This window comes from Arcicella sp. LKC2W (genome assembly GCF_034931005.1).
Taxonomy (GTDB): domain Bacteria; phylum Bacteroidota; class Bacteroidia; order Cytophagales; family Spirosomataceae; genus Arcicella.
In genome coordinates this window covers 57672-104523 of the sequence record NZ_JAYGIN010000025.1, presented here as the reverse complement: position 1 = coordinate 104523, position 46852 = coordinate 57672, and the positions used below count along the sequence as shown (strand labels likewise).

34 protein-coding genes and 1 rRNA gene (1 of these 35 running past the window's edge) are annotated in these 46852 nt (G+C 35.4%); 17 read left to right on the top strand and 18 right to left on the bottom strand.

What is annotated here, in order from left to right; genetic code table 11:
- Nucleotides 1-112, top strand: a 5S ribosomal RNA gene (gene rrf, locus VB796_RS19290).
- Nucleotides 113-211: 99 nt separating this feature from the next.
- The gene (locus VB796_RS19285) at nucleotides 212-1000 is read left to right on the top strand and encodes a hypothetical protein (RefSeq protein WP_323348220.1); all 789 of its coding nucleotides are present in this window, start codon (nucleotides 212-214) and stop codon (nucleotides 998-1000) included.
- Nucleotides 1001-1050: 50 nt separating this feature from the next.
- On the opposite strand, the gene VB796_RS19280 is transcribed toward VB796_RS19285, so the two are convergent.
- Nucleotides 1051-1470 carry a hypothetical protein gene (locus VB796_RS19280; protein WP_109741408.1) on the bottom strand — a complete coding sequence of 140 codons (420 nt, stop codon included), beginning with the start codon at nucleotides 1468-1470 and terminating at the stop codon, nucleotides 1051-1053.
- A gap of 385 nt (nucleotides 1471-1855) precedes the next feature.
- Between VB796_RS19280 and VB796_RS19275 the strand changes: the two genes are divergently transcribed.
- The gene (locus VB796_RS19275) at nucleotides 1856-3958 is read left to right on the top strand and encodes a nitrite reductase (protein ID WP_323348219.1); all 2103 of its coding nucleotides are present in this window, start codon (nucleotides 1856-1858) and stop codon (nucleotides 3956-3958) included.
- A 75-nt stretch (nucleotides 3959-4033) separates the two neighbouring features.
- Nucleotides 4034-4819, top strand: a complete 786-nt coding sequence (gene cobA / locus VB796_RS19270; RefSeq protein ID WP_323348218.1) for a uroporphyrinogen-III C-methyltransferase — start codon at nucleotides 4034-4036, stop codon at nucleotides 4817-4819.
- A 19-nt stretch (nucleotides 4820-4838) separates the two neighbouring features.
- Here cobA and VB796_RS19265 read toward each other — a convergent pair whose 3' ends face one another.
- Complete coding sequence (locus tag VB796_RS19265) at nucleotides 4839-5570, bottom strand: hypothetical protein (RefSeq protein ID WP_323348217.1); 732 nt, start codon at nucleotides 5568-5570, stop codon at nucleotides 4839-4841.
- A 276-nt stretch (nucleotides 5571-5846) separates the two neighbouring features.
- Here VB796_RS19265 and VB796_RS19260 point away from each other — a divergent pair, with 276 nt between their 5' ends.
- Nucleotides 5847-6158: a hypothetical protein gene (locus VB796_RS19260; RefSeq protein WP_323348216.1), complete on the top strand. Its 312-nt coding sequence runs from the start codon at nucleotides 5847-5849 to the stop codon at nucleotides 6156-6158.
- 146 nt (nucleotides 6159-6304) lie between these two features.
- Here VB796_RS19260 and VB796_RS19255 read toward each other — a convergent pair whose 3' ends face one another.
- The 5 genes from VB796_RS19255 to VB796_RS19235 form a co-directional block, all read right to left on the bottom strand.
- Entirely contained in the window at nucleotides 6305-7345 is a 1041-nt protein-coding gene (locus VB796_RS19255) for a hypothetical protein (protein WP_323348215.1), read from the bottom strand.
- 376 nt (nucleotides 7346-7721) lie between these two features.
- The gene (locus VB796_RS19250; protein WP_323348214.1) at nucleotides 7722-8174 is read right to left on the bottom strand and encodes a hypothetical protein; all 453 of its coding nucleotides are present in this window, start codon (nucleotides 8172-8174) and stop codon (nucleotides 7722-7724) included.
- Nucleotides 8175-8295: 121 nt separating this feature from the next.
- Complete coding sequence (locus VB796_RS19245; protein WP_323348213.1) at nucleotides 8296-15891, bottom strand: LamG domain-containing protein; 7596 nt, start codon at nucleotides 15889-15891, stop codon at nucleotides 8296-8298.
- Between the two features lie 31 nt (nucleotides 15892-15922).
- Nucleotides 15923-16894: a hypothetical protein gene (locus VB796_RS19240; protein WP_323348212.1), complete on the bottom strand. Its 972-nt coding sequence runs from the start codon at nucleotides 16892-16894 to the stop codon at nucleotides 15923-15925.
- Between the two features lie 613 nt (nucleotides 16895-17507).
- Nucleotides 17508-17849 carry a LytTR family DNA-binding domain-containing protein gene (locus tag VB796_RS19235; protein WP_323348211.1) on the bottom strand — a complete coding sequence of 114 codons (342 nt, stop codon included), beginning with the start codon at nucleotides 17847-17849 and terminating at the stop codon, nucleotides 17508-17510.
- A 344-nt stretch (nucleotides 17850-18193) separates the two neighbouring features.
- Between VB796_RS19235 and VB796_RS19230 the strand changes: the two genes are divergently transcribed.
- The 3 genes from VB796_RS19230 to VB796_RS19220 all read left to right on the top strand — a co-directional run bounded on the left by VB796_RS19230 (nucleotide 18194) and on the right by VB796_RS19220 (nucleotide 21365).
- Nucleotides 18194-20038, top strand: coding sequence for a 7TM-DISM domain-containing protein (locus VB796_RS19230; RefSeq protein WP_323348210.1), 1845 nt, complete (start codon nucleotides 18194-18196; stop codon nucleotides 20036-20038).
- Nucleotides 20031-20639 (top strand): response regulator transcription factor, encoded by a 609-nt coding sequence (locus VB796_RS19225; protein WP_323348209.1) that lies wholly within the window; start codon nucleotides 20031-20033, stop codon nucleotides 20637-20639. Before VB796_RS19230 ends, VB796_RS19225 begins: the two co-directional genes overlap by 8 nt.
- Nucleotides 20640-20744: 105 nt before the next feature.
- Nucleotides 20745-21365, top strand: a complete 621-nt coding sequence (locus tag VB796_RS19220; RefSeq protein ID WP_323348208.1) for a response regulator transcription factor — start codon at nucleotides 20745-20747, stop codon at nucleotides 21363-21365.
- 118 nt (nucleotides 21366-21483) lie between these two features.
- On the opposite strand, the gene VB796_RS19215 is transcribed toward VB796_RS19220, so the two are convergent.
- From VB796_RS19215 to VB796_RS19200, 4 genes are all read right to left on the bottom strand, one after another.
- Entirely contained in the window at nucleotides 21484-21816 is a 333-nt protein-coding gene (locus VB796_RS19215; protein ID WP_323348207.1) for a LytTR family DNA-binding domain-containing protein, read from the bottom strand.
- 75 nt (nucleotides 21817-21891) lie between these two features.
- Nucleotides 21892-31581, bottom strand: coding sequence for a Calx-beta domain-containing protein (locus VB796_RS19210; RefSeq protein ID WP_323348206.1), 9690 nt, complete (start codon nucleotides 31579-31581; stop codon nucleotides 21892-21894).
- 228 nt (nucleotides 31582-31809) lie between these two features.
- Entirely contained in the window at nucleotides 31810-32343 is a 534-nt protein-coding gene (locus tag VB796_RS19205) for a phage tail protein (RefSeq protein WP_323348205.1), read from the bottom strand.
- 55 nt (nucleotides 32344-32398) lie between these two features.
- On the bottom strand, nucleotides 32399-32929 hold the full coding sequence (locus VB796_RS19200; RefSeq protein ID WP_323348204.1) for a phage tail protein: 531 nt from the start codon (nucleotides 32927-32929) through the stop codon (nucleotides 32399-32401).
- Nucleotides 32930-33202: 273 nt separating this feature from the next.
- On the opposite strand from VB796_RS19200, the gene VB796_RS19195 reads away from it, so the two are divergent.
- A complete protein-coding gene (locus VB796_RS19195) occupies nucleotides 33203-33715 on the top strand; it encodes a hypothetical protein (protein ID WP_323348203.1) in 513 nt (170 codons plus the stop codon).
- Here VB796_RS19195 and VB796_RS19190 read toward each other — a convergent pair.
- Together VB796_RS19190 and VB796_RS19185 are read right to left on the bottom strand one after the other, a co-directional pair.
- A complete protein-coding gene (locus tag VB796_RS19190; protein WP_323348202.1) occupies nucleotides 33690-34244 on the bottom strand; it encodes a hypothetical protein in 555 nt (184 codons plus the stop codon). The genes VB796_RS19195 and VB796_RS19190 overlap by 26 nt on opposite strands.
- A 430-nt stretch (nucleotides 34245-34674) precedes the next feature.
- A complete protein-coding gene (locus tag VB796_RS19185; RefSeq protein ID WP_323348201.1) occupies nucleotides 34675-35160 on the bottom strand; it encodes a hypothetical protein in 486 nt (161 codons plus the stop codon).
- 222 nt (nucleotides 35161-35382) lie between these two features.
- Here VB796_RS19185 and VB796_RS19180 point away from each other — a divergent pair, with 222 nt between their 5' ends.
- The 3 genes from VB796_RS19180 to VB796_RS19170 are packed head-to-tail and all read left to right on the top strand — an operon-like array spanning nucleotide 35383 to nucleotide 37985.
- Nucleotides 35383-36066, top strand: a complete 684-nt coding sequence (locus tag VB796_RS19180) for an aspartyl/asparaginyl beta-hydroxylase domain-containing protein (RefSeq protein WP_323348200.1) — start codon at nucleotides 35383-35385, stop codon at nucleotides 36064-36066.
- Nucleotides 36067-36120: 54 nt separating this feature from the next.
- Nucleotides 36121-37074 (top strand): sulfotransferase, encoded by a 954-nt coding sequence (locus tag VB796_RS19175; protein WP_323348199.1) that lies wholly within the window; start codon nucleotides 36121-36123, stop codon nucleotides 37072-37074.
- Complete coding sequence (locus VB796_RS19170) at nucleotides 37071-37985, top strand: phytanoyl-CoA dioxygenase family protein (RefSeq protein ID WP_323348198.1); 915 nt, start codon at nucleotides 37071-37073, stop codon at nucleotides 37983-37985. Before VB796_RS19175 ends, VB796_RS19170 begins: the two co-directional genes overlap by 4 nt.
- Before the next feature lie 9 nt (nucleotides 37986-37994).
- Here the strand turns inward: VB796_RS19170 and cysC are convergent, their stop codons facing one another.
- The gene (gene cysC / locus VB796_RS19165) at nucleotides 37995-38513 is read right to left on the bottom strand and encodes an adenylyl-sulfate kinase (RefSeq protein WP_323348197.1); all 519 of its coding nucleotides are present in this window, start codon (nucleotides 38511-38513) and stop codon (nucleotides 37995-37997) included.
- 85 nt (nucleotides 38514-38598) lie between these two features.
- Nucleotides 38599-41088 carry an OmpA family protein gene (locus tag VB796_RS19160; RefSeq protein WP_323348196.1) on the bottom strand — a complete coding sequence of 830 codons (2490 nt, stop codon included), beginning with the start codon at nucleotides 41086-41088 and terminating at the stop codon, nucleotides 38599-38601.
- A 291-nt stretch (nucleotides 41089-41379) separates the two neighbouring features.
- Between VB796_RS19160 and VB796_RS19155 the strand changes: the two genes are divergently transcribed.
- The 5 genes from VB796_RS19155 to VB796_RS19135 all read left to right on the top strand — a co-directional run bounded on the left by VB796_RS19155 (nucleotide 41380) and on the right by VB796_RS19135 (nucleotide 45610).
- Nucleotides 41380-41958 (top strand): ribonuclease HII, encoded by a 579-nt coding sequence (locus VB796_RS19155; protein WP_323348195.1) that lies wholly within the window; start codon nucleotides 41380-41382, stop codon nucleotides 41956-41958.
- A 137-nt stretch (nucleotides 41959-42095) separates the two neighbouring features.
- Nucleotides 42096-42422 (top strand): HigA family addiction module antitoxin, encoded by a 327-nt coding sequence (locus VB796_RS19150; protein ID WP_323348194.1) that lies wholly within the window; start codon nucleotides 42096-42098, stop codon nucleotides 42420-42422.
- A 55-nt stretch (nucleotides 42423-42477) separates the two neighbouring features.
- A complete protein-coding gene (locus VB796_RS19145; RefSeq protein WP_323348193.1) occupies nucleotides 42478-43962 on the top strand; it encodes a GH3 auxin-responsive promoter family protein in 1485 nt (494 codons plus the stop codon).
- 64 nt (nucleotides 43963-44026) lie between these two features.
- The gene (locus tag VB796_RS19140; RefSeq protein ID WP_323348192.1) at nucleotides 44027-44905 is read left to right on the top strand and encodes a hypothetical protein; all 879 of its coding nucleotides are present in this window, start codon (nucleotides 44027-44029) and stop codon (nucleotides 44903-44905) included.
- 87 nt (nucleotides 44906-44992) lie between these two features.
- Nucleotides 44993-45610: a 2OG-Fe(II) oxygenase gene (locus tag VB796_RS19135; protein ID WP_323348222.1), complete on the top strand. Its 618-nt coding sequence runs from the start codon at nucleotides 44993-44995 to the stop codon at nucleotides 45608-45610.
- 5 nt (nucleotides 45611-45615) lie between these two features.
- Here the strand turns inward: VB796_RS19135 and VB796_RS19130 are convergent, their stop codons facing one another.
- The 3 genes from VB796_RS19130 to VB796_RS19120 all read right to left on the bottom strand — a co-directional run.
- Nucleotides 45616-46071: a hypothetical protein gene (locus VB796_RS19130; RefSeq protein ID WP_323348191.1), complete on the bottom strand. Its 456-nt coding sequence runs from the start codon at nucleotides 46069-46071 to the stop codon at nucleotides 45616-45618.
- Nucleotides 46072-46216: 145 nt separating this feature from the next.
- A complete protein-coding gene (locus VB796_RS19125; RefSeq protein ID WP_323348190.1) occupies nucleotides 46217-46684 on the bottom strand; it encodes a hypothetical protein in 468 nt (155 codons plus the stop codon).
- Between the two features lie 5 nt (nucleotides 46685-46689).
- Nucleotides 46690-46852, bottom strand: the final stretch of a protein-coding gene (locus tag VB796_RS19120; RefSeq protein ID WP_323348189.1) for a hypothetical protein. It continues 350 nt past the right edge of the window; 163 of the gene's 513 nt are visible here — the last part of the coding sequence; its start codon lies off the right edge, out of view — the gene reads right to left on this strand; it ends in the stop codon at nucleotides 46690-46692.

Genomic DNA, 46852 nt, shown 5'->3' with positions numbered 1-46852 from the left:
TATGGGGTTGATAGGAGTAGTGTTCACCTCTTCCCATCTCGAACAGAGAAGTTAAGCCTACTGCCGTTGATGATACTGCAATCACATGCGGGAAAGTAAATAAACCCCAAATACTATTAACATATCCCTTCTAATCAACATTAGAAGGGATTTTTGCGTTGAAAAAATCGTATGATTGCAAACGTTATTCTACTTTAACTTTAATGTATATATGAAACTACATTTTTTATTAATTATTTTTCTTGTGTCTAATGCTCATTTTTTATTCTCCCAGCGAAAATTTAAAAGATTTAATTATGTTGATGGATTATCTATAACTCCTAATGTTGGAATTGGGAGTGTGGCTGGAGAGTTAGGAGATATTTTCCATTTTAATCCAGTTTATGGAATTACTTTTGAAAAAGGTTTTTCTGAAAAAGTAAACTTGAGTATTGAAGTTTTAGGAGGCGTTATGAAGGGCGTTGATAACGAAATATATAATGCCAAGTTTCAAAGTGATTATTTTCAGGTACAATTATATCCTTCTCTAAATCTATCAAGGCTATATTATGAAAAAATGAAAAGGCTTGAAATCAAAACTTATCTTGGTGTTGGTTTAATATGGTTTCATACAAATGTGCATGATTCGAAAAATGATATATTTCTAAGAACAACTTCTGATGGAACGACTAAACATACTACTCTTTTTCAGCAGTCAGGAATCGGAATTGGTGATAAAGGGATTTATTATACGAGAGAATTACTGATTCCGATAGGTTGTAGTATAAATTATGAAGTTACAGATAAATTATCTTTCGTTTCTAATTTAGGATATAACTATATTTACAACGATAAGTTTGATGCAACGACTCCCTATAACTTAACGAATCCTAATATTATTGGCGGAGAGCATTCATATAGTAATACCGCTAATGATGGTTGGTTAAGGGTTTCAATAGGTATAAAGTATATAATTTCTTCTTTTATTTCCGAAAATCAGAGAGGATTAGCTTATAAATAAAAAATCCCTTGAAGTTTATCTTCAAGGGGTTTTTTATTTATGAAGAGATTTTAATCTCTACGAGCATATCTTTTACTCTTCAATGAACGAATTTGTCTCATTCTTTCTTCAAGTTCAGCAATTACACGTGTTGAGTTTTCTTTACTTGCTTCATAAGTTTCATTTAATGATTTATAGGAAGCTTGTAATTTATTATAGTCATCTAATAGACGATTGTATTTAATACTTAATGATTCAAAAGTCTCTTTGCTATCTTCTTGACATTTAACGTAATCTTCACTCTTTTTCTTGAATTGGCTTTCTAAACTGAAACGAAAGCTACTTAGTTCTGCATTTTCTTGACGCTCTTTTAATACTTGACTTTCAAGACGACGAACTTGGTCTTGTAGTTCAGTAATTTTTTTGGTGTCAGTGCAACCCGACAAGGTTATTGATACAACCGATGTGATGATTAATAAACTCTTTTTCATGGGATTTTGTGGGTTGATAGATAACTAATTGATTATCAAAGATTATATCAATAGCTAAACTGTCATGGAATGTCTAATTACACAGTGGAAAAAAACTTAACCACATAAATATAATAAGGATTAATTTATTAACAAATTTACTTCTATTTTTCTTTTTGTAAAATGAATGCTAAACTTTTTTATATAAATCCTTGATTGAAACGATTTCTTACTTAATTTTGTATTAAATCTATATATTTAATAGAGTATATAGTTTGTGTTTTAAAATCTCTTTTATAATATTTTATGATAAGTTCAAAAACTGAACATTATCGTAAAGAATTACCGAAAAATAATATCAAAATTGCTTATAGTTATCTGCTAAAGGCTAAATTTTAGAATCGTTATGCAAAGTTTCAGAACTGAACTTGAAAATCCACTTGTGGAAAAAGATATTATTGATTTAGCTCGTAAAATTGAGCTGTTTCGTGAAGGAAAAATTCATGAGGAAAAGTTTCGTAGCTTGAGACTTGCTCGTGGTGTTTATGGACAACGTCAGCAAGGAGTGCAGATGGTTCGTATAAAATTGCCTTATGGGAAAATGACTTTTAAGCAATGGAAAAGAATTGCTGATATTTCAAATGAATATTCTACGGGGAATTTACATTTAACGACTCGTCAAGATGTTCAGATTCACTTTGTTTCTTTAGATAGAACTCCTGAGTTATGGTCTAAATTGGAGCAAGATGATATTACTCTTCGTGAAGCTTGTGGAAATACGGTACGTAATGTAACTGCTTCGCCATCGGCGGGAATTGACCCTAATGAGCCTTTTGATATTGCTCCTTATGCGGATGCTACTTTCCGTTATTTCTTGCGTAATCCAATTTGCCAAGAAATGGGGCGTAAGTTTAAAATTGCATTTTCAAATACAGATGAAGATACGGCTTTGACTTATATGCACGATATGGGTTTTATTCCTAAAATTCAAGATGGGAAACGTGGTTTTAAAGTGGTACTTGGTGGTGGTTTAGGAGCTCAACCTATGATGGCTAAGATTGCCCACGAGTTTTTAGCAGAAAATGAAATAATTCCTTATTTAGAAGCTACATTAAGAGTTTTTGACCGTCATGGAGAACGTAATTCTCGTCATAAAGCAAGAATTAAATTCTTAATCCAAAAAATTGGTTTTGAAGCACTTGTTCAATTAATCAATGATGAACAAAAAGCATTGAAAAGTAAATCTGTTGTAATTGATACAGAAACTGGAAAATGGGCTGTTACGCCAGAAGAAATGCCTTCAAAAACTGCTGATGTGAGTGTTGAACATACACCAGCTTACGAACTTTGGAAAGCAACAAATACATTTGAACAAAAGCAACAAGGTTTTTACGGAGTTTATGTTAGAATCTTAAACGGAAATATTCATTCAACAACTTCTCGTTCTTTGATTGAACAATTGGATGGGTATATTGCTGACGATGTTCGTGTAACGATTAATCAAGGTTTGATGTTGAAATTCGTTCCAGAAGCAAACTTACCTTATGTATATTCTGTATTAGAAGCTCATGGATTAGCGGCTGCGGGTGCAAACTCAATGGCAAATATTACTGCTTGTCCTGGAACTGATACTTGTAACTTGGCTATTTCTGATAGTACCAATATTACTTCTAAATTAGAATCGGTAATTACAGAAGATTTCCCTGAGTTAATTCATAATAATGAAATCAAAATTAAGATTTCGGGTTGTATGAATTCTTGTGGACAGCACGGTATGGCAAATATTGGTTTTCATGGTTCATCTTTGAAAGCCGCTGATAAACGTGTTTTACCTGCATTACAAGTGCTTTTAGGTGGTGGGACAGTTGGTGATGGAATCGGTCGTGTGGCTGATAAAGTGATTAAAGTTCCTTCAAAAAGAGGTCCAGAAGTTTTAAGAGTGGTTTTAAATAATTATGAAGAAAACGCTAACGAAGGTGAATATTTCAATGATTATTACGACCGTCAAGGTGAGAAATATTTCTATACTTTGTTGAAACCTGTGGCAGACCTAACAACCTTGAAAGATGATGACTTTATTGATTGGGGTGCATCGGAACAATTCCAAACAGAAATTGGTGTGGGTGAATGTGCGAGTGTAATTATTGACTTGGTTGCTACTTTGTTGTTAGAATCAGAAGAAAAATTTGATTGGACAAAAGCGGCATACGAAGAAAATCGTTTTGCAGATGCTATTTATCACGCATATAGTGTGTTTGTAAGTGCTGCCAAAGCGTTATTGTTAGATAAGTCAGTGAGTGCTTCTACGCAAAGTGGCGTAATTGATAAATTCCAAGAGAATTTTGTTATAACAGGAGAAATTTCATTAAGTGGTAAAACATTCCAAGAATTAGTTTTACAAATTAATAAAAACGAGCCTTCTGAAGAATTTGCAAAATCATATATTGAAGAAGCCCAAGCATTTTTAGGTTTAGCAAGAGCATATCGTGAAGAGTTAGTAAATGCTTAATTAAAGATAGTAATGAAGCGTTGAATCTTATTTTCGGTAAGGTTCAACGCTTTATTTTTATAATTGAATACCAAAATGAACCAGTTAGAGCAATTTTTTACATTAGACCCAAAACCTAAACTTACTGTTGTAGGTGCAGGCCCAGGTGACCCCGATTTAATTACTGTTAAGGCAATTAAAGCTTTAAAGACTGCTGATGTAGTATTATATGATGCTTTGATTTCGGAAGAATTATTGGATTATTGTAAAGTTGATGCTGAAAAAATTTATGTTGGAAAACGCCCTGGAGAAAGTCATTCTCAAGATGCAATCAATTTTATGATTGTTGAGAAAGCCTATATGTATGGACACGTGGTACGTTTGAAAGGGGGGGACCCATTTATTTTTGGTCGTGGAATGGAAGAAATAGAATATGCGAAAGGTTTTGGTTTGGAGACGGCTTATATTCCTGGTATTTCATCTTCTGTGGCTGCGGCAGGTTATGCAGGTATTCCTTTGACTACGAGGGGAGTGAGTGAAAGTTTTTGGGTAATTACAGGTACAAAAACAGATGGAACATTATCAAAGGATTTAGAGATAGCTTTGCAGACAACAGCAACAATCGTTGTGTTGATGGGAATGAATAAGCTAAGTCAAATTTCTGAGATTTGTAAAGAAATCGGGAAGGAAAATTTACCAGTAGCGATTGTTCAGCACGGAACAACTGAAAAGCAAAAGGTTGGAGTTGGAATAGCTAAAAATTTAAAATCAATTGCTGAAGTAAATAATTTATCTAATCCTGCTGTGATAATTTTGGGTGAAGTTGTAAAATTTGCCTCTACTGATATTTTATCAGGAATTAGCAAAAATTATAATCATTAGGAATATTTAAGGTAAAAAATTATTTAAACAGTCCTAATGGGTCTTCTTTTTTAGCAATAAGTTCTTGTAAATACGTTGTATCAATGAAAGATACGTCTATCTGTCTGCATTTATGAAGATAATCCCATGCTCTGTCATAATGTTCTAATTGAAATTCTGCAATAGAGAATTTGAGCCAACCATTGGCATTTGAAGGGTCTATTTGTAGAGATTTTTCTAAAAGTCTTAAGGCATCATCAATGTCATCACAATTTCTTTTTTCTTTATAACAAGCTAATTGTACTGTGGCAACATCAACCATGAGGGTTGTGTTTTCGGGAGATAGTATTAAGCCTTGTCGGAGTAGTTTTGTTGATTCTTCATAATTTCCTTTTTGGTAGCTAATTGAGCCTAAACCCCAAAAGGCTTCAACATTTTCTTGATTTAAAAGATAACAAAGATTGAATCTATAAGTTGCCGTATCCAAAAGTCCATCATTTAGATATTCCCATCCTCTATCCGCAAAGAAATTACTTGCATCACTTCTATCTTTAAAGCTTTTGTCACATTGAGTTAAAAACTCTGTGGCGTTAAGAAGTTGCTCTTCTACCATCTTTTTGCTCCCAAACAAAGGTACATATCTTACATCTTGACTGTCGGGAGTTGATACCTTTTTTGATACCTCACGACTGCTCGCAAAAGGAAGTAGTGAAGTTTGAGCCATCAGAGGTAAACTTGATGACAGAATGAAAATATATAATAAAGCTTTCATATAATTAGTTACGCTCAATAATAACGCCAAATGGGAGTTTCTTATTGTCTAAACCTGCTTAATACAGTAAAAAATGAGTTCTAAAGCAGGAATAATAAAAATAGTAATTTTTTGTCATGAAATACAAATTTTGTCTATTTTGTTAGATTGTTTTTTGGCATTGAGTTTGATGAAAGAATAGAAAACTTATTATAAGGTATTGAATTTTAGTCGATTATGCCTTATGTTTGTTTTTACAAAGAACTTTCATCACTGTCGCATAAATTATATGAAATCATGAATACCCTTCGTACTTCTGAAAAAAATATTCTAAATACGTTTAAGGCGATTTTTGTTCGCTCATTGTTTTATACAACACCATTTGGGATGTTTTTGACAGCCTCCAATTTTATGTTTGAGTATGTGAAAAAATATTATTTTGATTGGCTGATTATGATAATTCCAACACTGATAGTGTTGATAGGTGGAAATGTGTATGAAATGTTACTGTTTTACAGAAAAGAACAGAGAGTAGTAAGAATAAGAAAAGTGTATGTTGCCAAACACTCTCGATATGGCATATCAAAACAAGAATTAGTAACAGGGTAATTGAAATTAGGGTTGTTGAGATGTGGTTTAATCAGAAAATTGTCATATAATATTTAAGTTCGAACTATTTTTAACGAATTCAAATCATAAAAAAAACCGTATTGTAGATTCAATACGGTTTTTTTTATGATTTGAAAATTCACTGATTATGGTAAATCTAATAAGAATCCTATCGTGAAATTAGCATCCCAATCGAAAACAAATTGTTTACAACCTGTGGCATCGGCAATGGATTTATAGATATTTAAACCTGCTTTTGATTTCGCATTATCTAATTGATATGCCGACGGAGCATCAAGAACGGTATAGCGTTCTTTGTCTTTACGAACTTTTTTCGCTAATTCAAATGGAACGCCACCGATGATGAAACAAGTTTTACGTTTATCAGATGGAATTTGTTTTGCTTTTGCTTGGACTTCTTTCGTGACAACATCATCAGTCGTGTTATTTTGAAAATATTTTGCTCCGTAAGTTTCTACCGAACTCAATTTATTACCTTCTTTCCATGATATTTTGGTATTTCCTGAACCAATATCTGTTACAAATGAATTATCTGCATATTTAGCAGGTTGAACAGATTTTAAACCTAATTTTCCTTCTTGTTCAGGTGTTACAGTATTTACAAAATATTTTAATGATTTTAAAACGCCAATAATTTTTTGAGTTCCTTCGGCTTTTACTGCTCCTGAACTTACTACAAAGTGAATATCTCTACCGCTTACTCCATAATCTAACATTCCTGCGATATACTTTTTCAATCCAGCTCTGATGTCATCGTCGGAAGCCATGTTTTCGAGAACTAAACTATTGCCAAATTCTGCTTTTTCGAGTTTCCAGTTTTTATCAGCATCAATTCTGATAATAAATGAATTAAAGCCACTTGCTCCTAATTCAACAACACCTTTTAGTTTTCCTGCAATTGGTCCTGGAGGAGTATAATCAAAACGAGGTTTTTCGCCTCCATCAGTAGCTGATGATGATTGAGAGTCTGAAGCAGAACTACTCGATTCAGAAGAGTTTGAAGCTGTTTCTGAACCACTTGAATTATTAGTAGTGACTTCTGTTTGAGTTTCGGGAGCTAATTTTTTTAAAGCCTCTTGACCACCAAACATACGGAAGCCAAAATATATTGCTCCTAATACAAGGGCGGTGATTAGTAATCTTCCCGCAACGGTTAATCTTTGCATTGTTGATATAGTTTTAGTTTAAATCGAAATAATAAGTTAAAAGTAAACAATGTCTTTATTCCTTGCAATTTAGATTAGGCTATTTGGTAAATCTGTCTTGATAATTTGTAAAAAATGATGATGGACTTGAGAATTGGGTGGTTTTAAACTCAAACAAAAATGTCAGACGAAATTATTCGTCTGACATTGTGAACCCCTTTGATATTATTTATTAGACTTCTTGCGAAAGTCCTTTAAGGTGAAAGTCAGCACCTTTTTGGCTACAAATTAGGTAAGTTTTTCAACCGTAGCTCTGCTATGCTTTCAAAATTTACCTAATTTTCGCTCAAAAAATCACTATTTTTCAATCATAAACGACTTTCGCAAGAAGTCTATTCTACTTTTTTGACAATTGACGAACCTTTTTATTGAGTCGTTCAATTTTCTTGTTTTGTTCAATTACATAGAGCGTCAATTCCTCGATTTTTTGTAATAAAATGGCTTGTGTATTTGCCAAGTCAATCCCTTGTTGTGTTACTTCTGCGGTAGAAGGTACATCTGGTAAATGCTTGTTTAATTTGATGTATTTGGCAACTTCATTGAGTGAACGTAATTTGTAAGATTTGTCGAAAACAAAATCTGCCCAAAAGGTTGTTCCATTCGTTGCAACTCTTACTTTTTCAGTGATGATACCGCCAGCAACTGCCATTTTGTAGCTACTTCCCGCTGGAATAGTTACCGTAGGAGTTCCAACGGTAATACCATCTGGAAAACCTACTGGATTTTGTGCATTAGATTTTTGAATGAAGAAAAATCCTAAAATAAGAGAGAGTGAAATAATTTTTTTCATGACCGTTTATTTTTTAATATGATTATCAATGTGAATAAACAATTTAAAGTAAAGATTAAATTGTGGATATTATCACCTTACTAAATGTACTCAGACTTTTAGTAAGGTGAAGGACTTTTAATTACCTATTTGCATTATTACAACCTCCGATTTGTGCATTGAATCGAGTATTCAAATCGTTGTTGGTATTAGTTGAAAATCCAGGTTTTAATTCAATTACATTCCCTGCCTTATATTCAACTTGTACGTTTTCATTAATGAAAGATTGAGACGTAATTGATAATGCCTGAACGACATTATTTACATTTTCAACAGCACTTCTGGTAGAAACATCAACACAGTCTCCTGATTTTAAACGTTGGAAACAGAAATTAGCTTGTCCGTCATTATATCCATTACAATTCAACGCCGCTACATTTACGCAATATTTACCCGTCCATGAAGTATCACGTAAAACTGCTGTAACTATTCCATTAGTAACGCTAACGTTTAACGGTGAAAAGTCCAGTTGGTGTGGTGCTACTGCATTACCAAGTCGAGTATTATATTGGTATGTTATTCCTGATTTTATGGTGAAAGATTTCTTCATTGTATTTGAATAATATTTCACGTCAACAGGAACAGTCGTTGAGCCTGTCAAGCCAGAGATTGTGGCATAAAATAGTTTATTGGTACTATTAAATGTTGCACAACCAATCACGGCATTTGTGGCTGAATTTACGAAAGTCAATACATCGTTTTCAGAAACAAAACTTGTACGTTCATTGAATTTAACTTTCAATACAGCAGACATATTTCCTTCCTGCGGATTTGTTGAACACGTCGGTTTCGTCTCTGCTTCTAAAGGTAAAATTGTACTTACAGAGTAATTTGTACATGAAACATTATTTTGTGTAATACTTGCAGGAATTGACACGGTAGGGAAAATAGTAGTTGGTTGTTTAATAACATTATCCTCTACTACAATTGTTAATTCTGCCAGTGATGTTGTTGCTAAATTGAAAACGATTGGGTCTTCAACCATTCCAGCAACTGTTTCTGCTTTAAATAATAATTTCTTGTCTAAATCATACTCTTTATTTCTATCAGCTTTGAATAGTTTGAACTGGACATTTTGTTGGTCTTGATAATAAATTGTTTGGAAGAAAAGAGTTTCGCCTTTATTAACAATTGCTTTGTTCATACCGACTAATTTACCATCAATATAGGCTCTTAATTCATCATCGGTATCAACTTCAATTCCTTTAATTTTAGCAATGAGGTTCATACTAAGTTCATATTGAGTAAAATCAAAATTCATAATAGGCTCTAAAGCACTTTGTTGCTGTAAAGATGCTGCTAAGTCTTTTGCTTGAACTCCTTCTTCGTTAGATGTCAATGATAAATTGCTTGGGTACGTTAGTCTTCCTGCATTACTGATTTTCAACAAATAACCTTTTAATGGTTCAAGGAAACTTAAATTACCAATCCAACCTACACCTGCCACATACTGAGCGAATAATGTTTGACTTTTAATGAGGTCACCATTGAGAGGCCTAAGTCCTCTTAAGGCTTGGGTCACTGTCATACCTGTTGAAGGGACATAGCCAATCCAGTTCCAGACTAATGTTGTATCTTTTCTTCCCGTAGCATCTGTATTGATTTTTACATATTCTGTCAGATCGATAGGGTGCTGATTTGCCAAATATGGTGACCCTTTAATACAAACAGTATCTTTAGCCGCCACATAAACCATGTATCGCTTCGTGGGATTAATGATACTATCCGAAGCATCCCATCCATATCCTGGTAAATATTCTGCAAAGCCATTATCTGTTTTGATGTATGCTCCTGTTTTATTTCTCAGAGAGCTTAATACATTGCTAACTGTATTTCTACCTGTGCCTAAATCAAGGTTAAACGATACCCAGTTATACCCTCTATTTAATGGAATACACTTTTTCACTAAATTCAAGACACTCACACTTGCTGGTACCAGTGGACTTCCTTCTAAATTACCATCACGATAGGTATAACTTTCAAGAATTTCTACGTATTCATTACATTTGTCACCATCCCAAATGGTAAACTCTATTGGTTTTCTTTCATCATCTGGATTGCCGTAAATAGTTAGGAATGTAAGCCAACGTTGTTTGTCAGCAGGAAGGTTGCGATAATAAGCAACTTTACCTACACCTCTAATTTGTCCGTCAATTTTAGCAACAATTACATCAGAAGGGTCTGTTGAGTGAATACCAAAAATACTTAAATCAATAACCATATTCATTGTTCCTTCGTACTCAGAAGCATTTGAAACTTCATACTTTGGTTGAGGACAACGTACACGGTAGTCAATCAATAATGGTTCATCACCTTTAGAACCGTGCATTTGAAGTGTATCCAAATAGTCTCCAATCAATAAATCCTGTTGGAAAGTAAGTGTTATGTCAGCCACCTGTCCTGGATTTAATGTACCCGTAGAAGGAGAAACTGTTAACCATGAAGGAATACTTTCCATTCTGAAACTGGTAATGCTACCTCCTCTATTACGAATTTGACGTTTTATCGTGAATGGTTTTAATACCTCATTTGTTTCAATCACGTCTGTACCTACCCATTCAAGGTTATTTTGATTAACAGCAAATTCCCATTTGATAGTTTTTGGAATCATATTGCCTGCTTTATCTCTAATAGCAGCAGACTGATGATTTGGGTTTTCAGCTGTCATTGCATCGTCATAATCTTTACCACTTACTTGAACTCTAAATGTGCGATTTTCAAAGAATACAGGGTTGATATTTGGTACAATAACTATTTTGTTTCCTACACAAGTAATAGTTGCATCAACAAGAGCATTGGTTGTAGCATCGTACAAACCGATAGTATTATTTGCCAAAATATCAGCTTGTATTACTCTATCACAATCAATGGTTTCATTGAAAGTAATTGAGATTTCATCGCCTGGGTCCCAAGTTCCATCGCCTGGCTCGGGTACTCCCACTATTTCGGGAGGATTTCGAGCTACTTCTCCTTTGATAACGGTTGAAATACCAGGTTGTAAAGTTGGATTAAAGCACTCTGCTACCGCCCTGATTTCGTAAGGCCCATCTTTCAATAATTCAGTATTCCATTGTTTAATGGTAAATACATCTCCCAAATCAGCTTTTTGCGTTTCGTTGATATTTATCCACGAACCATCACCCCCGATTGAACGATACTGTATCCGAATGAGTTTGAGGTCGGCATCGTCGTTATTGTACTCATTGAGGGTAACATTCAGGATGTTCTGAGCTGCTGGTGTTACGACAAAGTTTTGTAAGGGAAATCCGATATCAACATTAGAACAAGGCTCAATAAATGAAGCAGCCAAATTGATCGTTTTTACAAAATATTTATCTACCAAAGTATCTCCTCCTCGTGCATCGGCGAGTTCAGTTTCACAGGCAGATTCCAATTGAATTGTAATATCACTATAATCGTATTTGAGAGGACCTTTATCAAGTGTCAATGTTACGGTCTGGCTTTGCCCAGGGTCTATTCTAAATGTGATTGGTTGAGTAAGTGGTTGTCCGTTTACCTTCACAATAGCACCGTCTGGATTGGTGGCAGGGTCTAAGGAAAGGTCATAATTCATGGCTTCGTCGGTTGGGCTGGCATTTCCTAATTGTAACTGATAAACTGCCGAAGTATTAGCTGGTACATTTACCTTAGAATTTCCGTCGAGGCTTACAAGCGAAGGAGCAGACCTTTGTCTCGTGCCTTTTTCCCAAGGGCATGAGCTTTCACCAGCTACTAATTCAAAGCCGTAGCTGTCCCAAATTTTACCCTTATACACTTTCACCAAGAAATTATCACCTACATCATCATCCTCAAAATGATAGGCTATTCCATACACATCTGTTTTTTGGTCATCGTGAGTATTCGACTTTGTATGCTCGTGTGTAACAGCCAGATTACCTTCAATACCTCCCAATGCTTTGAGGACAAATTCCGCATTTCCGCCGTACCATCCTTTTACATCAAATGTTTCTGTCCATCCGTTAGTATCTTCTGTAGTTGTGCTTTCCTCATATACAGCTCCAGCATCAAAACTAATCGTTTTTTCATATTTATCTCTTCTATCAGTTTTATTCATCAAAACATATTTTTCCCATTCTTTAAAGGCTAAAGAATCTCTGTGTCTCTTAGGATTGATAGCTATTGGCTGAGATGCAAGTAACTTTAACGCTGGAATTACATCATTGATGATGTGTCTTTCAGAATAAACAAAATCTCCACCCAATGTAGTACTATTTATTTCGAGCTTCTTTTTTGTGTAAAATTTACAACTATCAGGCTTATAGTTTACTTCGATTGCTCCGCCATAAGTGACGTTTTCGGCATACCCGAAATAAACATCGCCGCCGTCTTCGCTTCCCACTACACCATCAGAGGCAGAAGTAGAAATAACTTTATTTGTTGTAATACATGAACTTTCATTTGTTGAATAATTCCACGTCTGATTAGACCCTCCTGAAACTGTAATTTTCAATTCATTTTTCACTACAATTTCAGCCCCTGGTAATCCGACATTTGTTTCTCCACCAATTGAATGACCTATACTAAATTCTTCTCCTAAATCATTGATTACACTTCTTGTATCATTGGTACAATGTGTAAAACCTTTTTCCAGAGTCGCATAACTTCCATCACCTGGAGGGTCACGCAATACAAACTTGGGTTGTTGAGGCGAAGAAGATGTAAATGTACCAATGGTGCTTTGCTTTCCGAGAACCACAAATGAAGTTGTGTCAGTAGTAGAGGCACTACCTACGGTTGCTTTTACGGTTACGAGCGTTTGAAAAGGGGGAATAATATTGACATTTTTTGGCTTGAATTTATACTCAAACGCTTGTACATCCACTGCCAATGTTGTATCCACTTTATTCGTAACAGAGGGGTTATCAATTGATAAAGTTGCTCCATCTACATAACATTTACCACCATCATATTGCTCAAAAACTTTAATTTTAAATTTGCTTTCAAGAAACTGATTAGCAATTTTTAGATTACATTCGTTGGGAGTTATACCTGCCATTTCTATTTGGGGAGGTGCAATATAAATAAAGTCGGTTGTGTCGGCAATGGCATCACGTAAATCAACCTCCTGACCACCCTTTAGCTGAAAATAATTGTAAATCACTGAATTTGAATGTTCTACCACACTTACTCTGAAAGCACGGGCTGGTAAATCTTTGAAAACGAACTTTCCGTCTGGATTTCTGAGGGTGTCTGTCTTCTCAAAACATCCATCCAATGTAGCTACCTTTACCACAACTCTCGCACCTTGTGGAATGATTGATTTACGGCATTTGTCATTTCCAGTAACCTGACCGCTGATAGTACGTTTGGTATTATCCAAAAATACAATTCCAGCTTTTGGAGCTTGTAGCTTACGAATCTCAAAGAAACTTGGTCCAAAAATATGGTCTTTGTATTTTGCTGATAATTTTATCGTTCTTCCTGGTTCAAAATCAACTGACCATTTACCATTTCTATCAGTTCTGATGGGGGGAAAAAATTGCTGACCATTCACTAAAATATCTATTGAGTCAGCAAAACAAAATGTATTTACAAAACGTACATATCCCGAAACATTGACCGTCGAAACATCTTTGAAGTCAATATTACCAATGGCAGTATTACTTGTGTTCAAGTTTACAACCCTTACATTTGGCTCAAATTCATGAGGTTTTGTTTCTTTTCTACGAGCATTATTACTCCATGATGCTCTTGTAATAATGCCTTCTCTTGGAGTTGATGCTCCAAAATTGATGGCAGCATAATCATAAACTTTGGTATCCGTTGCTTCATTTAAGTCGAAATAACTATATAACAAAGCGGTTGTTGAATCTTGTGGGAGACCTACAACAAAGTGTTCTTGAATTTGATGTTGAGGTAGAGCCGTTTTATAAATAGCTACTTCATCAACTAAACCCGTATAAAACTTACCTGTCGCTGCATCAGTAGAATTTGTGGCAATTAACCAAGGATTACCTGTTGCCCAGTTTGATGTACCAGTAAATGAAACGGTTGCAGTCAACTCTCCTTCCAGATATACTTTGGCATTGCCATGTGTATTATCTAAGGCTACGGCTACATGATAATATTTAGCTTTGATTGTACCCAAATTACTCACACTTCCATTCAGATTCAAGAACAAGTTGCCATTATTTACATAGAGTTCGTATAGACTTCCCTTTGAGAGAATGGTTTGACGAGATTTTAAATCGAATGGATGAAATAAAACTTCTACGGTTGCAGTATCAGGCATATCAAAATCTGTAAGATTTCCATAAGATTTATCCGCTGCATTAAACTCAATAGCCGAATTAAATTCAAAGTTTTTCATTGGGGTTGCTCTGAAATTTTCCGTTGTGCTATAATTTATACCATCAATCACATAATAACCTGTTACATCAGTTACGCCAGAACTGTAAACTTCTGGTTTGTCAGACGAAAATGTTGCTCCATAGATATTCGCATTAGTTGGAATGGTGGTATTATCAAAAACTTTTGCCCCAATACCTTCATCCATTTTCCAGTAAGAGACTAACCCATTTTCTGATTTAGAGACTGAACGATTTTTGGTATTGTTTACCTCTGTTTGGGTAAGAGGGCGATTGTAAACTCTGATGTCATCAATTTTTCCTTTGAAAAATCCTCCATCACCAATTTTACTACCAATATTTAAGTAATTACTTACTCGTGATATTGTTGCAGGCTTCGTACCGATAAATTCGCCATCTACCATAACAGACAATGCCGAACCATTATAAATCATTGTTACTTGATGCCAATTATCTACATTAAATGGATTGGCAGGTGAATTTGGCAAGTAATATTTTAAAGAATCACTACCTATACCATTTCCAATATGGAAAATATATCCTTTGGCTTCATTACTCTTGGTGGTTGTAATCCACCAGTTTTTGTTTAATGAACTACCCCAGTCGATGATTGCACCTTCGTTGTTAGTGTTTCCTAATTTTACGTAAGCTGAAACCGTAAATTTATCAGTTGGAAATTCATTATTATAACTTACACAAAGCTCATCATTGACTCCATCAAAAGCCATAGAATTGCCCGTAAGTGGAGTTAAACGAACTTCTACTCCAGGTACAGGATTGCCCGAGTTGGTTTCTACTTTTCCACTTACAACACCATTTGGGTTTACAAAACCTACGGATTTACTGCGACTACCTGTTCCATATACGTTTTTTGCTTCAATACTATATTCGTAGTATTCGCCTGCTTGAACATTAAAGTCTAAATAATCTCTAACGTTTTCGCCTAAATCAGCAATAAACGAACCATCACGATAAATGACAAATCCTGAGGGAGATGGAGAAAGTGGGTTTACATTCCACGAAATTTTAACTCGGTCTTTAAACTCTCCTTGTGTAGCTACCAAAATAGGAGGTTGTGGTGGCAAATACCATGGGCTATATGCTCCAAAACCTAATTGATAGGTTGTTGACTGCATATTTCTTTTTGAAGCCAAAGGTTGTCCTACCACAAAGGTAGAACGATTAAACGACGTATAAGAGTTGGTGGCTGAACCATAATTAAAATACAGTTCGCCAAATATTTTTGTTTTCTCATTGGGATTACAGAGCGTATCGGTCTGAGCAAATATTTTTTGCCCACCAAACAGCATTAGCCAACCCAAGAGAAGATAGTGTATCTTCTTTTGCATAAAATATGAATTTAAATATGACTAATGAGTACTAATTAATACGGATATATACCCAAAAATTTAAGTTATCTGGGCGTGTTTCGTTGCCCCCTGTACTATTTGTATTCCCAGTAGCACTACCTGAAATAGAGTGAGAGTGGTCTCCTGGAGAAGAAGAATTGATGTTATGATAGAACTGAATAGCTCTGTCAGTAGCACTAAAAGAACTAAATGGATTACCTTGAGCAATAAACCCTCCTTCTTCTGAGCGACCGGGAATACCAGTTGTATGAGTATGGTTACCATTACTTGATGTACTTCCACTGACAGATAGGTTAGTAGAGTGAGTATGGCTTTTTAAGTCCTCAGACTGGAAAGAAGCAATAGGAGTGTTTACATTTCGGTCGTCATCAAAATTTGAACTATTCGCAAACTCTTGACTTCTGATAAATAGACCACCACCATTTGGTAATGTAGTCATTCCTGTAATTTGTCTTAGTTTATCGGTTGTAGCTAATGAACGACCGTCCATAGCTACCCAGCAATTGCCATTTACTGCGGCAAATTGTGTTGGGTTTAGAATGGAATGTTTTACATCTCCTACTGCACCTGAACAAACTACTTCTTGAGCTTTTGGTGAGCCGAGAGAATAAGGAGCAAACGTTAGTTCTGTTCGTGGATTGAGTTCTGAGCCTTGAACTGTTACCCCGACAAAATACGTTTTTGAACCCCAGCTGAGGTTGTCTAAAGGGTTGGTTTCACTACCCAAGTGTGTACTATATACCCCTCCAAAAACATTAATAGTTTGGGTTTCCTCCCATTCTGCAGTCGGGCTATCTTTGGAAGGATATAACTTAAAAATAATTTCTTGGTTTCCATCTGCAACGGCTTTTCCGTTGCCGTCTTTCAGGAATCCTTGAAGAGATATTTTTTTGGTTTGTTGAGCAGTAGCTGAAAAAATAAATAGTGTTAGGCAAAAAATGCTTAACAAAAAGGTTTTTGAATTTGGAAGATGTTTTTTCATTTTTAAAATGTTTTAAGAAAGAAACTTTGTTGAAATGTGGACTTAAAAAATTGAGGTTTTATCTTTCAAAATCCAAATACATGGTAAGGAAAAATAAGAAATATTACTGTTACTATTTTATTAAAATCATGCGTCAATGCTAAAAACATTTGTCTATGATGAACATAATAAATCATGGAAGGTCTTTCCTTTGAGGAAGACCTAATTTTATTTTTAGGAAAAAATAAAAGGTAATACGAGTAATGGAAAATCATGTTTTGGTTGAAATGTTTAATGTGTGTTAAATCGAAACTGAATCTGAATATATAATCATGGCAAAGCCTATTAATACCGTTATTGGATTAATTTGATTTTATAAATTCTTAAATATTACTTAGGGAATGGGAAAGGATAAAATAGGCAAATAATGGTTAATATTTCACATTTGAGATACTACCAACGATTCTCTTTTAAAATGTAAATTTGAAACTCCATTTTGTTGAAACTTGGTGACAAAATTACTTTAGATAATCAGAGTTTTAAGCAAGGGGTAACCCTTGTTTTTGAGTTGATTATAAATGAAAAAAGTATTGTTCTAAATAGGGATTAGTATTTAGGTGTTAGTGTTGACATTTTATCTTATTAATTGTTTTAAGGTATGTTTTCGCCTTCTCGAAATCATCGCTGTTTGTCCGTCAGACATTGTGAGATATTCCTTTTCTGCGTCATACTCTTTTACGTAGTTGGGATTAATCATAAAAGCTCGATGTACTCTTAAAAATCCATGAGTTTTCAGATGTGGTTCAAAGAATTTTATGGTATGTGCTACTGTTTTCTCTGTTCCACCTTTTATATGAAAAACGGTATAGTTGATGTCTCCTCGTATCAGTACGATTTGGTTAATCAACACCTTTGAATACGTTTTTTGATTTAGAATTAATAAACTTTCATTACCTTTTTGTTTGTAGGTTTTCATGCAATTATCTTTTAGTTATTTATATAGAAATAGTAATCAAATGTGTTATCAAATGGCAGAAATAGTTAAGAATGTATTTAACTAAATCAACATTTATTTACATTTTTTTAAATAAATTATTATCCGAAAATAAATTTATTCTGAACTGATTAATTATTATAATAACTAACTTAGGAAGATTAATGAGATGACATTAAAAAGTTATAAAATGTGAGGATTTAACAAGGATTAGAATTTCCAAAACATATATTTAACTATTAACATTATTATTCTGCAAAGTAAAAGAATGAAATGATAAAAACATATACCCGAAGTCAGGTATATTTGTACCAAAACCGCCAATTTTGAAATTAATATTGCATAAAGCCGCCCACTTTTTTAGTTTGTTTGTCGTTTTATGCTGCCCAATTCATGGGCAGTCCATAATTATAGATAACAAGTTTTCTGGTCAAGACATCAATAAAAATGTTTTGATATACATTCATAATACTGATGGTTTAAAAATAAAGCAAATTGCTGGAGCAAAAGCAGATGACTTTAGAAGAAATTTAAACGCTCAGGATGTTAGTTACGGATTTCATCATCAACAGGGATGGTGTAAATTTAAGATTCAGAACAATTCAAATCGAGGTAAATTTATCCTCAGTATTGAACAATCTCGGGCAGATACGGTACAACTCTTTGTACTAAAGACGGATAATAATATTGAATCAATGCCTTTGCTCGGACGGCATATTCCTATCGAAAAGCGGGTAGTGTTTGACCGTAACTATGTTTATCCCATCCAAATTCCGAAAGACTCTTCCTATACCTATTATCTATACAGTAGTCGTAAGTTTGGGCTTCATGGTTGTGTGCTTACCTTGAGAGCTGAAATGGAATATGCCAATCATTTTGCCGTTGCCTCAAATCAATTTGGGTTTATTTTTGGAGCCTCAATCATTACTGCTCTTATGGGTTTGGTTTTATTTTGGTTTATCAGAGAGCGTATCTATCTTGTATATAGTCTTTACTGTATTAGTACGCTTTTGGTGGGTTTTTCAGATGCAGGTTATATTCATAGTTATATCCATTTGCCAGCCTTGCAACCTGCCATAAACATTGCCACCTGTATCAGTTTTTATTTGTTGGTGGGTTTACATATTTGGTTTACTATTGAGTTGCTCAACATCAAAGCCTATAAATTCAAGTGGTTTTATTATTTAGGAAAATATGCTACATGGTTTTTTATTTCCTCAGCGTTTATTTTGTTATTTCCACTTCCTCATGAGCTGATGTGGTGGTTGGTTTATATTTCTTACTATGTCCTTTTCTTTATGGATGCTTACATTGTTATTGCTATTATCAATGGAGTAATCCAAAAACACCCTTCTGTTTATTTTTATATGGTTGGCTTTTTTCTGACTCTCATTCTTTTTACCATATTGGTATTGGCAAATTTGAATGTGTTGGATGAAGTAAATAATAATGTAGAAATATTCTATTTTACCCCACTTGTCGAAGTTATTGTGGTAGTTTTTGGCTTAGTAATACGGTTCTCTAATAGCGTAAGGGAAAAGTTTATTTTTCAGAAAAAACTTTACGAAACTCAACAACAAATTATTACTTTACAAGAAGATGAACGTACTCGTATAGCACGAGATTTGCATGATGATGTAGGTAATTCTTTAGCAGCTCTCAAAACCAAATTTATTTATGAGAATAGAACTGATGATACCCAAAAAACGCAACAAATAATTGATGATTTAAGGGATATTACTCATAATATTATGCCTGCTAATTTTCAAGACTTTACACTTGATAAAATGCTTGAAACGTTGATAAAACGATTCCAAAACCATTCTAAAATTTCTTTTGAATTTATTTTAGCAGGAAAATATTTGAAACTCGATTCTAATAGAGAATTGGCGATTTATAGAATTGTTAATGAGTTGATTTCCAATATATTGAAGCACTCTTCTTCAGAAAATGTAACCCTTCAAATGGTTTATCAAGAAGAAAGCATCGTGTTGTGTTTTGAAGATGATGGACAACCTTTTTTATTGGAAAATCAAATTTCGATGGAGCATAAAATTGGCGTAAAAAGTATGCTTGCCAGACTTGACTTTATTCAAGCAAAATTTAATACTACTTCCGACAATAACGGCAATTTATTAATTATCGATGTACCTTATAAAATCTATGAATAATCTCATTAAAATATTAATTATTGATGACCATCGTCTTTTTAGTGATGGTGTAAAAATGATGCTTTCGAGTATTTCACATTTTGAAATTGTCAATCAAATAAATGATGCAAGAGATGCCGTAAAGGAAGTAACATTATTAAATCCAGATATTGTTTTGATGGATTATAATATGCCTAATATGAATGGATTGGAAGCAACAGAATTGCTCCTGAGCCATTTTTTAGATTTAAAAATTATCTTTCTCAGTATGCACGAAGATAATCATATTATTGAAAAAATGTTTAAATCTGGAGCTTATGGATATGTATCAAAAACGGCAACAAAGGAGACATTTTTGGAGGCAATAAATGTGGTAATAAACAATGAAAAATTCTTCTCAAATAATATTCTTAATGCCAAACAAGATGATACCTTTCATGGTGTAAAATTGACTAAACGTGAGTTTGAAATATTAGAAAAGGTTAAAAGTGGACTAACCACACGACAAATTGCCGAAGTCTTAAATATTAGTTATTACACCGCCGAAACGCACAGAAAAAACATAATTATAAAATTAGGTTTACGTGGCGAACAAGAGTTATTCAAATATTTGATGAAATAAAAAATCCGTGTTTTAATGTATCAAATGGCGGTTATTATTTTTGTACTTTTGATAGAATAACACTTGCTGATTACCCTAATTTACTGCTTAATTAAACACAGACCAATGAATATATTAATTGCTGATGACCATCCTCTTACTTTGGCTGGTACTAAAAGTTTTGTTGAATCGCTCGGATATACCGTTAATGATGTATGCTCAAGCGGAATAACTGCTTTTAATTTAATTTTAACTCATCAGCCATTAATAGCATTGCTGGATATTAATATGCCTGGTTTGGACGGTATTGAAGTGCTTGAAAAAGTGACAAAACAAAAATTAAAAACAAAGATTATTTTATTGACAATGCACAAAGAAATGACTGTTTTTAGAAAGGCGAATCAGTTGGGTGTATTTGGATATATTTTAAAAGAACACGCTCATGAGGAATTAGAAAAATGTTTGAAAGAAGTTGCCAACGGAAATCAGTATATCAGTAAGTCGTTGATGAATGAATTGATTTTGGATAAAGACCCTGAAAATATGACTAATTTAGATAAGTTGACTTTTTCAGAAAGGAAAATATTGGAGTTAATCGCCCAGCAAAAAACCACAAAACAAATAGCAGAATTATTATTTATTTCTGAAAAAACAGTGGAGGGTCATAGGACGAATATTATTCAAAAATTGGAATTGCCAAAAGAAAAAAATGCCTTGCTTTTATGGGCTTTAACGCAATTTAAGTAAGGCGTAGTTTGTGATTGCAGGAAATATAAATTGCTTATTGTCAATATATTATGTGTTTTTGATGAATTTAAAAACAAAAAAACAGGGAGCAGATAATTTATATCTGCTCCCTGTTTTTTTAATTAATCTTTAAAAGTTCTCGTTTTTTTCTTCTCGAAACAGACAGTTTTATTCCACTGGTCAATAATAAAAAATTAGCACTTTCTTTTTCGTCGTAACTCTGAATATAACTTCTGTTTACGCAGAATGCCCGATGAATTCTTATAAAATTATCGTCTAAAGAATTATTGACATGAAATCGTAATGTACGAGGTGAGATTTTCACTTTTCCTGATTGTAAATGAATTAAGGTATAATTGATATTACCTTGTAGGTACAAAATTTCGGAAAATGGAATTTTTTCAAATTTCCTATGTTTATTCGGTAGTAAAAAATAGGTATCGTTTTCCATGATATTATTAGTTTAGATATTTTATTTTAATGAAGGACTTTGAGAAAATGTGCCTTCTCAAAGTCCCCAACTTTATTAAAATCCAATATTTAATTTGCTACTGGTAGAGTTGAATTTCAATGTACCTGTTCCTCTATATTCAATATTCTTGGCACTTCCTTCACCATTGAGAGTAACAGTATGGTTTTGGTCGATGATAACAATATCTCCAATTTGAGGAACACGATTTGCATCCCAAGTAGAGTTTATTTCCCAATTACCAGAGGCGATACTAATTACGACATTTGAAGTTCCATTTCCTTGGAATTCATAAGCTCCCATATCTACTCTTCCGCCGTTGTATCTTCTCAAATTTCCGTCCAAATCTAAATCTGTCAGAGAGATTGAACCATTATCACCTCTATCAATTCCTAATGAACCTGAACTCAAATGATAGTCTCCATTTAAGTTTGGCGAAAGTCCTTCTGGAGATTGATTAACAAATTGAGGGTCATAATTCAAGTTTCCAGTACCAGCATAACCACCTTGAATGATACTATAAGAAATAATTGACTGAGTATCATTAAATGGTGTTGAATTACCCCAAATAATAGAGTTCTTAACAACTGGCTGACTATTTGAGTTGAAAATTCCACCATTATAACCACCATTACCACTAAAAGTTGTATTGGTAATAATTGGATTAGAATTGTTATTGTAAAGTCCTCCAACTCCTCTGTTACCAGAAATTAACGTGCTTGAAATCGTTGCATGACTACCATCTTGTAAATAAATGGCTGCTCCAAAAGTAGATTGATTACCCATGAATTTACAGAACATGATTGTTGGCTTACTGCCATCTCCTGCAAATAATCCACCTCCAAACATTGATGAGTTGCTATTGATAGTACAGTTTACAATCATCGGCATGGCTGCATTTCCAAGAACAATACCTCCTCCGCTTTCTGTGGTAGAAGTAGATGCGGCATTTGTAATTGGTAGATTTACTCCTCTATTTGGATTAAAGTTTGCATTTCCACCCGTAATTGTAAAGCCATTTAAAACAGTATTGCTTGATGAGCCATTGAATAGTACAACGTGATAACTGTTATCCGTAATAACGTTTTGAGTACCAATATCCCCACTCAGGATTGAAACGTTTGTTCTGAAATTACGCTCAATCAAAGCATCTTCAGTACCAGCAAAACCACCATAAACAATTACATCATTAGGAATATTGAAATAAATGGTTTTGTCAAGTGTTTCTGTTGTTTTGTAAGTTCCCTTAGCCACCCAAACTTCTACTCCTGCTGTTGCAGCAGATAATCCTGTCTGAAGATTTCCATAAGCAGTTGCCCATGAATTACCATTTTGAATTGGGGCTGAAACCTTCGTAATATCTACAAAAATTCTATTAACAACCGTTACCAATACATCATTACTTTTATTCGAGATACAAGTAACTCCGTTAGCTGTTTGTTCACATTTTGCATAATACTGAGTGGTCACCGTTGGTGATACTGGCATGGTTACTAATACATTGTCCGTAGTTTGATACCATTTTATCACAAAGCCTTCTCCTGTACATCCCGTTGCGGTTAAAGTTGCCGAATTGCCACTATAAATAGTTGCTCCAGTTGCGACTGGAATAGCTGGATTCAACACCGTTAAAGTAACTACATTTGACTTCTCACTTGTTGCCGTTATGGCATTAAATGTTTGTTCACATTTTGCATAATATTCAGTTGTTACACTTGGTGATACTGGCATGGTTACTAATGTATTATCTGAGTTTTGATACCATTTTAACTCAAATGTTCCCGTACTTCCAGAACAACCTGTTGCAGTGAGCGTTAACGGTGTACTAATACAAGTTGTACCTCCTGTGGCAACTGGTGGATTGGGACTTAAAACTGTTACGGTTACATCAGCAGATTGAGAACTGATACAAGTAATACCATTCAATGTTGTTTCACATTTTGCATAATAGTTGCTCGTAGTCGTTGGCGAAACAGGCATTGTTACCAAAAGATTACCAACCGATTGATACCATTTCAATACATCACTCACGCCAGAACAACCCGTTGCTGTAAGCGTTACTGAACCTCCAAAGATAATTTGAGTACTCGCTTGTCCAGTTGGTGTTACAGGTGTTGGATTCACTGTTGCCGAAGTGGTTGCCATAGCTGTACATCCTGCTGCATTAGTTACAACAACTTGATAAGTTCCTGTTGCTGACGTAGTAGCGAGAAGAATTGACGGATTCTGCATGGTAGAACTGAATGAATTAACACCCGTCCAAGCAAATGAAACTCCACCTTCAGCAGATAAGTTCAGCGTAGTACCTGTACAAATTGGTGAAGTATTAGTTGCGGTTGCCATTGGTAGCGTATTTATCGTTACCGAAGTGGTAGCCATTGCAGTACATCCATTGTCATTTGTAATAATTAACTGGTAAATTCCTGTTGCAGCCGTTGTGACAGTTATAATACTTGGATTTTGCAAAGTTGAACTAAATGAATCTGGACCTGTCCAAGCATACGAGCCAGTAGGAACAAGTGTAGGAATGCTTAATCCTCCACCTAATAAATTTACGGTGTTTCCTACACAAACGGGCGAGTTACTACTTGCTGTTGCCACAGGTAGAGCATTTACCATTACTGAAGTAGTAGTCATGGCAGTACATCCATTTTCATTAGTAATGATTAGTTGGTATGTCCCCGTAGCTAAATTAGTCGCTGATGTAATACTTGGGTTTTGTAAAGTTGAGCTAAACGAGTTCGGGCCACTCCACGCATACGAACCCGTAGGAGCGAGACTTGGAACACTTAAACCACCACCTAATAAATTGATAGTAGTACCAGCACAAACAGGCGAGTTACTACTTGCAGTTGCGGTTGGTAAGGTATTTACCATTACCGAAGTTGTGGCAGCAGCAGTACAACCAGCAATATTAGTAACGACAACTTGATAAGTACCATTAGCCGAACTTGTTACGGAAGCAATACTTGGATTTTGTTGAGTCGAGTTAAATGAATTTACGCCAGTCCAAGCATAAGATACTCCTCCACTTGCAGATAGATTCAATGTATTTTCTGCACAAATAGGTGAATTACTACTTGCCGTTGCTGTTGGAGTTGCATTCACCGTTACAGCAGTCGTAGCATTGAAAACACAACCATTTGTATTGGTTACACTAATTGTATATGTTCCTGTTGCTAAAGTAGTAACATTAGCAATACTTGGGCTTTGCTCCGTTGAGGTAAAGCTATTAGGCCCACTCCAAGCATAAGTACCTGTTCCTGTACCAGTGAGATTCAATGTATTTCCTGCACAAATGGGTGAATTACTACTTGCCGTTGGTACTACTGTTGCACCTGGCACATCTATTCTTAAATTATAATTACTACAACCTGTTCCAGAATTTACCTCATGCACCACCACTACAATAGTTCCATTTGCTGGAATGTTTACTTCATAAAATCCCGTTGCTGGAAATGATGAACCGTGGTCTGCTAAGTAATTTGAACTCACAGAAGTAGGATTAAAACTACCCAAATAAGCCGCTGAAAATATACTCGTTCCACAACCTGATGTTAGACCAATTGTGGCACAAACGGGTGCAGCGGTTGGGTTCGTAACGGTATAGCTGTCATAAAATCTTGCACCTGTTGTTGTGAAATCACCAGGATAACTTGTTGGAGATGCACAAGTTGATACTGTTGCAAAACGATTCATTCTTCCTGTTTGTTGAGCATCACCCTCAACCAATGAGTTACTAAAGACAAAATTTCCAAATTTCACTGCCGTTGTATCACGAGATGAACAGTTAAATTGATTGGTTACAATTGCTCGATAAACCCCAGCAGTTGTAATCTCTTGCGTTTGAGTAGTTCCTCCAAATGCTGTAAATGAATTGGGGTTTGCTATTCCTGTAAGACTTCTTTGCCATGCGTAAGTATAATTGGGGTCGGCAGGGGCAGAAAGCGTTGTGCTACTTCCAGAACAAAAAGCAGTTCCTGCATCGGTTATTGTTGCCGTTGGATTTGGATTAACCGTTACTGTTGCCGTGATTGGCGTACCTGTACAGATTGTCCCTGCATTGGTATATGATGGCGTAATGGTAAAAGTTACTATTATTGGAGAAGCAGTGTTATTCACTAAATTCCCTGTAATATTACCCGTTCCACTTGCTGCAATACCTGTTACTGTGGCGGTATTATCTCTTGTCCAGTTAAAGACTGTTCCAACCACCGTAGCACTTAGCATAATCCCATTATCTTTTGGTAAGTCAGGTACAACGTTAGGATTATCATTTTCTGAATTTGTATTCGTTCCACCTGTTAGATTCGATAAAGTAATACCCGAAATAGTCGTTCCTGAGCATATTGATTGGCTTGGAATACTGGCACTTGCCGTTGGAATGGGATTAATAATAACCGTTGCCATAACAGGTACTCCAGCACACATACCTACGGGTGTAATAGTAAACGTAACCGTCAAAGGAGCATTTGTGGTATTTGTTAATGACCCCGTAATATCTTCCGAACCACTTGCTGCAATACCCGTTGCTGAAGTAGTATTGTCTCGTGTCCATGTATAACTTGTACCTGTTCCTGTTAAAGTAATTTTTGTAATTGCCTCTCCACTACAAATTGTTTGTGTACTTGGCGTTACAGATACTGTTGGTGCTGGACTAACAGTTACTGAAGTTGTAGCCATTGCAGTACAAACTCCCATTACCTGAAAAGTATAAACCCCAGAAGCAGCAACAGTAACATTTGAAATGGTTGGGCTTTGAGCTGTTGAAGAATAACTATTAGGACCAGTCCACAAGTAAGTTCCAACGCCTCCACCTGTTAATGAGAGATTTGCACCAACACAAGCGGGTGAATTACTACTGGCAGTTGCTGTTGGTGTTGTATTAACAGTTACAGCCGTTGTTGCAGACGCTGTACACCCTGTTAAGTTAGTAACTCTTAATGTATACGTACCACCACTTGCCGCTGTAACATTTGTGATAGCTGGGTTTTGACTACTCGAAGTAAATGAATTTGGTCCAGACCATAAATAACTCGTTGCAAGCGTCGAACTCAAGTTCAGCGTTGTTCCTGTACAAACAGGCGTATTACTACTTGGAGTTGCTGTTGGTAATGACGATATCGTAACGGCATTGGTTGCCACTCTTCCACTTGCACAACTTGTGGTTTCGCATGATGCGTAGTAAGTTGTGGTAACCGTAGGCGATTGTGATAAATTTGTTCCTGTTCCAATGCTTGTTCCTCCCGTTGAGACTGTGTACCAATTAAGTGTTCCACTTGCACAAGTAGCAGAAAGAGTTACACTTCCATTGGGGCAAACCGTTATACTATTAACTGAAACGGAAGTAGCTTTTACATTAATGAAATCAAAAGGAACAACGAACGTACACATTCCTTCTGCGGGTACATTTGTTACTTGGGCATAAAGCGTTTGTGTACCTGTTGGTATTGTATTATTAGCCGTAAATTTGTTAGTAGCTTCATTATAAGTACCCGCCGAAATCGTTGCGGCAGCATCTGTAAAAATTCCACTTACTGTATAATTATTAGTACCTCCCAAAGTGAAGATTGGGCAAGCATTTGTAATGACCACTTTGTTATTGGTAATGCTTGAAACGGTTTTTGCTTTTACTACGCCATTATTAGTAAATGTACCATTATTCGTAAAATCGTAAGTATTTAGCATTTGTATTAAACCTGCATTAGTGGTTGTTCCTCCATTTTCATAAAGACCTGCTCCTCCTGTCATTAATATTTTACCACAAGCATTATTAGTAATGGTTGAACCACTTGGATTTGAAATACCGCTTCCTGCTGTAACACTGATAGTTCCAGTATTTATTACACTTGACCCACTACTACCCAAACTTAAAGCATAAGTTCCCCCTGCATAATTGATAGTTCCACGATTTGTTAGAGTTAGAGTATTGTTATTAGCTTTAAAATCACCATTAAATATCCCTGTGCTTTCATTTGTAAAAGTAAGATTACCAAATTGGAGTGATGCACCATAGAGGTTATTGGTAGTAATTGTTCCTCTATTGGTAATACTTGCCGTAGCTCCAATAGCAAGCCCAGTGCTGCTTCCACCACCGCTCAGGTTTATTGTTCCGTCATTGATAAGATTACCACCCTGTAAAGTGAGTACAGCGGTTGTACTACTTGCATTCAATGTACCACCATTATTAACGGTTAGCGTTGCACCGGAATTAACGTATATCAGTTTTACACTCGGCACAGTACCCGAAATAGTAGGTTGATTAGTTTTTAAATCAATAACAACCGCACTATTGGTAGCATCTGGCACCCAAGCAGGATTCCAGTTACAGGCAGTATTCCAATCGGTGCTGATAAGTCCTGTCCAATTAATCCCGACATTGCCAGGCGATGAAGCCAAAGGCGTACTAACTGTTACATTTACATTTGAAGTTGACCCACTCGTACAACTACCCACAGTACATTTTGCATAGAAAGATTTATTTGTAGAAACCGTTGGGGTACTACTGACAGGTGAATTATCGGAGGCATCGAACCATGATAATGTTCCCGCACAACCAGTCGCCGAAAGCGTAACCATTGCAGAGGTACACACAATTGAGGGAGTTACACTTGGGCTTGTTGGTACTGAGGGTTGTGTGTTTACAGTTACTGAAGTGGTGGCAGTTGAAGTACATCCGCTTGCATTTGTAACCCTCAAAGTATAAGTTCCTCCTGCCACGATTGTTGCATTGCTAATACTTGGGTTCTGTACAGTCCCAGAAAACGAGTTTGGTCCTGTCCATAAATAATTGGTGGCAACCGTTGATGTTAAATTCAATGTATTTCCTGCACAAACTGGGGTATTGCTACTTGGGGTTGCGGTTGGCAAGGCGTTCACCGTTACACTTACTGTTGCAGATGCCGTACAATTAGCACTACTCGTTTGAGTAATGGTATAAACGCCTGTTGCTCCAGTAGTTACATTTGTAATACTTGGATTTTGTAATGATGAAGTAAAGCTACTTGGTCCTGTCCATGAATAATTCGTACTCGCTGCCGATGTTAAATTGAGCGTTGTACCTGAACAAAGTGGTGAATTACTACTTGGACTTGGAATAGGATTGGCATTACCTGTTCCCTTAATGTTGATAACATAAGGACTATTCGTTGCATCATTATTGGTCAAGGTTATGGTAGCATTTTTTACCCCTGCTGAACTTGGGTCAAATTGTACCGTAAAAATAACCGAACCAGCCGCCGTAATAGGCGAAGTTGGTTGCGTTGTAATAGAAAACTGACCAGCATCTGCACCACCCAAAACTGCCAAAGGACTGCCTGAAAGGGTTAAATTTGTATTTCCAGTGTTTTTAATGGTATAAGTTTTACTGACTGTCCCACCTGTTACACAAACTCCTCCAAAATCGGTATTATTGGCAGTACCAGCCACTCCACCATTAGTAATGGCTATGTCTGAAGCATCAACAACCTCTATAATTGGTAATGTATTGACAACCGTATAGTTGAAATTATCAATATCACATTCTGTTAATGTACCAGCCGTAGAAACTTGAAGAGCGGTCAATAAAACGTTTTCAAGTGGTGTACCAGTGAAAGTTACATTTAATTGATACCCTGCACCACTGGCAGAAGTTGCCGTGATGGTTTTAGTAGTGCTTACTGTTCCGCCACCAAACAAAGTACCTGTAAAAGTTACTGAACCCGAAGAATGTGATGTTTCGGTTGTTCCAACCCAAGCATCTAAACCATTCAATTTGAAAACTTTATTGGCAGTAGTTAGCGAAAAAGTACCCTGATTACCGACCGCATTGTTGGTTGAGGTCAGATAAAAATTAGAAGACCCACTGCCAAAAGTGCTGGCTTGTCTTACCCGATAACCACCCGTTGCCGAGAAACTTACGCCACTTTCTGCAAAGGTGGTGGCAAGATTGGTTTCATCTTCAAAAGTTTCAATGACACTATCGTCGTTCAGAATTGTTCCAATACCTGTCTGTTTCAAATAAACCGTTCCGTTTGTAGCCCCCGAAAGTGTCATATTGAACCTTTCAATTGGCTCAATCGTAGCATCTTTCAAAACAGTTACATTAACAGTTTGAGTCAATGCTCCTCCGCTCGTAAAAGTTAAAGCGGTTGAAGGAAAAGCCGTATAGTCAGTACCTGCCGTAGCTGTACCATCCGAAGAAGCCACATTTACCGTAAATGAAGTTGTATTATTTGTACGAGTTACGGTAAATGTTGCCGTTGTTGAACCTCCACCCGTTCCTTCAATTACACTTACATCATCAATGGATAATTGAGTATTGGTAAGCGTTGCCGTTCCGTATTTGAAATTATCAATTTGAAGGTACTGAATGCCCGTAGGTGTTGAAAACGAAATAGCCGAAAGTTGAACCCCATCAAAAGGTGAACCTGCAAAAAGTACCGTAGAGTGAACATTTGTACCCGATGGTGTGATGGCTGCGGTATGTGTTATAGTACCTGAGCCATCAGCTTTAGTACCCGTAAAAGTAATTGTTCCGTTGGTAGGTGTAAAAGTCCAGTTGGGTGAAGAACCCGAAACTGCTGCCGACCATAAATCTATACTAATAACGTTGAACGATTTTCCAGGAGAAGTTATTTGTAAAGAACCTTGATTACCAACGGCGAAAGGTTCGGTAGAAGAAGCATAACCCGAAGTACCTCCTTGTCCAAAATTACCTGCATTTTTTACAAGTAATTTCCCTGTTGTTTGAAAAGCATTTCCACTTTGAGTGAAGGTTGAAGTTTGATGGGTTTCATCATCAAAAGGTTCATTGATAGCATCATCATCCACGATTGTTCCAGTTCCTGTGGCATCTAATAGCACGCCCCCCGAAGGATTGGAAAGTGTCATCGTGAAGGTTTCATTAGGTTCAACCGTTACATCACCGTTTACCACTACGTTTACCGTTTGGGTCAATGCACTACCTGCCGTAAAGTTTACTGTTGTTAAAGGAAATGCCGTATAATCAGTTCCAGATGTTGCCGTTCCGTTTGAAGATTGAACTTGTACTGAACTTGCTGCAGTATTATTACTCCGAGTAACGGTAAAAGTAAAATTACTTGTGCCTGAGTTACTTTCTGATTGGCTTACATCATCGATAGAAAACTGATTAGTTACAACTGCCTGTGTCGTGAAACCGATATGGTCTAACTGAGCATATTGTACAGTTGCAGAAGTTGAAACACTTAATGAAGTCATATAAACACCGTCTAAAGGTGTTCCTGCAAAATTTAATCCATCTACCATCATATTGGCTTCTCTTGTTTGTCCACCTGGCACAACACCCGTAGAAGCCACATTGACCGTTGCAGTAACTGTACTACCTCCTACTAATGTTCCCACAAAAGTAATTGCTCCGTTGGTCGCACCGTTACCATTGGTAGCGGTGGCAACGTATGCGGCAAATGAATTTATCTTAAATGAGGTACTTGCATTTTGTATTGTTATCGTTTTCGTAACCGTATTTCCATTTACTTGGATATAACTTGTTGAATTATTATATCCAAATGTCGTTACAAATTTTTGAAACGTAAGGTCTGTTGAAAAGCTAATGCCACTTTCTGAAAATGTATGGGGTGTTGTTGAATTGGCAGTTGATTCATTCTCAAAATCTTCTGTTGCTGTCACCTGTGCAAAAGCATTAATAGACATCAACAAAACAACACAAAAAGCCATCAGACCATTAAGCGTTTTATTGAAATAGGAATTGGTAAAGTTAGTTTTCATAATATTATGATTTTTGTACACTATTTGATTAAAATCATTCTCAAAAACAATATTGTCAGGCGGTGAACATTAATATTACTGTGAATCTGTTTAATAAATTTTAGGAGAATTTTATCCTAAAATATTTGATAGGAGAGCTTCACAAAAAGTTATCCCCCCTTAAACAAGTTCTATCTAAACATCAACAGCATTGATGTATTAAAACTCCAATGCTGTTGAAAATAAATCTTAATTTCTCGAAGGGAAAATACCTTGTGTTGCAATGCTATAATTGATAGCAAGATATGGCTGCATGTTATTATGTGGCTGACTTCCGCCTGCAATAGTAGTTGCAGAAGACATTTGTACTGGCGTTGTTGCACCATTCGCATAAATTGCTGGCATTGTACCACCTGTGCGTCCTTGAGAAGCCAAAGAAGCACTTTGTGCAGTAGCTTGCGTTGGTCCATCACCTGATGCTGTCATAAAGTGATTGTGTGCAGGCATTTCTGTGCTAATCAATGTATGATTTTCTTCGCCTGCTTGTTGACCAATAACATAAGAACTCAATCCAGGTCCTTGACCCATACCAATCGGTACTCTACTTTGAAGGTTAGGTAAGGCAAATGTTGTTTGCCCATTACCTCCATAGGTAGTGCCCAACAAAGAGAATAATGCTGTATTTTGGGCAATACTGAGTATTTGTCCATTGCAAAGCATCCAGCCACGTGGAGCGAAGTTGAAGCCAAACATGGCTATCATACCAATGTACGGTTGATCCATAGTTAAAATTTGATTAAATAGTTAGTAATAAATTGTTTAGATAATTAATAAATTCTTAGTTTCTTGAAGGGAAAATGCCTTCTAATGCTATACAGAAATTCATAGCAAGGTATGGTTGAATATTATTGTGAGGCTGGTTTCCGCCTGCAATAGTAGTTGTAGAAGACATCGGTACTGGCGTTGTTGCACCATTCGCATAAATGACTGGCATTGTATCACCTGTGCGTGACTGAGAAGCTAAAGAAGCTCCTTGTGCAGTTGCCTGTGTTGGGCCATCACCCGAAGCAGTCATGAAATGAGTATGTGCTGGCATTTCGGTACTAATCAGGGTTACTGTTTGAGTACCAGCTGCTTGTCCAATAAAATAGGAGCTAAGCCCTGAGCCCTGACCCATGCCAATAGGTACTCTACTTTGAAGATTGGGTAAGGCAAATGTCGTAACCCCATCACCGCCAAAATAGGTGCCTAACAAGGCAAATAATGCTGAGTTTTGTGCAATAGAAATCAATTGTCCATTACAGTATGCCCAGCCACGAGGAGGAAAATTAAATCCAAATATGGCTAACATTCCAAGATAAGGAGTCATAGTGTTAAATAGTTTAAATGGTTATTAAATAAGAAAATATGTATTTGGGGTAAGTAATAAATAATATTTTTTATTGAATTTGAGGTTTTTAAATCTGCTTAAACTGTCTCAAAACGGTCTTTTTTAGGTGTGGGAGTATATTTGAAAAATAGGTTTGGTATAGGTGAAAATACCTGTTTTATCAAAGAAGATAGTTTTTTTGCTTTGCCATGCTGATAATAAAATTTAGCTTTGCAATCATTAATTTTCCTAAACACATTAACTATCCAAAATATGATTGACTATCAAGACCATGTCTATGTTTCGCCAATTCTTAGCTTTTTAGAAAGAATAGGTATTCCTGTACAAATCACAACGTTAACCTCAGAAATGTCCCTTCCAGGAATACTTATTAATAATGGTTCTTTACAAATTGACCTTGCCCAATTAAAATTCCCTGGAGATTTATTACACGAAGCAGGTCGTATAGCCCTTGCCCCAAGTGCTGTTCGTTCCAGTCTTTCACATCCTATTGAATCGCAATTAGACTTTGATGTTCCCACCAATTCTATGATGACTATCGGATGGTCTTATGCCGCAGCTATTGAAGCAAATATTCCCTTAGAGGTTTTATTCCACCCTGAAGGATACAAAGGACAAAACGATAGTATTTTATTTGGTTTTCAGTCTGGTCAATATATCGGTTTGCCTATGCTTCAGTGGCTTGGTATGGCTTTTGACGCTCAAAATGCTGCCCAACATGGAGTACAGCCATTTCCTTCTATACAAAAGTGGTTTCGTCCTTAGCATTCAGGTATATATCAAATTGAACAGTAAGCAAATCTTCTTCAAACTTCGTTTTGGGTAATATGGACTTGAATTTTTCGGGTATCATATTAACATGAATGTTATCAACAAAAGCTTTTCCGTCGAAACCAAAATGGAGTTTAGTTAAAATTTCAGCTCCATTTTGTTTTTTAATTTTGAAGTAAATTCTTCGTGTATTATAAAATTTATCTTGATAATGCTTTTCAGGAAAATCCGTTTCAAAACTATAATTACCTTCCGAATCAGTAATGAGCTTTCCTTCATATTCAAATTTTGAAGGATTCTTTTCTGAATTGTTATGCCAAATCTCTATTTGTATATTTCGAGCAGCACTCAAATCTTCATAACAAACCTTACCGTTTACTTTTACTACTTTCTGTGCTTTCTTCGTTATTCGTAATGTTTTACTACTTTCTTTCGTCTGAGCGTTAATCAACAAAGGGGAAAAACTAAGTCCAAGCCCTAAATAGACAGAGTTTCTACAAAATTTTCTACGACTGTTTAACATAAGTTTTTGGTGGTTGGGATATATTTTATTTACAAATGTTCAGTAATAACCACCCAATATTCATTTATCCAGAAAAGACAAAGTTATGTTTGGTTGGTCTTTGATGTAAGGGTAAAAATACCTGTTTTATCTACTGACGAAATCTATCCATCAAGTCATAATGATACCTTATGCTTTACGAATAAATCAATGAGTTTTACTTAGGTAAATGAAATTATGTTGGGTGTATTTTTGTAAGTAGGAGTTTTTTCACACTAAATAAATAGTAGTAGAAAATGAAAAACTGTAAAGTTTTTAAATGAGAAAGGGTGTTTCTCAAAAGGTGAGATAATTGGTTTCATGAACAAACAAACGATTTTTGATAAAAAGCGTCTGTTTGTTCATTTTCATGTGTTAGTAATAGAGGTAATATCGTACTCATCTTTATGAGTTACATTCTTATCCAAGAAACCATATTAGGAAATGAATGCGTATTTTTTGATTGTGTGTTTATTATTCTTTCGGTCATTCCGAACCATTCCAAAATCGGAACTCCAAAATATTGTCCGTTATTAAAATTCTGTAAAATATTCTCGCTATCACCTTTATAACCGTCTGGATGAAAGACAATTGCAGGGTCAATCTCGATTTTCAAACAAGCTGCATACGTCCAAGCAATAACTGCCATTTCAATGGCTTCAGAATCATTTTGCCCTTCCAAAGAACCTGACAAGTTTTTACGCTCTTCGGGAAGCATCAAAGCAATATGACCAGCTTCGTGGAGGGTATCACCAATGTATTTTAACTGATTTTTATCAATCAGAAGCGTTCCATTTTTAATCAATAATCCAGGCAAAAAAGTCTGTTCAGCAATCTGACAATAGCTGATAGGAATGCCTATCTTTTGAATAAAATCGGTAATCTTGTGAAAAACCATTTCATTAAAGACCATACTGAGTAACTAAAAGAAATATTGAATAAATTATTGATTGAAAGGTAGAAAATATCAAATATTCTAAACTACTTTGGGAGAATACATTTATTAAGATTGTAACAAGAAGTGGGACAATATTATAGAATATTTTTTATCAAATGATAATTTTGAGCAATTTTGTTATGAAAAAGTTATTAAACGTATGCAAACAACAAAATTATGTATATGAATAATTATAAACTCCCTCAAACATACGAGATTGACCGTTTAAAAATTGACTTGAAAAAATGTCAAAATAAAGAATGGTTACTGCATTTCAACCAAAATGATTTCACAGGCAACTGGTCAAGTTTTGCTTTACGTTCCATTTCTGGTAGCGAATTAGACATTTTAGCAACACCTAATGCCACTTTTCAAGACACGCCAACGCTCAGTAACTGTCTGTATTTCAAAGAGATTGTTGATTCTTTTCAATGTGAAAAGGAATCGGTAAGGCTACTTTCCCTTTCTCCAAATAGTTATATCAAAGAGCATACAGATTCAGATGGAGGCTACGAAGATGGTTTTTTCAGAATTCATATTCCCATTCAGACCAATGACAAAGTAATTTTTACGGTCAACAAAAAACCTTTGCCCATGCGTGAGGGTGAATGTTGGTATGCAAACTTCAATAAGCCTCATTTTGTGTCTAATCATGGCGAGAATGACAGAATTCATCTGGTTATTGATTGTCTAAGAAATGATTGGTCAGACCAATTATTTGCAACCTTTGGCTATGATTTTGAGGAGGAAAAAAAGAGTAAATACAACCAACAAACCAAACTGATGATGATTGAACATCTATCATTGATGAAAACTGAGGTGGCAGATAATTTGATTAAACAGTTGCAAGGAGAATTGACACAATAAACGACTCCTCTAAAACTTTCTTATGATATTTATAGATTAAAAACACATCAAAACATGAATAATCATCCACTAAAGAACTGGATTCCTTTCCGATTAGATTTTTACGAAAAAGAATTATACTGTCGTTGGTTATATGTTGACGGTAAACAATATACTGAACCTTTCTTTGACGAAACCACAAGGCAATGCCGAACTTTTGAAGAAAATAGGAAACCTTTTTACTCTGTTTCTACCTTGAAAGGAATCGTTGATTTTTCTGAAAATATACCATCATTAGCTCCTACGGCATTTATTTTTCATGTATCACGTTGTGGTTCAACACTTTTGTCGCAATTGCTTTCGTTGGACGAGCAGAATATCGTCCTTGCTGAACCTCCGATTTTTGATGAAGTTTTACGAGAAATTACCTTCAAAAAACCTGACATTTCATCTGAAAAAATAGAAGAAACTTTAAAAGCTGTTGTCAAATTTTTAGGTCAAAAAAGAACTGGAAATGAACAAAATTTCTTCATCAAATTAGATAGTTGGCACATCTTTTACTACGAAAAATTAAGAAAATTATATCCCAAAACGCCCTTCATTTTCTCGTTCCGACGACCTGATGAAGTTATTCGTTCGCAGGTAAAAGAGAGTGGTATGCACGGTGTTCAAGGTTTGATTCAACCTGAATTGTTTGGCTTAACTTTGAACGAAATTTTGAATATCCAACGCCCAGTTTATATAGCGAAAGTCTTAGAAAAATACTTTGAGAGGTATTTAGAAATCATTGATAAAGATGAAAATGCTCTCTTTATTAATTATGCCGAAGGAATTTTGACAAGTTTAGATAAAATTGAACATTTTTTGACATTAAAAATTGACCCTGCCATCAAACAAAAAATGGTGGAACGTACTCAATTTCATAGCAAAAGCCCCAATACTTTTTTTGATGAGAAACCATTAGAAGATGAACTGCCCGATTATCAGAAAAATGTATTTGGAATGTATGAAAAACTATTACGAAAATGATAAATTCCACCATTTTAAATACTTTCAGAGAACATATTTTAGCCAATAAACCAATTGAGCAAAATGATTGGAATGCTTTTCAAGCTTCACTTTTTGAATATGGAATTGGTATGGAAGAAACCCTACATTTTCTCTATTTCAATCAACCGAATAGCTCAGATTTTCACACTTGGATTGATAAAAATAAGCAAATTTATCAAAATGATAATTTTGAACATTTCCCAGATGTGCTTAGTCAGGAGGATTTGGATTTTTGGAATGAAAATGGCTATATTGTTATCAAAAACGCCATTTCAAGACAAGATTGTGAAGAAACACAAAACGCAATTTTAGATTATTTGGAGGCTTCATTAGATAATCCAGCTTCTTGGTATAAAAACCACGAAGCAAAAGAAGGCTTAATGGTGCTGTTTACCAAACACCCAACTTTGGAGAGAAATAGGGCTTCTTTAAAAATCCAGAAAGCCTATCAGCAGTTGTACGAAACCGATAAAATTTATCGTGTAATAGACAAAGTAAGTTTCAACCCTCCTGAAAATGATTCATATAAATTTATGGGGAGTTTACTTCATTGGGATGTTAGTTTAAAGCTCCCAATTCCATTCAAATTACAAGGATTACTATATTTGACAGACGTAAAACAAGATAGCGGAGCTTTTCATTGTGTGTCAGGTTTTCATCATCAAATAGAAAATTGGATGGAAAATTTGCCCCAAAATGCTAATCCAAGAGAAACGGCAGTTCAAGAATTGAAGCCTATTCCCGTACTTGGAAATGCTGGAGATTTTGTGATTTGGCATCAAGCTTTGCCACATTGTGCCACGCCAAACACCAGTAATTTGCCCAGAATGGTTCAGTATTTGACGTACTTTCCTATTGAAAATCAGGAAGAAATAGGTGAGTGGCTTTGAGAATTTTGTTCAATTTTTCAAAATAAAATCCAACACTTTTTCCAAAGAATTTTCAAGGTTTTCTTCAGAGGTATCAATCACAAAATCGGGCTTTTCGGGAATGTCAAAAGTGTCATTTACGCCTGTAAGATTGTGGATTTTATCGGGATGATTTTCGGGTAAAAAAGCTCTTTCATAAAGTCCTTTTGTATCTCTTTTTCTGAGCGTTTCCATGTCGCATTTTACATAAATCAACTTGGCTTTATAAAGTGTTTTCAACTCATTTCGGGCAATGTTATAAGGATTGATTGCTGCAATAATGGTAATGACTCCGTTGCGAGATAAAAGATTCGCCACAAAACCAAGCCGTTTGATATTCTCAATTCTATCTTCTTTTGAGAAGCCTAAATCAGCACAAAGTGTTCTCCTAAATTCATCTCCATCAATAATTTCTACTTTGAGATTCATGGATAAACATCTTTCTTTTACTAAATTAGCAATGGATGATTTCCCTGAACCCGAAAGTCCAGTCATTTGAAATAATGGCATTTTTAGTGTGTTTTAAAACTGCAAGTAACAAAAAAAGCGACTCAAATAAAATTTGAATCGCTTTTAGTTATTGTTGTGTCAGTGATTATTCTGGTCTAACTTTCATAATCTTAACGGTTGTTCTTCTATTTTTTTGGTGTTCTGCTTCGGTACAACTTACGCCATCGGTACATTTGTTTACCAAGTCGCTTTCGCCATAACCTTTTGCTAACATTCTATTGCGTTCAATTCCCTTTTTGGCAATATAGTCAACGGCTGCTTGAGCTCTTTTTTCCGAAAGATTCATATTGTCTTGGGCATCTCCACGGCTGTCAGTATGCGAACCTAACTCAATAACCATTGAAGGGAATTTTTGTAAAGTTGCTGCCAATTTATCTAATTCACGAGCGGCATCTTTACGAATAAGAGCTCTGTTTGAATCATAATAAATATTGTCCATCGTAATTAAATCGCCTTCTTTGAATAGTCCAGAGTTTAATGAAATCTCTTTTGCCTTTCCTTTTTTTACTTTCTTTACTTTATTTACATTAGTTCCATAACCATCTTTTGAAACTTCCAATGTATAATCACAACCATCAGTCATATTAAAGGCATAAACTCCATCTGGCCCTGTCATTACTTGTTGAGTTGTATTGTCGCAATCATTTTTAAATGTTACCAATACGCCTTCAATTGGTGTTTTTTCAACTTCGGTTTTTACAATACCTTTCAATAATGATTTCTTTTTGGTAACCGCTTCTGGTGTAAATACAGGAGCAACAGGAACAACTACTTTTTCAACAACTGCTTGTGGTTCTGGCTCTGGTTCAACAATTTGCACTTTCATCAACGGCACATCCAATCTTGATGGTTCATCGTCAGATTCTCCTTTGGTTGAATATCCTACAAAGTTGGTTACGTAACCTTCTTTCATGATTTTCATTGAATAGTCTAAATTCTGACCTGTGCAAAATTTCAAACTTCCGTTTTTATCTGTTCTCTTTTTTTCAGAAGTTCCGCCTTTAGGATTGATTTCTACGTCTGTATCGGCAACGGGTTCTTTGGTTTCTGGGTCAAAAATACTCACAGTCATTTCACGACAATCATAAGCTGAACCGCCTTCACGAGAGAAACGATAAATATCATCGTCTTCACCACGTTTGCGGTCAGAACTAAAATAACCTGTTTTACGATTGCCGTCAGTAATAATCCCAAAATCATCATTTGGCGAGTTGAAAGGTTCACCTAAAGCAACTGGTTTGTTGGCATTTGCTCCGTTTTTGATTTCCACAAAAAACATATCTAAACCACCTTCACCTCCCCAACCGTCTGACGAGAAGTATAAATTACCTCTTTCATCAACAAATGGGAAAACTTCAACTCCTTTTGAATTAACATCTTTTCCTAAGTTTTTGGGGTCGCTCCAGTTTCCGCTTTTAAATTCCGAAACCCAAATATCCATTCCTCCAAAACCACCTTCACGGTCAGAGGCAAAGTATAAAAATCTTCCATCTTTTGATAACGAAGGGTGGGCCGTTGATACTTCATCATCATTAAAAGGTAATTCTGTGGCTTCTCCCCAAGCACCATTTACGTTTTCGGCTGAATACAGTTTCAGCTTCATTTCGTTGTCTTCGCTTGTTCCTTTTTCTCCTTCGTTAAAGTTATTTCTGGTAAAAATTATCTGAGTAAAGTCTTTATTGAACGTTGCAGGCCCTTCATGGAATTTAGTATTTAATGACTTGCTAAATATTTCAGATTCTGCAATTTGTCCTTTTACTTTGGCTACTGCTTCCTCTGTTCCTCCAAAGAAATTAAGTGTTTTTGAATCGTTGGCAGTTGGACGAGAATAATAATCGTTTCCTAAAGATTTTGCACCTCCCGAGGTAATTCTTTTTGTTTTTTTTGCATTGCCATCCGCTCCAAGTCCTTGAACTTTGGTTAAATCATTTAGATAAAATAAATCTAAATATCCACCTTTATCGTCCATCAAACTTGTTCCTGTACCTTTTCCCGAACAGAATACAATTCCGTCACGGTAATACATTGGACTAAATTCTGGATTGGAAGTATTGAAGTCTAAAAAATCAACCTTATACTTACCTTTTCCATTAGTCAAAGCACTTACATCTTGAGATATTTTGGCATTACTTGAAGTTGATTTAAAAGATTGTGCATTTTGACTTTCAACAACTTGAGATGCACTGTATTTATCTAAAAAATCTTGAGATTCTTTAAATTTACCATTGTCTGCTAATACTTGAGCAAATTGAAGATAAGATTTGGCATTTTCCCCTATTAAATCTCCCGTCGATGCAAAAACTTGACGAAATACACGTTCTGCATTAGAGCCGTCTTTCGCTTGCTTATAACTGGTAGCTAATTTTAAAAGTACCGATAGTTTATCGTTTTCAGATAAATTTGCGGAACCGTCTTTTAGTACCTGCTCAAATTTTTGAATGGCAGTCGGATAACTCCGTAAATCAAAATGACGAATAGCGTCACTCAACAACGGATTGGTTTGTTGGGCAGAAACATTACTCAAAAGAGCAGTCGCCAACGTGAGGGTAAGTCCAATTTTTCTTAACTTAGGCATCGTGTTAGTATCTTAAGTCCTTATATATTCTGACAAAGTTCGTTCCATAAACGCATCGTCGTAAAAATTATAATTATCAGTAAGGATTTTTGATGGGTATTTTAAGCGGAAATGATTGAATAAAACTACATTATTCATCAATTTAATAGCATAAATCATGCCAAATTAACTTTTGTTATGGATAAATATATTCTGTAAATGTCTGAAAAAAAGCTAATTAGTAGTTTTGTGCGATGATAAAGTTAGAATTTGTAATTGTATTACTGAAGTTGAAATCTCAAAAAAGAAAATATGTTAAAAAGTTTTTATAATGAAGCCTACCTCGAAGCAGGATTAGATGAAGCAGGAAGAGGTTGCTTAGCAGGTCCAGTAGTAGCAGCAGCGGTGATTTTACCAAAATATTATGAACACGAATTATTAAATGATTCAAAACAATTGACCAAAAAACAGCGAGAAATTCTGCGGGTTGATATTATCCGTGATGCTCTTGCGTATGAAATTTCATCAATTTCTAATCAAGAAATTGATGAAATTAATATCCTGAAAGCCAGCATGAAAGCCATGCACTTGGCGATTGATAAACTCAAAATTCGCCCCGAACATTTGTTGATTGATGGCAATCGTTTTCCCGTTTATCCACTCATTCCGCATACTTGTATTGTGAAGGGTGATAGCAAATTTATGTCAATTGCGGCAGCTTCCATTTTGGCAAAAACGTATCGAGATGATTTGATGGAAAATCTCTCCAAAGCATTTCCAGAATATGGTTGGCAACAAAATGCAGGTTATCCAACGGTGAAACATCGTCAAGCTATTAAAGAATTTGGCGTAACAGTTCATCATCGGTTGACGTTTAGATTTGAGCGATAAAATTGGTTCTATTATGATTTATATAGGGATTCATTTGTCTGATTAACGCTGGCAGGGTTCCAAAATCCTGCCAGCGTTCTAACCCGTATAAATTATAGAAGAAGCATAAATTTTATTACATTTGTAAAAATAAAATCATGCTAAAAAGAGGAATGAAACCTGCACATCCAGGTATACTAATCAGAGAAAATATAGAAGGCTTACGTGCAGAAGGTAAAAATATTACCATTGAAGAAGTTGCAAAGGCTTTGGGTATTACCCGCAAGACACTTTCTGCTGTGCTGAACGGGCATCATGGAATCAGCCCTGAAATGGCTATTAGGCTTTCAGAATCATTTGGAACAACTGCAAAATTTTGGCTAAATGTTCAAAGAAATTATGATTTATTTGAAGCTGAAAAGACCGTTCAACGTCAAAATATTATTCATCTATGGGAACGCCCTTTGATGGCTGAAATGGTTTAAATCACTCCGTACTTGAAAACGAAGCGTCATCCGCTCAAAACTCCACACTCCAAAAATGTCTTTCCGTTCAATACTCGCTAAACCTTTTGCCTCTTTCGTAGTAAATAATCGCCGAAAATGGGAACAACGTGCTGTCGAAACGCAACTTTCTTTGATGAAATCGTTGGTTTCTGACGCTTCATATACGCTTTTTGGAAAAGATAATAAATTTAGTCAAATTTCTGATTATCAAGATTTTAAGCAGTCAGTTGCCGTTCAGGATTATGAAAATCTAAAACCGTATATTGAAAAAGTAGTCGCTGGTGAACCTGATATTCTCTGGAAAGGAAAACCGCTCTATTTTGCCAAAACTTCGGGTACAACTTCGGGAGTAAAATATATTCCAATCTCTCAAGAATCCATTGGTTTCCATATCAACGGAGCAAGAGATGCTTTGTTGAGTTATGTACACGAAACGGGCAACTCCAAATTCTTAGATAAAAACCTCATTTTCTTGTCGGGTTCTCCCGAAATGCACAAAAAGAATGGCATTTTCACGGGGCGACTTTCGGGTATTGTCAATCACCATGTACCGAGTTATTTGCGGAGTAACCAAATGCCAAGTTATGAGACGAATTGTATTGAAGATTGGGAAACAAAACTTGAAAAAATCATAGATGAAACCATCGACAAACCGATGTCTTTAATTTCTGGAATTCCACCTTGGGTACAGATGTATTTTGATAGAATTCAAGCTCGTACTGGGAAGAAAATTAAAGACGTTTTTCCAGAGTTTTCATTGTTTGTATATGGTGGCGTGAATTTTGAACCATATCGTGCAAAGCTTTATGAATCAATTGGTTATAAAATAGATTCTATCGAAACTTATCCCGCTTCCGAAGGATTTATTGCCTACCAAGATTCTCAAACAGAAGAAGGTCTTTTGATGCTTTTAAATTCGGGAATTTTCTATGAGTTTATTCCCGTAGAAGATTATTTCAAGCCCAATCCTCGACGTTTACATATTGGAGAAGTACAATTAGGTGTCAATTATGCCGTAGTGATGAATACCAACGCTGGGCTTTGGGGTTATTCTATTGGTGATACCGTAAAATTTGTCTCTTTAAATCCGTATCGTATCGTGGTTTCGGGTAGAATTAAGCATTTTATTTCCGCTTTTGGTGAACACGTAATAGGAGAGGAAGTTGAAAAAGCGATGCAGTTTGCTATGCAACGTCATCCCGAAGTAGAATTGGTTGAGTTTACCGTTGCCCCGCAAGTAAGCCCACCAGAAGGCGGATTACCCTATCATGAGTGGTTAATTGAGTTTTCAAGAGAACCCCAAAATATGGAAAATTTCGCCCAAGACCTCAATCAAAAATTAGCAGAATTGAATGTCTATTATGATGATTTAATGACAGGGAATATTCTTAGACCCTTGAAAATTAAATCATTACAAAGAGATTCTTTTATTAATTATATGAGGAGTGAAGGGAAATTAGGTGGTCAAAATAAAGTACCAAGATTGTCGAATGATAGAGGAATTGCGGATAAATTGTAGTTTGCGTTTAGGGGAATTAACATATCAAATTGTCTATACTATACAAATAAAATAATTTATAACTATGAAGAAAAAGCTCATATTGTTCATTTGCCTATTATTGGGAGTAACGCAACTTACTATTGCCCAGGATTATTTCAAGAAAGACACCACTAAAACGGTATCTAACCTTTTCATTATTCGCCTAAAAGATGGGACTGTACTGCGAGGTAGAATTGTTGAACAAAATACCCAACAAAGTAAAATCCAAACCGAAAATATGGGTACGGTTACGGTAAATGCCAATCAGATTGTTAGTATGAACCTAATGAATAATAATCAATCTATTGGCGAAAAGCCTTATTACGAAAATAAGTTTGTCAATCGTTTTGTAATTACACCGTCTGGGTTTGCCATGGAAAAAGGAGCGATAGAGTTTCATAATTATATGCTTTATTACAGTGAATTTGCGGCGGCTTTGGGCAATAGATTTAGTTTAGGGTTTGGATTTATAACTATTTTACCCGCAGAAGGCTATAATTTGAAAGCAAAAGCAACACTGATTGCAAAAGAAAATTTCAATTTTTCTTTGACAGGAAATCTCATCGGAGGAAGACGTATTGGGAATACAACGGTTTTAATTCCTTCGTTCAGCTTTGGGAAAAAAGATAATTTTTTAAATGTTAGCCCTATTTTTTTTACCGAAAGTCGTTCTGGAAGTTTTGGAATGTCGGTCAGCTATATGAAAAAGGCTTCGCCAACGCTTACCTTTTTTACCGAAAACATATTTGCTGTTGGTAATGGGGTAAGTATTAATGATGGAGTTATTCTTTCGGGAGGTTTACGTTTTGACCGTTTGTTTCATGCTTTTGATTTGAATATAGTCATTCCGACAAATACTGGAACATTAGGATTATACTTAATTCCGACCGTTGGTTATCATTTAAAACTGAACAGACAATAGCAATTTTTTGATGAATATTTGATACCTTTATACAAACCCCAAAAACCCTTGTAAGTCGGCAAGACTTACAAGGGTTTTTTTGTGGGAATGACCAGTGATGAGCAGCAATTTGAGCAATTAATTGATGGTATTTTAGCCAATGGATATGCTATTTGTGATGATTTTTTAGCTAAAAATGAGGTTGACAACCTTTTAGAAACCTTCTCGAAACGTTATGAAGAAGGAAAGTTTAAGGAGGCTGGAATCGGAAAACAAAGCGAAGTACAGAAAGCCTCATTAATTAGAGGCGATGAAATTTTATGGCTCGAAACCGATTCTACAAACTCAGCAGAACGTGTACTTTTAGATAAAAATCTGGCTTTTGTAAAATACCTAAACCAAACTTGTTATTTAGGAATTGTCGATACCGAAATTCATTTTGCCAAGTATGATGTAGGTAAATTTTACCGTCGTCACCGAGATACTTTTCAAGCTCAAAAAGGGCGTATTTTGTCAGTTATCTACTATTTGAACACCAATTGGATTCCCGAAAATGGCGGAAACCTCATTATTTATACGCAGGAAAATAATGTTGAAAAAGCAATTACCATTTCACCATTGGCAGGACGTTTAGTGTGTTTTGAAAGCGAAAAATTAGACCATGAAGTTACAGAAGCCTTTGCCGAAAGATTTAGCGTAACAGGCTGGCTGTTGAATAGAAAATAATTGCTTTACATTTTCACCTTCACATATTTTTCAATATTTAATCTATTTACGCCAATACTATCAATTTTTTCTACGCCTGTTTGAATTAAGGTGTCATTTTTAACCGTTACCGTAAATTCAAATTTGTTGTTTTCCCATTCTCTGGCGTTACAATATTCTAAAAATTCCGTGTATTTATCGCCTACTAAAGTATATTTGCCACCACCCGCACCAAACGAAGCAGTTGAATCTTTACCTTTATTCAAATCATGATTTAAGAAAGAAAAATGGGTATCATTAATAATTTTGATGGCGTTTTTATCTTTTGTATAATCGGTAAAAGTCGTGTCTCCTTTTTCGATAATAGTACCCGATACTAACGCCCAAGTGCCAAGAATTGATGATGAAGCATTTTGCTTTGATTCAGTTTTACAAGAAATAATAAGGGATGAAATGACAATAATTGAGAAGATTTTTTTCATTGTTGAGCGTGTTTTGAGATGAATTGGTAAGTTATCAAGATACACTCAAGGACTTGTCTTTTTCTGCGTGGTTTGGTAGAGATTGAAGGTCGTAAAAAAACCTTTGTAGTAATAAAATTAATTATTCTACAAAGGTTATACAGCGTTATACACTAATTAAATTTCTATAATCATACTTTTCGTAATATCCTGTATTCTTATTTTCCTTCTTTAATTCGATTAACTCATTTTTCACTTGAATTCCAATCCAATATTCTGGCTTTGTGTGAGAAAAATGGCTCAATTTCAAAACTAATTTTGGATTTAGTTTCCTTTCTCCAACAAGGTATTTATGTAGATTGCTATCTTTCATTTCAAATAAATCGGCTAATTTTTTTTGAGTTATGTCAAGTGTTTTTAAATACATTTTGACAAAATCCAGTACCTTTAAAATTTCCTCATTTTCATTGTCATTTCTAATATAATCTTCAATTTTATATTGAATTGAAAGTAATTGATTTGTTAGTTTTCTTTCTTTGGATTGCTTTTCAGAATGGAGCAAGATAAATTGTTTTAATTCATCTTGTTTGTCATCATTCCAAATATCATTAACTTGAATTACTTGACCTTTCATGATAATTATTTTAAAAATTCATTAATTAATTTTTCGCCTCCTTCTGGAGGAATAACCATTGTTGTTTTGCCAAACTTTAGTGCATTATATTTCTTAGAATAAAGAGACATTAGTTTTATTTCATTCTCTTTGTATTCTTCTAACACATCAAATGCTAACCAACCTTTA

What these genes read in the sequence shown, in the direction of transcription:
- VB796_RS19220 (WP_323348208.1), top strand. Translation starts at nt 20,745, where the DNA reads ATGAATATATTAATTGCTGATGACCATCCTCTTACTTTGGCTGGTACT.
- cobA (WP_323348218.1), top strand. Translation starts at nt 4,034, where the DNA reads ATGAACCAGTTAGAGCAATTTTTTACATTAGACCCAAAACCTAAACTT.
- VB796_RS19170 (WP_323348198.1), top strand. Translation starts at nt 37,071, where the DNA reads ATGATAAATTCCACCATTTTAAATACTTTCAGAGAACATATTTTAGCC.
- VB796_RS19260 (WP_323348216.1), top strand. Translation starts at nt 5,847, where the DNA reads ATGAATACCCTTCGTACTTCTGAAAAAAATATTCTAAATACGTTTAAG.
- VB796_RS19195 (WP_323348203.1), top strand. Translation starts at nt 33,203, where the DNA reads ATGATTGACTATCAAGACCATGTCTATGTTTCGCCAATTCTTAGCTTT.
- VB796_RS19250 (WP_323348214.1), bottom strand. Translation starts at nt 8,174, where the DNA reads ATGAAAAAAATTATTTCACTCTCTCTTATTTTAGGATTTTTCTTCATT.
- VB796_RS19135 (WP_323348222.1), top strand. Translation starts at nt 44,993, where the DNA reads ATGACCAGTGATGAGCAGCAATTTGAGCAATTAATTGATGGTATTTTA.
- VB796_RS19240 (WP_323348212.1), bottom strand. Translation starts at nt 16,894, where the DNA reads ATGAAAAAACATCTTCCAAATTCAAAAACCTTTTTGTTAAGCATTTTT.
- VB796_RS19150 (WP_323348194.1), top strand. Translation starts at nt 42,096, where the DNA reads ATGCTAAAAAGAGGAATGAAACCTGCACATCCAGGTATACTAATCAGA.
- VB796_RS19210 (WP_323348206.1), bottom strand. Translation starts at nt 31,581, where the DNA reads ATGAAAACTAACTTTACCAATTCCTATTTCAATAAAACGCTTAATGGT.
- VB796_RS19125 (WP_323348190.1), bottom strand. Translation starts at nt 46,684, where the DNA reads ATGAAAGGTCAAGTAATTCAAGTTAATGATATTTGGAATGATGACAAA.
- VB796_RS19155 (WP_323348195.1), top strand. Translation starts at nt 41,380, where the DNA reads ATGTTAAAAAGTTTTTATAATGAAGCCTACCTCGAAGCAGGATTAGAT.
- VB796_RS19185 (WP_323348201.1), bottom strand. Translation starts at nt 35,160, where the DNA reads ATGGTTTTTCACAAGATTACCGATTTTATTCAAAAGATAGGCATTCCT.
- VB796_RS19190 (WP_323348202.1), bottom strand. Translation starts at nt 34,244, where the DNA reads ATGTTAAACAGTCGTAGAAAATTTTGTAGAAACTCTGTCTATTTAGGG.
- VB796_RS19225 (WP_323348209.1), top strand. Translation starts at nt 20,031, where the DNA reads ATGAATAATCTCATTAAAATATTAATTATTGATGACCATCGTCTTTTT.
- VB796_RS19235 (WP_323348211.1), bottom strand. Translation starts at nt 17,849, where the DNA reads ATGAAAACCTACAAACAAAAAGGTAATGAAAGTTTATTAATTCTAAAT.
- VB796_RS19215 (WP_323348207.1), bottom strand. Translation starts at nt 21,816, where the DNA reads ATGGAAAACGATACCTATTTTTTACTACCGAATAAACATAGGAAATTT.
- VB796_RS19255 (WP_323348215.1), bottom strand. Translation starts at nt 7,345, where the DNA reads ATGCAAAGATTAACCGTTGCGGGAAGATTACTAATCACCGCCCTTGTA.
- VB796_RS19205 (WP_323348205.1), bottom strand. Translation starts at nt 32,343, where the DNA reads ATGGATCAACCGTACATTGGTATGATAGCCATGTTTGGCTTCAACTTC.
- cysC (WP_323348197.1), bottom strand. Translation starts at nt 38,513, where the DNA reads ATGCCATTATTTCAAATGACTGGACTTTCGGGTTCAGGGAAATCATCC.
- VB796_RS19140 (WP_323348192.1), top strand. Translation starts at nt 44,027, where the DNA reads ATGAAGAAAAAGCTCATATTGTTCATTTGCCTATTATTGGGAGTAACG.
- VB796_RS19160 (WP_323348196.1), bottom strand. Translation starts at nt 41,088, where the DNA reads ATGCCTAAGTTAAGAAAAATTGGACTTACCCTCACGTTGGCGACTGCT.
- VB796_RS19175 (WP_323348199.1), top strand. Translation starts at nt 36,121, where the DNA reads ATGAATAATCATCCACTAAAGAACTGGATTCCTTTCCGATTAGATTTT.
- VB796_RS19130 (WP_323348191.1), bottom strand. Translation starts at nt 46,071, where the DNA reads ATGAAAAAAATCTTCTCAATTATTGTCATTTCATCCCTTATTATTTCT.
- VB796_RS19245 (WP_323348213.1), bottom strand. Translation starts at nt 15,891, where the DNA reads ATGCAAAAGAAGATACACTATCTTCTCTTGGGTTGGCTAATGCTGTTT.
- VB796_RS19265 (WP_323348217.1), bottom strand. Translation starts at nt 5,570, where the DNA reads ATGAAAGCTTTATTATATATTTTCATTCTGTCATCAAGTTTACCTCTG.
- VB796_RS19280 (WP_109741408.1), bottom strand. Translation starts at nt 1,470, where the DNA reads ATGAAAAAGAGTTTATTAATCATCACATCGGTTGTATCAATAACCTTG.
- VB796_RS19145 (WP_323348193.1), top strand. Translation starts at nt 42,478, where the DNA reads ATGTCTTTCCGTTCAATACTCGCTAAACCTTTTGCCTCTTTCGTAGTA.
- VB796_RS19285 (WP_323348220.1), top strand. Translation starts at nt 212, where the DNA reads ATGAAACTACATTTTTTATTAATTATTTTTCTTGTGTCTAATGCTCAT.
- VB796_RS19180 (WP_323348200.1), top strand. Translation starts at nt 35,383, where the DNA reads ATGAATAATTATAAACTCCCTCAAACATACGAGATTGACCGTTTAAAA.
- VB796_RS19200 (WP_323348204.1), bottom strand. Translation starts at nt 32,929, where the DNA reads ATGACTCCTTATCTTGGAATGTTAGCCATATTTGGATTTAATTTTCCT.
- VB796_RS19275 (WP_323348219.1), top strand. Translation starts at nt 1,856, where the DNA reads ATGCAAAGTTTCAGAACTGAACTTGAAAATCCACTTGTGGAAAAAGAT.